Genomic DNA, 55,285 nt, shown 5'->3' with positions numbered 1-55,285 from the left:
CCCCGGCCCGGGGGAGGGTTTGGGGACGTCGGTGAGTGACGGAAACTGCTCGTAGTTCTCGAAGACCACGGCTCGCATAGGGCGTTCCCCCAACTGTCGTGAGGACACGTCGGCGCGCACGTGCGGCACTCTTCGTGTCCGGTCGGCCGCTCGACGTTATCAGTGCAGTTCGCGGAAGTCTGCCAACGAACGTCCCGAAAAGCGTTCATTGTTCTTGACCCGGACGATGAGTTCCCGGCCCCCGCAGAGTCCGTACGCATGAACGAAAAACCCGGAGAAAGGTCGCGATGAACGGCAAGACACTGACCGGCGGGGCGCCTCCGCGCGCGGACGGACGGACCTGGCTCGGCCTCGCCGTACTGGCCCTGCCCACCCTGCTGCTCTCCCTGGACATGAGCGTCCTCTACCTGGCCCTGCCGCACCTGGCGGCCGACCTGGAGCCCAGCGGCCCCCAGCTGCTCTGGATCATGGACGTCTACGGCTTCATGATCGCCGGATTCCTCGTCACCATGGGGACCCTCGGGGACCGGGTCGGCCGCAGGCGGCTGCTGATGATCGGCGCCGCCGTCTTCGGGCTCGCCTCCGCCGCCGCGGCGTTCTCGCCCACCGCCGAGGCGCTCATCGCCGCCCGCGCGCTCATGGGCGTGGCCGGAGCCACCCTCATGCCCTCCACCCTCGCCCTGATCAGCAACATGTTCACCCACCCGGGGCAGCGGGCGGTCGCCATCTCCGTGTGGACGAGCTGCTTCATGGGCGGCACCGCCTTCGGTCCCGTCGTCGGGGGCCTGTTCCTCGAGTGGTTCTGGTGGGGCTCGGTCCTCCTGCTCGGCGTGCCCGTCATGGTGCTGCTGCTGGTCTGCGCGCCCCTGCTCCTGCCCGAGTTCCGTGACCCGGCGCCGGGTCGCCCCGACCTGTTCGGCGTCGCCCTGTCCCTGGCCGCGATCCTGCCCGTCGTCTACGGCCTCAAGACCGCCGCGGGCGGAGGCCCCCTCCTGGCGCCCCTGGCCGCCGTCGCCGTCGGACTCGCGGTGGGAGCGGTGTTCGTCCGCCGCCAGCTGCGCCTGACGGAGCCGCTGTTGGACCTGAGGCTGTTCCGCCGCCCCGGGTTCGCCCCCTCCCTGGGGGTGATGCTGGTCGGCGCCGTCGCCATGGGCGGCACGTTCCTGCTGCTCAGCCAGTACCTCCAGCTGGTCGCGGGACACTCGCCGCTGGCGGCCGGCCTGTGGCAGGTGCCCCCGGCGCTCGCCATGGTCGCGGCCACCCTGGTCGCCGCGCCCCTGGCGGCCCGGATCGGGCGCGCCAACGTCATCGGCGGCGGCATGTTCGTCAGCGCCGCAGGGTTCGTCCTGCTGGTCCTGGTCCCCGCGGAGCAGGGCACCCCCCTCGTCGTCACCGGGCTCCTCCTGGCCTCGATCGGCCTCGGCCCCGGGGCCGCCCTGCTCACCGACATCGTCGTCGGGACGGCGCCCAAGGAGCGCGCCGGCGCCGCCGCCGCCATGTCCGAGACCAGCGGGGAGTTCGGCATCGCCATGGGCGTGGCCCTCCTGGGCAGCCTCGCCGCCGCCGTCTACCGCACCGGGACCACCGTCCCCGAGGGCGTCCCCGACCGGGCGGGGGAGACCCTCGCCGGGGCCGTCGCCGTCGCCGGGGAGCTGCCCGCCGACCTGGCCGCCCGGCTGCTCGGGCCCGCGCGGGAGGCGTTCACCCTGGGCCTCAACACGGCCGGGGCGGTCGGCGCCGCGGCCATGGTCGTCTTCGGGGCCGTCGCCCTCGTGGCCCTGCGCTCCGCCCCGTCCGCGGAGGGCGCGGACGAGCCGGCCGCCCACGACGGCGACGGCCCCGCCGCCCCCCGGGATCCGTCGGAGGACGACGGGTCCGCGAGGGTTCCCGCCGCGGCCGATGAGTCCTGACCCCCGACCGTGTCTGTACTAGTGGGAGCCCGGAACGCCCGGGACGACACCCGACCGCGACCCCTCACGGGGAAGCGGCGCCGACAACCAGCGGAGGACACCATGGCCCGCCCCAACCTCGACAGCATGCTCCTGGCCACCACCGACCCCGACCGGCTGCACGACTGGTACGCCGCCGTCCTGGACCCCCAGGCCGACGACTCCATGGACGGCTACCGGATCCTGCGGTTCGGCGCCTTCCACCTGCTCATCGACCGCCGGGACGACGTCGGCCCCGCCTCCGCCGACCCCGCCCGGATGATCCTCAACTTCGACGTGGACGACGCCCGCGCCGTCGCCGCCCGCATGGACGCGGCGGGGACCGAGTGGCTCGCGCCCCTGGAGGACCGCGGCGGCAGCCTGTTCGCCACCGCCAAGGACCCCGACGGCAACCTCGTCCAGATCATCCAGCTCAGCGAGGAGCAGCGCGCCGAGATGGAGGGCGGCGCGTGAACGGGACACGCACGTCCCCGACAGCAACACTGTGACCAGCACAAACGTCAACACCAGGGAGAATGCCGTGTTCGACACCACCAGGGCCTTCGCGTCCTTCGCCGTCCCCGACGCCGCGAGGGCGCGCGCCTTCTACGGCGACACCCTCGGCCTGGCCGTGGGCCCCGTCGAGGGCATGGAGGACGAGGGCCTGCTCAGCATCGACCTGGGGGAGGGGCGGTCGGTCCTCGTCTACCCCAAGCCCGACCACGAGCCCGCCGTGTTCACCGTCCTCAACCTCGTCGTCGACGACGCCGAGGCGGCCGTGGACGAACTCGCCCGGCGGGGCGTGGGGACGCTGCGCTACGACGGGTTCGACCAGGACGCCAAGGGGATCGTGCACGGTACCCCCACGGTGGCGTGGTTCGCCGACCCGTTCGGCAACGTGTGTTCTGTCATCCAGGAGGCGTAACGTGACAGCCGTGGTGGAAAAAGCGTCCGACCAGGACTTCGCCAGGCTCGCCGACCCCTACCGGCGCGAGCTGTACGCGCACTGCTACCGCATGCTCGGTTCGGTGCACGACGCCGAGGACCTGGTCCAGGAGACCTACCTGCGCGCCTGGAAGGGCTTCGACCGGTTCGAGGGCCGCTCCAGCCTGCGCACCTGGCTCCACCGGATCGCCACCACGGCCTGCCTCACCGCCCTGGAGAGGCGCCGCAGGCGCCCCCTGCCCACCGGGCTCGGCGGGCCCTCCGCACCCGACGGGGAGCTCGCCGACCGCCCGGAGGTCCCCTGGCTGGAACCGGTGCCCGACGCCCTGGTCGGCGCGGACGACCCCGGCGCGGTCGTGGCCGCGCGCGAGAGCGTGCGCCTGGCCCTGGTCGCCGCGCTCCAGTACCTCCCGGCCAAGCAGAGGGCGGTCCTGATCCTGCGCGACGTCCTGCGGTTCAGCGCCGCCGAGGTCGCGGACGTCCTGGACACCTCCGTGCCCGCCGTCAACAGCCTGCTCCAACGGGCCCGCGCCCACCTGGCGCGCGAGGCGCCCACCGAGGACGCGGTGTCCGCGCCGCCGCCGGGGCAGGGCGAGATCCTCGCCAGGTACGTGGAGGCCTTCGATGCCTACGACATCCCCGCGATCACCGAGCTGTTCACCGCCGACGCGGTGTTCGAGATGCCGCCGTACACCACGTGGGTGCGCGGGGCGCGGGACATCGGCCGCCTCATCTCCACCCACTGTCCGGCCTCCGGCCCCGGCGACATGGCCCTGCTGCCGACCCGCGCCAACGGACGGCCCGCCTTCGCCGTGTACATGCGCGGCGGCGACGGCGTCCACCGGGCGTTCGGGCTCCAGGTCCTGGACCCCGTCCCGGAGGGGGTCGCCCACGCGGTGATGTTCTTCGACACCTCCCTCTTCCCGTACTTCGGCCTGGCGCCGAGCCTGTAGCGGCCGGCGGGCCCGGACCGGGCCCGCCGGGGACGCCGGGGGCCGACTCCGCCCGAGCGGAGCGCGGGCCCCGGGGAACGGTCCGCCGGGGCCCGCCGCGCGGGATCCTCACCCCGCGCGCAGCGCCCCGTGCAGGGCCTCCGCGAACTCCTCCGTGTGCGTGTCGTACCCCAGGTGGTCGCCCGGGAAGGGGACCGGCTCCGTCCCCAGCCGGCCCGCGAGCGCGAGCCCGATGTCGTGGATGAGCGCCCCCTCGGACCCGGTGCCGAGCCCCACCACGACCCTGGCCCCGTTCCCCGTCAGGGCCTCCACGTCGGGGCGGTACAGGGAGATCGGCAGGAGCCCGTGGGCCAGGAAGTACGCGAAGTTGGCGCTGACACGCTCGAAGGTGGCGACCTCCTCGGGGTCGGAGGGGACGCCGCCGTCCTCCGCCCCCTCGTCGGCGTCCAGGCCGTTGAGCCCCAGGAACTCGCGGACGGCCGCGTCCGTGCCCTCGTTCAGGTAGGTGTCGTACACGTGCCGGTCCGCGGCCACGGCGTCGGAGGGGTCGTCGAGCATCAGCACGCAGGCCGGCTCGTGCGCGACGAGCACCCTCACCAGGTCCGGGCGCCGGGCCGCCAGGGCCAGGCCGATCTGGCCTCCGCCGCTGGTGCCGAACACGTACGCGGGGCCGTCGCCGAGCGCCTCGACCAGGCGGGCGGCGTCGTCGCCGTGCACGTCCACCCGCTGCTCCACGGGGTCGCCGTCCAGGGCGCTGCGCGAGTTCCCGCGCGGGTCGTAGGCGACGGTCGTGTACCGGTCGGCGAGCCGCCGGGCGAGGGCGGCGAGGACCCCGGCGTCCTGCGGGCCGCCGGGGATCAGCAACAGCACCGGGCCGGAGCCGCGGACCTCGTGGTGGATGGTGGCGCCCGGCACCTTCAGGGTGCGGACCTCGGGCTCGTGGTGCGACATCGGAATCTCCTCCTCGAAGGGCGTGCTCGGACGCCGGGCGCGGGGGTGGTCAGGCCCTGCTGCTCACCACCATGCGGTTGCCCTCGCTGTCGTGGAACTCGGCGACCGTGAGCCCCGGCTGGTAGGGCGACTCCTGCGGCTCGCTGACGATCTCGACCCCCTCGGCGCGGAGCGCGGCGACCGTCCCCGCGACGTCGTCGTCCACCAGCACCATGACGGGTCCGGGGGGAGGGGGATTCGTCGCCACGCCGGACGAAGTGCAGGGACGTGGTGGCGCCGGGGAGGCCGAGCTCGATCCACCGCCACCCGTCGTCGCCCATGGGCGCGTCCGCGACCACCCGGCAGCCGAGCTTGCCGGTGTAGAACGCCTTGGCCCGCTCCTGGTCGAACACGGGAAGCTCGGCGAACTGTACGTGCATCGTCGTCACATCTCCTCGGAAGGGTCCCCTGCGGAGGGCCCCTGAAAAACTAGACTGTCCAGTACTGTACTTGCAGCAAACTAGACCGTGCAGTACCAATGGGTCAACCAGGACGGACGACGAGGACGGACGGTCGCGCGACGGTGTCGGACACACAGAACCCTGCGGACGGAACCGACAGCGGGGGGCGCTCCGCGCGCAAGCGCCGCGCCATCCTGGACGCGGCGCGGGAGGTCTTCCTCCGGGGCGGCTACCTCGGCACCAACATGGACGAGATCGCCGCGCTCTCCGGGGTGTCCAAGCAGACCGTCTACAAGCACTTCGGCAGCAAGGAGGCGCTGTTCGTCGAGATCGTCACCGGCATGACCTCCGGCGCGGGCGACACCGTCCACGAGCGTCTGCCCGAGCCCACCGGTGACGACGACCTGGCCGAGTACCTGCGCGACTACGCCTACCGCCAGCTCACCGTGGTGCTCACCCCCGACCTGATGCGGCTGCGCCGCCTCGTCATCGGCGAGGTCGCCAGGTTCCCCGAACTCGCCCGGGTCCTCCACGAGAACGGGCCCGCGCGCGCGATGCGCGCCATGGCCGGCCTGTTCGAGCGCCTGGCCGGGAACGGGCGCCTCGACGTGGAGGACCCGGCCACCGCCGCCTCCCACTTCAACTGGCTGGTCATGGCCGAGCCCGTCAACCGGGCCATGCTCCTGGGCGACGAGGCCGTCCCGCCCCCGGAGGAGCTGCGCCGCCACGCCGAGGAGGGGGTGCGGGTGTTCCTCGCCGCGTACGGCCGCGGGACCGGACGGCCGGCGGGGTAGCCGGGGGAGGCGGGCGGCGTAGCCCGGGGGCGGCGGGCGCCGCCGGCGCCGCCTCGCGCCCGGATCCCGGGGGGCCGCCCGGCCGGGGGCGCCGGGGGCCCGGCCGGGCCCGCCGCGGGGCCGCGAGGGCCGTGTTCCCGTGCGGGCGCGGGTGCGCCTGCGGTGCGCGTGCAGGTGCACCCCTCCCGCGTACGTGCCGGCCGAGTCCGGGGCCGGGAGGCTTCTGTCGAAAGGGGCGCCCGCGGAGAGCGGCGGGGCGCCGTGTCACTCGGCGGGGACCGTGAACTCCGCCCAGATCGCGGCGCCCACCCCCTCGTCGGGGAACAGGGCCCGGCGCGTGCCCCAGCGCTCCGCGAGGCGGTCGATCAGGACCAGCCCCTGCCCCAGGGCCACGTCCGGCCACACCTGGCCCAGGCCCTCGCACGGAAAGTGCGGCACGGTGCTCTGCTCGCCCTCGCCGACCATCGACAGGCACAGCACCGACCCCCGGCCGGGCACGCCGTACAGGGTCAGCGTGCGGAGCATACGCCCCCCGCGGGCGTCGGGCCCGGCGTACTCCACCGCGCTCGAGAACATCTCGCTCGCGCAGAGCACCATGTCCGAGACCAGGTCCTCCGTGACGTTCGTGAGCATCTCCAGGTCGGCGCGCAGCTCGGATCTCACCCGGCTCGCCCCCGTCGGGACGCGCGGGTACACGCGGGGGCTCCACCGCCATCCGGGGGCGGCGGTCTGTGGACTGTACGGCGTGATGGACATGCGACTTCTCCCTCTGGGGCTGTGCGGCGGGCCGTGGCCCGGGGCTGTCTGACAGGGGCCGGGACGGAGGGGCCCGCCCCGGCGGGGATCACCGGCTGGACGCGAACACGGCGTGGGGATCGTCCAACCACACGAGCTGGTGGTCGAAGGCCACGGTCAGGCCGAACCGGGTACGCTCCGGGCGGCCGGCCTCCACCCACAGCTCGTGCGCGGCCTCGAGCTCGTGGAAGAGTCGGCGCGGGCCGTGCTGGCGGACCTCGTAGCCCTCTTCCCTGAACTCGGGGTCGATGTGCCACGAGGCCCACGACCACGTGTGCGGATCGACCAGGTAGACCGTGTACCGCGGGTCGGCGGGGTCCTCGGCGAACCGCGTCCGGTGCACCACCGTGGGCATGCGCACCCCGACCGCGAAGGACCCGTGGGGGTCCCGGATGGGCTCCTCCGGCCCCAGGCGGGTCCGGGTGACCGAGAACTCCGCGTCCGCCCGCACGTAGGTGTCCACCACGGACAGGGGGTCGTGGGCCCGCCGGACCCACGCGTGCCCGCCCCCCACCACCGGGCCGCGCGCCGTGCCGTACGCTCCCACCTCCAGGTCCACCAGCACCCCCTCGTGGAAGGAGTTGGCCCACGTGGTCAGCACCCGCCCGCCGGGTTGCGTCTGCGCCACCCACGCGTAGGGGACCCGCCGCACGGCCACGCAGCTGAACACCCGGTCGAACGGGGCCCTGGCCGCCCAGCCGTACTTGCCGTCCCCGCTCACCACCAGCGGGGCGAACCCGGCGGCCATCAGCGAGACCCGGGCGCTCTCGGCGAGCGCGAAGTCGATCTCCACCGACGTCACGGCGTCGTCCCCGAGCCGGTGCGACAGCAGGGCCGCGCCGTAGCCCGTCCCCGTGCCGATCTCCAGGACCCGCATGCCCGGGGACACCTGTAACAGGTCCAGCACCCGGGCCAGCCCCGACGGGGCCGGGGAGGCCGTCACCGGGTGGCCGGGGCCCCGGCCGTCCCCGAGGCCCCCGCCGACCCGGGCGGCCACCGGGAGGTCGGCGTAGGCGGCCTCCCACCACCCCGTCTCGTCGTCGCGCCGGTCCACCGGGAGGCCGTCGTCGCCCCCGTCGATGACGTCCGGCAGGAACAGGTGACGCGGCACCGCCTCGAACGCCCCCCGCCAGTCGGGGGACAGGTCGCCGTCCACCGCGAGGCGGGCGACGAGTCTCCGGTGCGCGGGGATCATCGGTCGGCCCCGCCGGAAACCGGGTCCCCGCACCGGGAGGGAAGGGAGTATTCGCAGGTAGCGGAAACGGAGAGTGCGCACGTGGCGGAAACGACGGCTCCGGGCTTGTGGCCGCCACCGTTCCTGCCGTGCCCGTCGTGGGGGGTGGGGTTCATGATCTCGCTCCTCGGCGCTCCGCCGAAGAAGACGGAAACAGGGTCTTCCGCCCATTTCGGGGGCAAGCGATTCCGGGTAAGGATGTCTATGGAGATGTAACGACGTCCGCCCCTGCCCCTGGAATTCCGAGCCGATATACACCGGCGGTATGAATGCCCGAGTTACCGGTCACCCCCCGCCCGACTCCGCCACGCACCTTCTGGTCCCGCGCCGACGTGCGCCGATCCCTCGCCGACCAGGACGCAGGAGCTCTGTTCCGCCTGGTCAGGCAGTACACAGGCGCCAGCCAGCAGGCGATCGGCGCCGCCACCGACCTCGCCCAGCCGCACGTGAGCGCGATCATGGCCGGACGGCGCTCCGTGACGGCCCTGCGCACCTGGCGGCGCCTCGCCGACGGACTGTCGATGCCCTCCGACGCCCGCCGGCTTCTCGGACTCGCCGAATCGGACGATGGCGATATCGGCGCGGATCGGGGTACAGGCACTTCAGCGCACGGCATGGACGAATTGTGGTCTGCGCCGAGAACAGCGCAGGACATCGCCGAGATCACGCTGAAGGATCTGATGAAACGCAGGGACGCATTCGCGGTCGGTGGCGCTCTCATCATGGGCGCCACATTGACGGAAGTGCTGGAACACTGGTTGCTCCCCACACTGGCCGGTTCCGGCCACGGGCCCAGCACCATCGGGGAATCGGAACTGGGGAGGATCGAGGCCGCCACCGTGGCGCTGCGCCACTGGGACGACAGGTGGCGCCTGGGAATCCGCCGCAAGGCGGTGATCGGACAACTGTCGGAGGTCTCCGAACTGGTCGAGGAGGCCCAGCCCGCACCCGTCCAGGCCAGGCTGTTCACGGTCATGGCCGAACTCTCCAAGATCGTCGCGGCCATGTCCTACGACGCCGGGGACCACCCCACCGCGCAGAAGTACTACACCTTCTCGCTGCGGGCCATCCACCAGGCGGGACCCGAACACCGCCTGTACGGGGTCGGCGTGCTCGCCGACATGGCCCGCCAGATGCTGGACCTGCACCGCCCCGACGACGCCCTCGACATCTCGCGGCTGGCGCTGGACAGCGCGCACGCCCACCGCGCCCCCGAACGGGTCCTCGCGATGCTGCGCACCCGCGAGGGCTGGTCGTACGCCCGTATGGGCCGGACCGAGGCCTACCGGCGCACCGTCTCCCAGGCCGAGGAGCTGCTCGACGGGGGAGGGGGCGGTGAGGTGCCGGACTGGGCGCGCAACTTCGACCACGCCGAGCTGTCGGGGGTCGTGGGAGCGCGCTACCGGGACCTCGCGGGAGGCCAGGAGGACCGGGCGGCGCGCCGGAGGTTCGCGGAGGAGTCCGCCCGGCACATCGGCCGGGCGCTCAGGCTGCGCGACCCCGCCAAGAAGCGCAGCCGGGCCTTCGACCTCGTCGGTCTCGGGCGCACCTACCTGCTGCTCGACGAGCCGGAGGAGTCGGTGCGGGTCGTCAGGCAGGCCGCGGACATGCAGCGCTCGCTCGACTCGGGGAGGGTGCGCCGGCGCATACACGACTGGTACACCGAGTCGGCCGCGTTCCACCGCCAGCCCACCGTGGCCGAAGCACGTGACGAGTTATCGCGTACTCTGCTTGCCCAGTAGACGGAAAGGAATGGGACAGAGTGACGCGCATCGGAATCACTGGCCACTCGAACCTCTCCGCTGACAGTGCGGAACTGGTACGAAAAGCCCTAGTAGACGCACTGGAAGACTACACCGAGGACGGTCTCGTCGGAATCTCCTGCCTCGCGCGCGGCGCGGACCAGCTCTTCGCCGAGGAGGTCCTCGACCTCGGCGGGCAGCTGGAGGTCGTGCTCCCCTCCGCCGACTACCGCGAGGCCAAGGTCGGCCCCGAGGCGCGCGGGGGCTTCGACCGGCTGCTGGTCCGCGCGCACCACGTGCGGTACATGAGCCTGACCGCGGGCCGCCAGGCCTACGAGGAGGCCAACGAGGCGGTGCTCGGCGGGGTCGACCTGCTCTTCGCGGTGTGGGACGGGCAGCCGTCCGGCGGCGGGGGCGGAACGGCCGACGCGGTGCGGCTCGCCACCGAGCGGGGGATCCCCGTGAACGTCATCTGGCCCGAGGGGGCGCGCAGGGAGTAGTCCGGGCGGGACCCGGCCGGGGGCGCGTCCCCCGGCCGCCGGTCCCGGCGGGGTCCAGGGGTTCCGACCGCGGTCCGGTACGGCCGCGGATTTTTGTGGTCGGGCGGGTTGATCGACGGCTTTCGGGTCGGGCGTCCGATTTTTGAGAGGTCGGACGGACGACCGTCCGCCGTTGGTGGAGTCCCAGGTCGTTCACGTGCTCCCCGTGGAGCGGGGATGACCTCCAGGTGCCCGTGCGCCGCCGCCCACATCGGGTGTTCCCCGCCCACGCGGGGATGAGCCCAGTATCGGGAATTGAGCCCTCGCCGAACCGCAGAAGGGGAGCCTGGTAGCGCGAACCCGTGCCTGAGGGGCAGGTTGCCTGGAAAGATTCGGGTTGCCCCACGTGTTCCCACGTCACACATGAGAGCTAGGAGCCCTGTGAGTACGTCGTCCGCCGAGAGCGGTTGTGTCTTCTGCCGGATCGTGGCGGGGGATTCGCCTGCTCACCGCATCTGGGAGAGCGGCACCCACCTCGCTTTTCTGTCGATTTTCCCGAACACAGAGGGCTTCTCCGTCGTCATCCCCAAGGCGCACCGTCCCAGCTACGTGATCGAGATGGAACCGGAGGATTACACGGCGCTGCACCTCGCCGCTCGGGAGGTCGCTCAGCGGTTGGACGGCGCGTTCCCGGGTGTCGCGCGCACGGGGATCATGTACGAGGGGTACGGGGTGGACCACGCCCACGCCAAGCTGTTCCCGATGCACGGCACCGCGGGCAACGCCGGCGAGAACTGGCGGGAGGTGGTCTCGCCCATCGACGGCTACTTCGACCGCTATCAGGGGTACCTCTCCTCGCACGACCACGTCCGAGCCGATGACGGGTGGTTGGCCGACATCGCCGAGCGCATCAGGAATGCCGATGGTTGATCCTGGCACGTAGGAGCCCGGACCGTGGAAACGGAAAGTGGGACGAACGCGAAGTTCGTCCCACTGGTTTGTTGCTAGTTGTTTCCGTCGTCGTTCATGGTGGCCTCCTCGAAATAGGATTTGACCGATGGGTGAGGTTGGTGGGCGAGTTATATGCTCGTGCCTCGACATCTACGGAAACCCAATGCTGGGTTGTCCTGCAACAGTGTTGCGCGATGTTGCTTTCATGCTGGCCCCTGTTGGTGGAAAGTTTCTGAAGCCTGATCGGGTAGGGAGATGTCTTCTGTGCTGGTCGGCGCGCTGTCCGAAGGCTTGTGGTTCTCCCTGTTTGCGCCCCTCCCGGATGCGGGGGTTATATCTTCGTGGAACGCGACGAAGGTTTTCCACCTGTCGAAGGCGGGCCTTCGTGTCCGACCCTCAAGATCCTGAGGAGGTCTTGCATGTTGCTGGACGGTGTGCAGTGGAGAAATTTCTTCGACGGATTCGCTACGGAGGCCTGGAGGCTGGAAGTTCAGCCCACCTACACCATGCCGGGAGAGGTTGACAGCCTTTCCCGTTTTCTTCGAGGGGAACCGAAGCCGGAAGGTCACAACTCCAGGTGGCATGAACGAGTCAAGGGGTACCTGTCTGACGGGAAGTACGTCGGTCGCGTACGTATTGTGCGTCGGCCGTTGACCGACTATCAGAGCTACCAGTTCGCCTGGGGTATCCCGGGCAACATCGCGGCGGGTGAGGACATCCGGATCCTTGACCTCACCGAGCAAGATCTGGGGCTGCCGGACTACGACTTCTGGATGTTCGACAGGGAGCGTATCGTTCGCCTGAACTACCGTCCTGACGGTACGCAGATCAGCCGTGAGGTTGCAGGGGAGGACCCGGCTTCCTATCTGGAGTGGCAGAGAGTCGCGTTGGAGGCGAGTGTGTCCTTCCCGGCCTATGTAGAGTCCCAGGGTATGACGGACATCAGTGGCTCATAACTCGGGTCGGACTGGAAGGCGTTTTGTGTCCTTATGGGAGTGAACTTGGCGGAAGTGAATTTCCATGCCTTCTTGGGGCGATTGTCCAAAACTCAAGAAGTTGGAAAAATGGCTGCTTGCCGCTGGTAAGTTCCCTGGTCATCCGCTCTGCTCCCCGCGCACGCGGGGATGGACCCCGTGACGCTCTGCCCCGGCGTGCCGTCGAAGCCTGCTCCCCGCGCACGCGGGGATGGACCCCGTGACGCTCTGCCCCGGCGTGCCGTCGAAGCCTGCTCCCCGCGCACGCGGGGATGGACCCGACGCCGACGACGCCGAGGTGCCGCAGGTTGACTGCTCCCCGCGCACGCGGGGTTGGACCCCGTCGGCACGACGCGCACCCGGCGCCCTCGGACTGCTCCCCACCTCTGCGGGGCTCCACCCTCCGTTCCCACACCACGCCCCTCGACGTCGCATGACATCTGTCATGCCCGACCCGTGCGTATCGCAGACGAATCCCGTGATCGGTGGCACTCGGTTACGGGCTCGCGCGGAAATACGTTCGTGGCATGAGCCGGAACGACGACTTCCCCGCCCCGACGACTCCGTCACGACCAGCGGTTCCACCGCCCCCCACGGCCCAGGACGGCAACTCCGTGGAAGCCCCGCCGCCCCCGCGCCGTCGCGGCCCCCGCCAGGTCCCGCCGGGCGTGGAGTACCACCGTGTGCTCGCCGACGACAAGCGCCGTATCGGTCGCGGCATCCTGGCGATCGTGCTCCTGGTCGGCGGGCTGTTCGCCTTCAACATCCTGATCGCCGTCGCTGCCGCCTTCGTCGACGCGCAGGCGGGCAGGACCAACCCGACGTTGGGCGGCACCGACTACACACCGCTCTACCACGCCGCCAATCTGGCCTCGGTCGCCCTGCTCATCCCGTGGAGCATGCTCCTCCAGCGGTGGCTCTACGGGGTGAAAGGCGCCTCGCTGCACTCCGTGGTCTCGTCCTTCCGGTTGGACGTGTTCGGCCGGGCGTTCCTGATCATCGGTCCCGTCTGGCTGCTCCTCTCGCTCGTCGGCCTGTACTTCATGCCTATGGAACAGGCCCACTGGTCGAGCACCGACCTGATCGCCGTCTTCACCGCCACCCTCCTGCTGGCGCCCCTGCAGTCGGCCGGGGAGGAGTACGGCTTCCGCGGACTCGTGTTCCGCGTCGCCGCGAGCTGGGGGCGCGGGCCGCGCACGGCGCTGGTCCTCGGAGTACTCGTCTCCAGCCTGGTCTTCACGGTCGTCCACCTCTCGACCGACCCGTGGTTCAACCTCTGGTGCTTCTCGCTCTCCGTCAGCCTGGCCCTCATCACCTGGCGCACCGGCGGCATCGAGATCGCGGTTGTCATCCACGCCCTGAACAACACGCTCACCTTCCTCCTGCTCACCGTCCTGCACGCGGACCAGAACCCCGCGTTGGAGCGGTCGGCGGGCTCCCAGTCGGCCGCCCTGCTCATCCCCTGCCTCGCCCTCGTCGTGATCGCGGCGGTGGTGTGGCTGCGCACACGCAGGACAGGACCTGCCCTCACCCCCTCGGACCCGCCGCCGGCACGGGCGGGGCGGGACAATGGCGGCCATGAGTGATCTGCCGCTGGTCGGCGCACGCAGGTTCGAGGCCTATGTGCGCTGGTCCACGTACCTCGCCGTCTCGATCCCGGTCGGCACCCTCCTCCGGAGCGCGATCGAGGCCGACCGGCCCACCGGAGGGGCCCTGGCCGCGTTGGTCGCGGCAATGGTGCTGTCACTCGTCCTCTTCGCGGGAAACGCCCTGGTCGCGAACTGGAGCATCGACACCCTCGTCGGTCGCGAACGACGGCTTCGTACCGGCGGTGTCGTCGCGTGGGCGCTGGTCCTCGTCGCCTTCGTCGCCGTGACCTTCCTGGTCCCCCTGCCCGCGATGGGCCTGACGGTCGCGGCGGCGCTCGGTTCGGCCGCCGCGAGCTTCGTCCCCGTCCTCGACGCGCGCCGGGCGCTGCTGCTCAACGCCGCGGTCGTCGTTGTCGCCGTCCCGTTCATGGGCGTGGGGGACATCGTGCAACTGCTGGTCGGGGTGGCCGTGATCAGCATCGTCCTGGGGATCTGCTGGTCGAGCTCGTGGATGCTGCGGGTTCTGCTCGAACTCCAGAAGGCGCACGAGGTCCGTGCCGAGCTGGCGCTCGCGAACCAGCGCCTGCGCATCTCGCGCGACCTGCACGACGTGTTCGGCCGGACCCTGGCGACGATCGCGCTCAAGAGTTCGCTGGCGTCGGAACTCGTTTCCCGCGGCCACGACGAGAGGGCGGCCCGTGAACTCGGCGAGGTCCGGAGGCTCGCCGAGGAGGCGGGGACCGAGGTCCGCCATGTCGTGCGCGGCGAGCTCCGCACCACCTGGGACAGCGAGCTGGCGGGGGCGCGGTCCCTGCTGGAGTCCGCCGGCATCCGCTGTACGGTGACCGGGGACCCCGTGCCCGAGGGGCGCGCCGAGGACCTCGCCTGGGTCGTCCGCGAGGGCGTCACGAACGTCCTGCGCCACTCGTCCGCCGCGAAGGTCACGCTCGCGACCGCCGTGGAGGGCGGGCAGGTGCACCTCACGATCGCGAACGACGGTGCCGGATCCGAGGGGTCGGGGGAAGCCGGCGCCGGCGGGGGGACGGGACTGCGCGCGATGTCCGAGCGGATCGGCGCGCTCGGCGGGGAGGTCACCGCGCGCCGCGACGGGGACTGGTTCCTGCTCGACGCCATGATCCCGCTCCCGGAGGAAGGGACCGCATGACCCGCATCCTCGTCGCCGACGACGAACACCTCATCCGCGACGCCATCGCCGGACTGCTCGCCCTGGAGGACGACTTCGAGGTCGTCGGCCAGGCGGCGTCCGGTGACGAGGCGCTGGCGACGGCCCTGCGGGTCCGCCCGGACGTGGCCCTGCTCGACCTTCAGCTGCCCGGGCCCGACGGTATCGAGGTGGCCCGGCGCCTGGCGGCCGAGCTGCCGGACTGCCGCTGCGTCATCGTGACCTCGCACGGGCGCCCCGGCTACCTGAAGTCCGCGCTCGCCGCGGGCGTGCGCGGTTTCCTGCCCAAGACCGTCTCCTCGCGCACCTTCGCCGAGGTCGTGCGCAAGGTCGCGGGCGGAGGCAGGTACGTGGACCCCGAACTCGCGGCCGAGGCGATCGGCGCGGGCGACTCCCCGCTCAGCCCGCGCGAGGCCGACGTGCTCGCCCTCGCGCGCGACGGCGCGCCCGTCGAGGAGATCGCCCGGCGCGTCTCCCTGTCCCGGGGGACCGTGCGGAACTACCTCGCGGCCGCCATCGCGAAGCTCGACGCGGCCAACCGCCACGAGGCCGCTCGCATCGCGGAGGAGCACGGCTGGATCTGAGGGGACGCCACCTGCGCAGTCCGGCCCGGCTCGAAGCCGCGGCCCCTCCCCGCACGGGGGAGGGGCCTGCCGGGTTCGTGCGCTACTTGGACTCGACCCGTCCGAAGCCCTCGGGGCCGCCGGTCAGCGCGTCCTGCGCCTCCTGCCACGCGTCGTCGCCGGGGCGGAACCGACTGCGGAGGTAGGCAGCCGAGAGCCGTCCGAGCGCGGCGACCCGCTCCGGGCTCTCATCGGTGGTCTCGTCGGCGTCGTATCCGGCGACCCCTCCGAGCCCGTGCTCGGCGCCGAACAGGGTGAGCAGGGTCTTGGGGCCGGGGGAGAGGCGGTAGGGGTCGGCGTACCAGTCCGGCCCCATGTCCGTGAAGTGCCGGGGATCGTCCTTGTCACCGGCCACGACCAGCGCGGGCGTGGCCATCGTGGAGAAGTCGATGCTCCGCAGGACCGGGATCCGCTCCACCATGGGCCCGGTCAGGATGTCGCCGCCCCGGCCAGGCGCGGCCAGCAGCACACCCTGCCCGATCCTGGGCTCGACGAGGTTCACCTCCTCCCCGGCGTCGGGGTCCGTGACCCGGGCGCCCAGCAGGAGGGCGGCGGTGAATCCGCCGAGCGAGTGCCCGGCCACGGCGACGCTGCCGTGGTCCACGCGTCCGGCGAGCTGCGGCACGGTGTTCTCGATCGTGTCGAGCCGGTCGAGGACGTGGCTCATGTCCTCGGCGCGGGAGCGCCAGGACATGGGTTCCGTGGGGGTGTCCGCGAGCACGTGCCGGAGCGTCGCGGAGCTGAGGTGGGTGGGCTGGACGACGACGAAGCCGAGCGCAGCCCAGAGGTTGGCGAGGGGGCCGTAGCCGTTGAGCGAGGACAGGTTGTTCGAGAAGCCGTGCCCGTGGGAGAGGAGGATGACCGGCAGGTCGGTCCCGTTCAGGGGTGCCGTGACACGGATCTGCATGTCCACGGGGCGCCCGGGAACGGGCAGGACCACGGGGCTGAACGACAGTACGGGGGCGGGCGGGACGACGGTGACGCGGGTGGAGGCCGCAGAACTCATGGGGTGCCTTGTCCTTCGGGATCTTGTCGGAGGCCTTCGCCGCTGCTCCTGTGGCGTCGATGGCGCGTGAGGACGGTCGGGCGGCGTCCGGCGTAGGATGGAAACAAGCGGAACGGCGCTCCGTTTAAGATACGGAGCACTGTTCCGTTTTGCAAGTGGAACACCGCTCTGCTTCATTGGCGGCTGGGGGAAGGAGGGTGTGATGCCCGCATCGGACAAGGCAGGAAAGGCTGCGGGGCCGAGCAGGCGGGCCGACGCGGTGCGCAACCAGCAGAAGCTCCTCGCCGCGGCTGCCGAGGTCTTCGTGGCCTCGGGTGTCGACGCGCCGATCCGCGAGATCGCCGCCAAGGCAGGGGTCGGGATGGGGACGATCTACCGCCACTTCCCGACACGGGCGGACCTCGTGGTCGCCGTCTTCCGCCACCAGGTCGAAGCCTGCGCCGAAGCCGGCCCGAGGCTGCTGGCCGAGACCGACTCGCCGTTCGAGGCCCTGCGCCGGTGGATCGACCTGTTCGTCGACTTCCTCGTCACCAAGCACGGACTCGCGAACGCGCCGCAACCGGACAGCAGCGGCTTCGCCGCGCTCCACACGTACTTCCTCGACCGTCTGCTGCCCGTCGCCGAGCAGTTGCTCGACGCGGCTGTCGAGGCTGGAGAGGTCAGGTCGGGTGTGCGGGCGTATGAGCTGATGCGCGGCGTCGGCAACCTCTGCATCGGATCCGACGGGGACCCGCGCTACGATCCACGCAGGCTGGTCGCGCTGCTTCTCCGGGGGCTCCAGGAGTCGGGCGCTTCCTGAGGCCTGCGGCCGGTTCGGAAAGGGGTGGGTCTCTGTTGTGTCGGCTGGAGTCGTCGGCATTCCTTTTGGGGCTTTTGTTGCTTATGACGGTTTCTCGAGAAGTTGTAAAATCGGCTGCTTGCCACTGGTAAGTTGCCAGGTCATCGAGTCTGCTCCCCGCGCACGCGGGGATGGACCCTTGGGGCAGTACCGGATCCGGTCCTCGTGCTGCTGCTCCCCGCGCACGCGGGGATGGACCCACCCCTCCGCCCCACCACAACCCTGCTCCGACCTGCTCCCCGCGCACGCGGGGATGGACCCGGTGCCCGCAGGCCGCCCGTGCCTCAGCGCGGCGCTGCTCCCCGCGCACGCGGGGATGGACCCCCGTCTCTGTACCCGCTCCCCGGCGCGATCAGCTGCTCCCCGCGCACGTGGGGATGGACCCTCCGGCGGATGCTCCGCGAGATCGCCGACGGCCGCACGGCTGCTCCCCGCGCACGCGGGGATGGACCCTACGCCGCCGGGCACATCTCGGACCCGGTGGACTGCTCCCCGCGCACGCGGGGATGGACCCTGGGCGGAGTCCGCGTCCCCCTGGGTCCACGCCTGCTCCCCGCGCACGCGGGGATGGACCCCACAACAGCGCACGGGACGACGTCGACGCGCGCTGCTCCCCGCGCACGCGGGGATGGACCCTCCTCCCGCAAGGCCACCCTCCCCTCCAACTGCTGCTCCCCGCGCACGCGGGGATGGACCCGCGAACCCCCAGAACTTCCCCACGGTCGACCTCTGCTCCCCGCGCACGCGGGGATGGACCCCTATCGCTTACAAGGCGTCCTGGGCTGAACGGCTGCTCCCTGCGCACGCGGGGATGGACCCGGAGCCCCACCCGATGATCCGCACCCTGAACACTGCTCCCCGCGCACGCGGGGATGGACCCGCCGTGCGCTGGCTCAGGCAGTGGCTCATGGACTGCTCTCCGCGCACGCGGGGATGGGCCCCCCGATGCCCTACGGGTAGCGATCGACGGCGGCTGCTCTCCGCGCACGCGGGGATGGACCCAACCCCATCAGCATCGAAGAGTCCGCGACGCCCTGCTCCCTGCGCACGCGGGGATGGACCCTCGTCTTGCGCCTCCGGGTCGATGTCGCGGATCTGCTCCCCGCGCACGCGGGGATGGACCCCGCCTCAAGCCGCCCACCTTCGGACGCGCCGTCTGCTCCCCGCGCACGCGGGGATGGACCCGAGCGTGACCAACCCCAGAAGGGCGCCGTCCACTGCTCCCCGCGCACGCGGGGATCGTCCCGGTGCCTCATGTCTGACGCACACACGTCGCCCCCGCCAGGCACCCGGAGCGGCACGCCTGGCGGGGGCGACCCCGCCTACCCGCGACCGCTTCCCCTGCTTCCGCCGGCTCCGCCCCCGTAGGTGAGGCGGCGCAGCGCCACCTCGGCCGGCCCGCGCATGCCCCGGCGGCGCATGAGGTCGGCGAGCAGCACCGTGGTCAGCCACACGGCCACCGCGATACCCACGCCCACGGCAGGCGACGTCAGGTGCACGTCGAGCGTGTAGGAGGAGAACAGCGCCGCCCACGCCACCGACTGGGCCAGATAGAAGGTCATGGAGCGCTGTCCGAGCGCTGCCAGGGCGTTGGTCACCGGCCCCTGACGACCGGTGAAGCGGGCCGCGATCAGGCCGATGAGCGCCGCGTAGCCCAGGGCGCCCGCGTAACCGCTCACCTGGTGCAGGCCGCTGGTGAGCAGGACGTCCCCGGGGCTGGCGTCGGTCCACACCCCCGCCTTGTCCAGCGCCAGGGGGAGGCCGCCCAGAGCGGCCAGGGGGATGCCCGCGAACGCGGTCGTGCGCAGGAGCCGCAGGTGTTCGTGGGGCCGTTCCAGGATCCGGTGCCGGGCCGCCAGGACGCCGATCATGAACGGCACGAGGGTGCTGATGAACATGACCACGGCCAGCACCGCGAACAGGGTCAGGCGGAAGAGGAGTTCGTCGGCGAACCCTTCGGGCATCAGCGGCATACCCCCGCCGGTGATGGCGTTGTCGCTGGCGACCAGGGCGTGAACGGCGGCGGCCACGGGGAGCCAGAGCGCCGCAAGGACCACCAGGGTCCGGTCGCGCAGTCGTAGAACGCCCATCAGGAGCAGCGTCACCAGGCCGTAGACGGCCAGGATGTCCGCGGGGAAGAGCAGCACCGTGTGCGCCAGCCCGAAGACGATCAGCCACAGGCCGCGCCGGCGCAGCAGGCCGCGGGTCCGGGGCCAGGAGTATCCCTGTTCGCTGCGGCGGCGGTGGATCTGGGCCAGGCCGTAGCCGAACAGGGCCGCGAACATGGGGTAGCTGCGCAGGTCGACGAACATGGTCGTGCCCGCGACGGTGAGCTGGTCCGCGGCGGTGGCGGTGTTCTCGGGTCCGCCGATGAACACCGTGAACAGGTGGGTGTGGGCGAGTGCGATGAACAGCAGCATGACGCCGCGCGCCAGGTCCGGGGCCAGGGAACGGCGGTCGAGCGGGAGCGGGCGGTCCGGGACGGACGCGGTGGCGGGCCCGGCAGCGGATGTGTGGGTCATGGTGGCCTCCGAAAGGGCCGTCGATTTCTGGGGGACGGCGTACGCGCCGAGGTGTACGCCTCTGAGTGATGCGCCTTGCGTACAGAGTACACACCCTCTGTCTTCAAGAAACCCTATATAGGAAGGCTTTTTCGTCGGTCAGTACTAGTGCACTAGGGGGAGTTGAAGGGCTTCTCGGGTTACCCTGGCATCTTTGCCGAGGTGCTCGATGTCCCGTTGCGCACTAGTACACTCTGGGCAAGCGGAGAAGGATCGAGGGGTCTGTGATGTCCACGACTGCGAAACAGGAGCTGCCGCCCTACGCGCGCGTCGTCGCCGACATCCGCGCGCGCATCGATGCCGGGGAGCTGCGACCGGGGGATCGGGTCCCCTCGACCAGGGAGATCATGCGCGAGTGGGGGGTGGCCATGGCCACCGCCACCAAGGCGCTCGCGGCGCTGCGCCAGGAGGGCCTGGTCGAAGCGGTGCGCGGGGTGGGGACCCTCGTGCGGAAGGGGGAGCCGGACTCCGCACCGGACCCACGAGGCTCCCAGGGGCGGAGGGAATACCGGATTCCACGGGAACGCCCGCGTCCGTCGGAGCCGACGGAACGCCGCCCGGCCGCCGACACTGCCCTCACCAGGGAGGCCATCGTCCGGGTCGCCATCACCATCGCCGACGGCGAGGGCATCGACGGCCTGTCCATGCGCAGGGTCGCCACCCAGCTGGGGGTGAGCACCATGGCCCTGTACCGTCACGTCGCGAACAAGGACGCGCTGGTGACGGCGATGATCGACCAGGTGTACACGGAGCACGCGCTTCCCGAACCGCCGCCCGCCGACTGGAGGGAAGCCCTCGAACTGGCGCTCCGCACGGAGTGGGGCATCTACCGGAGGCACCCCTGGACCGTTCGGCTGACCATGCTCGCCGGAGCCGTCCAGTCCCCCCAGCTCTTGGAGAACGCCGAGTGGATGATGAGGGTCGTCAGCGCCCGGGGCCGCTCACCGGACGAGGCCATGGCGGTGCTCACCTTCGTGTCCGCCTACACCTCGGGGATGGCGCTCCAGGCCACGCGGGCGGTGGTGGAGGACTACGAGTTCGGGATGGACGCCGAGCACTGGTGGCGGTCCCGGGGGCCGGAGTTCCTCCGGCTCGCCGAACAGGGCCGGTACCCGCTCACGTTCAGCATCTCGGGGCCGCCCGACGTGCACGGGGTCTTCGAGCTCGGCATGAAGCACCTGCTCGACGGCCTCACGCCCCTGATCGAGGGGGGAGCGGCCACCGCAGAAGGTCCCGGCGGGGCCGTGCCCCACCCCGACGTCCAGGACTCTGATCCCGGTCCCGGTTCGTGCCCGCTCCGGCAGGGGTAAGCGGTTCCGCCGGCCGGGCCATGCCTCTCGCGGACGGCTCCCACCACCCGGTCCGCCCCCGGCCGCGTGCGCTCCGGCGCGGCGCTCCGGTCCCGTCGTACGCAGGGACGCCCCTCGGACTTCCGCCCGTGATAGGGAGTTGCGCATGAAGACCTTCACTCTGCCCGGCACCAAGATCACCGCACCCAACGTGGTGCTCGGTCTGATGCGCATCCAGGAGAAGACCGACGAGGAGGTACGCACCCTCGTCCGCACGGCGATCGACGCGGGCATCACGTTCCTCGACCACGCCGACATCTACGGCAGCGAGCCGCACGGCTGCGAGCGCCGCTTTGCCGAGGCGATGCGGCTGAGCCCCGCCGAGCGCGAACAGCTGGTGATCCAGACCAAGGCCGGGATCGTCACCGACGGCCCGTACTTCGACTTCTCCTACGAGCACCTCATGGAGACGGTGCACGGTTCGCTGAAGGCGCTCGACACGGACTACATCGACATCCTGCTGCTGCACCGGCCGGACGCCCTCGTGGAGCCGGAGGAGGTGGCGCGGGCGTTCGACGACCTCGCCGAGGCCGGCAAGGTGCGCGCCTTCGGGGTCTCCAACCACACGCCGAGACAGATTGACCTGCTGCGCCGCTACGTGAGGCAGCCGATCGTGGCGAACCAGGCGCAGCTCTCCATCACGCACGCCCCGCTCATCGCCCAGGGCGTGGCCGCGAACATGCAGGGGCTGGATCAGTCGGTCAGCCGCGATGACGGCCTCGTCGACTACTGCCGGCTGCACGACATCACCCTGCAGGCGTGGTCACCGTTCCAGGCCGGTTTCTTCGACGGGCCGTTCCTCGGTTCGCCGCGCTTCCCGGAGCTGAACGCGGTCATCGACCGTCTCGCGGCGAAGTACGACGTGCCGCCGATCGCGATCGCCACCGCGTGGATCACCCGGCACCCCGCGCGGATGCAGGTGGTCATCGGCACCACCACGCCGGAACGCGTCACCGCGGCGGCCCAGGGCTCGGACATACCGTTGACCCGGCCCGAGTGGTACGAGGTGTTCCGCGCCGCCGGGTACACCGTGCCGTAACCCCGTCTCGGGCGGTCTGCCGGACGGACGCCGTACTCCACGGCCGTCCGTCCGGCAGGCCGTTCCGGGGGCCTCCGGCCTTTCGGAACGCCGACACGGACGTGGGGAGGCGCGCCGAGCCACGAGGGCCACCCCCTGGTTCTGCTGTGAATGCGGGCCTTCGACGGGCATCGGGCGGCACTGCGGGAGGTATGGAAAGGTGTCCTGTGGCGCCGCTCCGGCGCGAGCCGGAGAAGTTCTGGGTGATGTATGGGTTTGTGGGTGGGGTGTGGTCTTTTCTTGCTTTTTGCTCCTAGCGTCTAATTATCGACAAGTTGCAAAAATGGCTGCTTGTCGCTGATAAGTTCGCAGGTCATCGAGTCTGCTCCCCGCGCACGCGGGGATGGCCCCGACAGCGACTTCTGGCCCTTGGCCCCCTTTGGCTGCTCCCCGCGCACGCGGGGATGGCCCCCTGCGCCTGACCCACCGGTGGTGCAACTCGGTCTGCTCCCCACGCACGCGGGGATGGCCCCGGGGCGGGACACCCTGCTTGGCCGCAGTGTCCCTGCTCCCCGCGCACGCGGGGATGGCCCCAGGTGCTCCTCCATGAGCTGTTTCGTGATGGGCTGCTCCCCGCGCACGCGGGGATGGCCCCTACCGGGACTCGCCGAGGCCCTTCTGTACCGGCGCACGTGTCAGGTCTGGACGCGAGGACCACGCCCTGGAGGAGTGCGCTCCCAGGTGTCGAGGAGGCGGGAGGGGAGCCTGAGTCCATCGTCACTTTGCTTAACTCGAAGGCAAGTGAAACACTTAACTCCATGGAAAGTCATGAGTCGCCCCACGACAGGACCCCCGACGCCGCCCAGGCGGCCCTCGACGCACTGAACGCCGACCGCTCGACGCTGGCGGACCACATTGTCACGCCGCCCTGGTTCTATCCGGCGCTCGCGGCCATCACCGCCGCCTTCGTGGCCTCGCCTGCAGCTCCCACGCCGTTCGTGCAGAGCATGGTCGTCGTCGCGGGAAGCGTCTCGCTGATCTTTCTGGTGCTCGCCTACCAGAAGCGGACCGGACTGGCGATCAGTCGCACGGCAGGTCCGCGAAGCCTCGGGGTGCTGATCGTGGTGGGTGTGGCCGTCGTGGTGCTCCTCGGCCTCTCCCAGACGCTGACGCTCATGGGCATGCGGCCGTGGGTGGCCGCCGTTGCCGTTTTCACCTTCGTCATGGTGTTGGCCGGATGCCGTGTCTACGACCGCTTCTACGACACCGAGCTGCGCAGTGGCCGCTGATCCCCGCTTCGACGAGGCCATCCATGCGCCCAACCGACTGCGCATCTGCGGACTGCTACGCCCTGTCGACAGTGCCGACTTCGCGGTTCTCCGTTCGGCCCTGGGGTTGAGCGAGGCCAACCTGTCCAAGACGGTCCGCAGTCTGGTCGACCTGGGCTACGTGCGCACCGCCAAGTCTGCTTCGGCTTCCCGTGGGGACGCGCGCCGGACCACGACGGTGTCCCTGACCTCCCTGGGGAGGCGGGCCTTCGACAGCCATCTGGCTGCGCTGCGCGATCTGGCGGAGGGGCGGCTCTCTCCGTCCTTTGAACAGGGTGACGGCTGAGCTCTGGCGTGCGGCTACCGGTCCTGGCGATCGGTGGTGGGCGGAGCCCTTTCCTCGTGCTGGCCGGGGGACGGGCTGTTTGGTAGCGGCCTGGAACTGATCGCGACGTATGGGAGAGTCTCTTATGGTGCTGCTCCTGTTGTGAGCGCGGGAATTATGGGGTGTTGCGTGATCTCTTGGGTGGCAATGGGACTTTCATGCGTTTCGTTCCGAGTGTCAAATTCTCGAGAAGTTGGAAAAACGACTACTCGTCGCTGGTAAGTTCGCAGGTCATCGACTCTGCTCCCCGCGCACGCGGGGATGGACCCGCACGCCGGGGATCTCCGGCAGCTCGTCCACCCTGCTCCCCGCGCACGCGGGGATGGACCCCCCCGCACGTCGCCGCGTCCGGTGGCAGGCTCTGCTCCCCGCGCACGCGGGGATGGACCCCCGGCTCCGCCCCGGCTGGTGGGGTGCCCGCCCTGCTCCCCGCGCACGCGGGGATGGACCCACCGCGGCCTGATTGCCGCTGCCTCCCACGCTCTGCTCCCCGCGCACGCGGGGATGGACCCGCACCTCGGGTCATCGGACTCGACCTGTCGGCCTGCTCCCCGCGCACGCGGGGATGGACCCGCACCTCGGGTCATCGGACTCGACCTGTCGGCCTGCTCCCCGCGCACGCGGGGATGGACCCGACCTCAACGCCGAGGTGGCCGCCGCCCGCGCCTGCTCCTCGCGCACGCGGGGATGGACCCGGGATGAGCGCGACCACGCCGGCGAGCACACCCTGCTCCCCGCGCACACGCGGGGATGGCCCCTGGTCCCCGCCCAGACGGCCGCTGATCAGATCCTGCTCCCTGCGCACGCGGGGATGGGCTGCCATCCACGAACCCCAGCCGTTCCGCTGGCTCAGCCTCCGCGCCGGACGGACGTGTCGAACGAGATCCACACATCAGGAGGCAGGTCCTTCCGCCCCGGCACCGGCCGGCGCTCCTCGGACCAGGCGTCACCGGCGATCTCCGTGGCAGCCCGGCGCCAGAACCGCACCGCGGCCGTGTTGGCGTCCTGGAAGGCGACCGCCCACGGCCCGGGATGCCTGGCCACGACCTCGCGGACCATGCGCAGCCCGACCCCGGACCTTCGCGCTCCCCGCACCACGAAGAAGCTGTTCAGCACCCGTTCCCGTCCGCCCAACCCGCGCACGAACACGAAGCCGACGGGTCGGTCGCCGATCGTCGCCACGTACGGCGCCCAGTCGGAGTCGGTGAAGGCTGCCCGGAGCCGTTCGCTGCGGAAGGTCCCGTCCGGGTCGGGCAACAGTCCGCGAAACCCCGACATGTCATGGCTGAACATCAGCCACAGCCGCTCCACGACGAGGTGATCGGCGGTGTGTGCGAGGCGCACGGAGACTTCTGACACGGGACTCCTCTGCGTGAACGGCTGACTGGCGGCCCCTTCTCCGTCGACGTCACGCACAGGCGGGAACGGCGTCGGAAAGGAGCGCTGACACCCCTGGATCGTCGATCCCGGGCACGAAAAAGGCCTCCCCGGCGGAGGTGTGTCCGGCCCGGGGAGGCCTTGTCGTCGGTGTGGATTCTAGCAGTGGCAGGCTTTTCTCCCCTGTCGGAAGTCGGAGGCCTAGAACCCTGCCGCCTGCCCCCGACACGGGGGTGACCCGTCAGAGAAGGGGCGAGAGCACGTGGTGCGCGAAGGCCCCGAGCACCGCCGCGAGGGCGTGGCAGCACAGGGCCAGGCCAAAGCTTCCGCTTCCACGGACCTTGCGATGGGAGCGGTGACGGGGGCGAGGCGGCGGGGCTACGGTCCGCGTCTCCACGGAGGCGGGGGAGAGGCGAGCGTGCTGGACCTCCATCCACGCGGGCAGGATCCCGTGGCGCTGCCGGTAGGCCACGCGCGGGTTGTCGCCCATCTGGGCGAGGAGGAGCTCTTCCCTGGTGGAGACGGCCTGATGACGCGGATGTGAGAAGCGCTGTCCCCGGGGCGCCTCCAGGACGGAGCGGACACCGGGAGTCAACCGTGTGGAGGAGATGGTCATCGTCCGTCTCCGGGGCGCGAAGCGGGGGCCAGGGCGAACTCGGCCCAGATTACGGTGCCCAGTCCTTCGCAGAAGGGGAAGTCCACGACCCGGCGGGCTCCCCACGCCGTGGCCAGGTGGTCGACGAGGAGCAGGCCGCGTCCTCGTTCGGCTTCCTGCCACTCCTCGCGTGTGCGCTGGCGAGGAATCCGGGGGTGGGAGACCCGTGCCCCGTCGTCGATGATCGACAGGCGCAGGGCGGCCCCGGCCAGGGAGGCGGTGGGAACCGTCAGGGTGCGGATGACCCGCCCATCGTTCTCGCCCGACCGCGAGTGCTCGACGGCATTGGCGAACATCTCGCTCGCGCAGAGCACGACGGTCTCCACCAGGTCCGGTTCGATCCCGGCGAGCCGGCCCAGGTCGCTACGCAGGTCGGAGCGGACCCGGCTGGTGGTGGCCAGGGTTCCGGGGTACAGGCGCGGTTCCCAGCGTGGGCCGGGCACGGCCGGGGTGGGGGAGGCTGCAGGGGGCTGCGGCACAATGGTCATGTCGGCATCTCCTCGGTCTAAGAGGTTAAGTGGGTGCTGGCCGAGCCCTGGGGGTGCTTCTAACACCCGCCGGGGCATTCGTGTGTCCGGCCAGGGACACGGGGGAGCGGTTGTCAGGCCGGTGCGGCTGTGCTCTGCGCGGGCCGAAGGGCCGAGCCGATCCCGTCATCGGAGGGGCCGGTCGTGATGGCGCGCGGCCTGGGCTTGTCCGGGAAGCGTTCGATCGCCTCGTCCAGGATCCGCAGGGAACTCGCGGCGGGCAGCGAGACGCCCTGGAGGGTGGCGAAGAGGTCGCTGTAGCTCTTGACCTGGGTGGCGTCGGTGACGAGATGGCCGGGACCGTGGGGGAGCGGAGTATAGGCCAGGTTGTGCCGGGGGGAGAAGGACAGGGTCCAGAACGCGCCGCGCAGGCCGGGGTGGGGAGCCGTTCCCTCCGGGATGACGTGGACGGTGACGCTGTCCTTCATGGCGAGCTTGCGCAGGTGGGTGAGCTGTTCGCGCATGACCTTGGGCGGGGCTACGGGTCGGGTGAGGGCGGCCTCGTCGACGATCAGGCAGTAGTAGGGCGCTCCGGAGAACAGACCTGAGACCTCGCGCACCGCCGGGCGGTCGGTGAGGAAGGAACTCGACTCCATCGGACGCTCCACCCGGAGGAGGGCGCGGGCGTACTCCTCGGTGAGGTAGCCGTCGGGCAGGACCAGGGGCGCGTAGTGGCGGACCTGGTAGGTGTGGAACAGGAGGTCGCCCACGGTCGCCCCGGCCTGGAGTCGGGAACTGAGGAAGATCTGCGCCCAGGCGTCCCACAGGACACCCTCCGCTTCCAGGACCTTGTCCAGGTGGCGGATGACGGTGCTGTCCGGCTCGGAAGCGCCGGTCTCGATGTCGCGGACCATGTTCGCGTACGTCAGGGCTTTCTTGGCGACGTACTCGACGGAAAGGTCGAGCCGCTCGCGCGCCGCCCGCACCCGTTCCCCGTACCGCTCCCACCCCGAGACGGGGCCGTCCCCGCTCGTAGTCGCACGCTCAGTCCTGTCAACTGCCATGACGCTCCTCCTGGGTATGGGCTGGTCAACTCTCCGTGGTCGCCTTCGGGCATGGCGGTATCCCTGCGATCCCAAGGTGAGTTGGCAAAGTTTGTATGCTTGCTTACAAGAATTAGAGCGCATGGAGGACTCGCGTGCAAGTGGTTTGTATACAAACATGCGTGCCGCTAGTGTGAGAGACATGAGTGACGAGACCACAGATGCCCGCCCGTTGCAGGTCCGCATCGCGGATGACCTGCGCAACCAGATTCGACGGGGTGACCTCAACCCGGGCGACAAGCTTCCTACGCTCAACACGATCGCCGCTGAGTACGGAGTGAGCATGATGGTGGCCCGTCGCTCCATCGACCTGCTGCGACAGGAGGGGATCCTGAGTAGCAGGAAGGGCAGTGGTACCTACGTAAGGGAGCAGAAGCAGGTGCGCCGATACGGTATCCAGCGTTACAGCAAGTCCGTTTGGGCCGGCGCCAAGCCTCAGCCTCTACTGAGTGCGGAGGGTGCCGACCAGGGTAAGACCGTGGAGCAGGAAGCTGAGACCAGTCAAGTGCCTGCGCCGGTCTTCGTCGCCGAACGCCTGCCGGACGTCAACGTGGGCGATCTCGTTTATGTCCGCAAGCGCGTCACGAAGCTTGACGGAACCATCAACCAGTCCGCTGACAGCTACTTCAGCCTTGGCACGGGCGAGCGCTCTCCGGCTCTGATTGCCGGAGAGGGTGCGGGAGGGCACATCGCGCGTATCAACGCGATCAGCCCCGTGCGCGAGGTTCAGGAAGAGATCAGCACCCGCATGCCCACAGGTCCGGAGGCGGGGCGTCTCCAGATTCCGCCGGGCACGCCCATTTTCGAGGTCATCCGTACATACCACACGGACGACGGGCCTCTTGACGTGGCTCAGTTCCTCATCCGGGGTGACATGGCGGTTTTCGACTACAAGTTCGCGGTGCCCGACTAAGGGCATATACGGCCCGACTCCTCAAGGAGTCGGGCCTCTTTCTGTTTGTTGGTTCCTTGCTCGGAGGGCAACACTGTGCGAGTCGGTGGTTGCGGGTCGCGTTGGTTCAAGTCGAGCTACAGCGGGACCTCGTCCAACTGCGTCGAGGTATCCGACCTGGACGACGCCACGGCGATGCGAGACTCCAAGCATCCAGAGCTCGGTTTTCTTGCCTTCCCTGTCAGGGAGTGGGACGCCTTCATCCGCGAGGTGCGGAGGAGTGAGTGAGGTGCAATTTTGTTCTCGCGTGTGTCCAGGTGTTCGGTATAGGTGTCGGTGTTCCTGATGGCTGTTTCTCGACAAGTTGCAAAAATGGCCGCTTGGCGCTGGTAAGTTCGCAGGTCATCGAGTCTGCTCCCCGCGCACGCGGGGATGGACCTCCGGCGGTGTATTGTCGCGCCTCCGGGCATGGCTGCTCCCCGCGCATGCGGGGATGGACCCCTCCAGATCGACGCCTGGGCTGACCGCCAGCTCTGCTCCCCGCGCACGCGGGGATGGACCCTCCGGGTCGACGAGCACATCCGGGTTGACCCGCTGCTCCCCACGCACGCGGGGATGGACCCCCCACCATCACGGCCATGGTCCTCCAGTCCACCTGTTCCCCGCGCACGCGGGGATGGACCCTTGACCGAGGTCGTCAATCAGGTCCGCCTTCTCTGTTCCCCGCGCACGCAGGGATGGCCCCGGACCTCACCAGTCGTTCTTGTCGCTCCTGCCGCATGCGACAACCACGGGACCAGATACCACAAGAGCCTCGATTCCGTGGCGAAACCCGTGAGTAGCAACTGGCCGAAACTGGTCGGACTAATGTTCGAGAAAGCCCGCGAAATCTCTCGCCGGTTCGATTGAATGTCCAGCATGACCCCTCACGGCCAGCCCTTGACCTGGGCTGACGCGTTGTCCCCTGCCGCTCGCGCAGTGTGGGCCAAACACGACTTCGAGTCCGACGGCTGGCTTCCGTTGTACCGCCACATGGCCGACAGCGCCGCCGTCGCGGACAAGCTCTGGGACGCATGGCTCCCCGCCCAGGTGCGCGACCACGTCAGCGCAGCACTCCCGCAGGGCCCCGACGACGCCCGCCTTCTTGCGGTCTGGCTCGCCGCCACCCACGACATCGGCAAGGCCACCCCCGCCTTCGCCTGCCAGGTCGAACACCTCGCGGACGACATGCGCGCGCACGGCCTGGAGATGCCCCTCCAGAAGCAGATGCCCGACCGGAACCTCGCCCCCCACGGCCTCGCCGGTCAGCTCATCCTGCGTGACTGGCTCGTGGACCACCACGGCTGGAACCCCCGCGACACCCACCAGCTCACCATCGTCGCCGGCGGCCACCACGGCGTCCAGCCCGGCTACTCGGCCATCGCCGAACTCGACCGGCACCCCCAGCTCCTCCGCACCCCTGGCCACGAAACCGCCTGGTCGACGGCCCAGACCGAACTCCTCGACACCGCCGCCCGGGTCACCGGAACGGCCGAACGGTTCTCCGACTGGAAGTCGCTCAAGCTCCCGCAGACCGTGCAGGTCCTCCTCAGCGCGCTGGTCATCGTCGCGGACTGGATCGCCAGCAATTCCGACTTCTTCCCCTACTTCCCGGGCGAGCGCAGTACCGACCTCGAGCGCACCCGCGAGGCCTGGCGCCTCCTCGACCTCCCCGAGCAGTGGAAGGCCGAGGAGCCCGAGGGCACCGCGGCGGAACTCTTCTCGGAACGCTTCGACCTCCCCGAGGGCGCGACCGTCCGCCCCGTCCAGGAGCAGGCCGTCGAGGCCGCCCGGCAGATGTCCGGCCCCGGCCTGATGATCGTCGAGGCGCCCATGGGCGAGGGCAAGACCGAGGCCGCCCTCGCCGTCGCGGAGATCTTCGCGGCCCGGTCCGGGGCGGGCGGCTGCTTCGTCGCCCTGCCGACCATGGCCACCAGCAACGCCATGTTCGAGCGCTACCTCACCTGGCTCGAACGCCTTCCCGGAATGCCGGAGGAGGCCGCCTCGGTGTTCCTCGCCCACTCCAAGGCGCACCTGAACGAGGAGTTCACGCAGCTCATGGGCGGCGGACGCCGCCTGGCCAGTGACACCGACCGCGACGCCGAGGACGGCGGCTCCGGCAACAAGCGCCGCGCCCCGGCCGCCCTCACCGCCCACCGCTGGCTCCGGGGCCGCAAGAAGGGCATGCTCTCCTCCTTCGCCGTCGGCACCGTCGACCAGCTCCTCTTCACCGGTCTCAAGAGCAAGCACCTGGCCCTGCGCCACCTCGCCATGGCGGGCAAGGTCGTCGTCATCGACGAGGCCCACGCCTACGACACCTACATGAACGCCTACCTCGACCGCGCCCTCTCCTGGCTCGGCAGGTACGGCGTCCCCGTGGTCGTCCTCTCCGCGACCCTGCCGGCCCGGCGCAGGCGCGAGCTGGCCGAGGCCTACACCGGCACGTCGGGGGAGGGGTGCGACGAGATCGGGCAGGCCCGCGCCTACCCCCTGATCACCACGGCCGAGACCGGCGCCGTACCCCGCCTGCACACCCTCGCCGCGTCCGGCCGCGCCACCGACGTCGTCGTGGAACCCCTGGCCGACGACCTGGACGTTCTCACCACACGTCTGGAGGAGGCCCTGTCGGACGGCGGTTGCGCCCTGGTCGTACGCAACACCGTCGCGCGCGTCCACGAGGCCGCCGCGCACCTGCGCGCCCACTTCGGCAGCGACACGGTCACCGTCACCCACTCTCGGTTCCTCGCCCTGGACCGCGCCGCCAACGACGACGCCCTGGTGGCCGACTACGGTCCGCCCGCCAAGGTCGCCGACCTCGGCGGGGAGCGCCCCGCCCGCCACATCGTGGTCGCCAGCCAGGTCGTGGAGCAGTCCCTGGACGTCGACTTCGACCTCCTGGTCACCGATCTGGCCCCCGTCGACCTCATGCTCCAGCGCATGGGCCGCCTGCACCGCCACCCGCGCGGGCAGGACCAGTCCGACCGGCCCGAACGCGTGCGCCGGGCCCGCTGCCTGGTCACCGGCGTGGACTGGAGTGAAGTGCCGCCCACGCCGGTCCGGGGCTCGCGGACGGTCTACGGCGAGTACGCCCTCCTGCGCGCGCTCGCCGTGCTCCGCACCCGTCTGGAGGCTGAGTCCACCGATACGGACACCGTCCGCACCGTCCGTCTCCCCGACGACATCAGCCCCCTGGTCCAGGACGCCTACGGCGACGGGCCGATCGCCCCCGATACGTGGGAGGAGGCGGTGGCGCAGGCCCTCGGCGCGCACGAGACCGAGCAGGCGGGCAAGGAGGAGAAGGCCCAGACCTTCCTGCTCAAACCGGCCGCCCGGGACGGACGGGCGCTCATCGGCTGGATCGAGGCCGGGGTCGGCGACGCCGAGGACACCCAGGCCGGCAAAGCACAGGTCCGCGACACCCGAGACAGCCTGGAGGTCCTGGTCGCACGCCGTGCCGCCGACGGCACCGTGACCACCGTTCCGTGGCTGGCCGACGGGCGCGGCGGACTGGACCTGCCCACCGACAGCGCGCCGCCGCCCGCCGCCGCGCGGGCCCTGGCCGCCTCCGCGCTGCGCCTGCCCTACCAGTTCACCTTCCCCAAGGAGCTGGACCAAGCCATCGCCGAACTCGAGACCGACGTCGTCCACGCCTGGCAGACCAAGGATGCCCACTGGATCGCCGAAGAGCTCGTCCTCTTCCTGGACGAGGACGACCGCGCCGAACTCGCCGGTTTCCGGCTGCACTACACCCCGACCGACGGACTGGAGGTCCACCGTGCCGACTGACGCCTCCGGGCCAGCGTCACCCTCACCAGACGCGTCCCCACCGATGCCCCCGCCCTCCTTCGACCTGACCGGCCGGCCCTGGATCCCCGTCCAGCGGCTCGACGGGACCGAGGCCGAGCTCTCCTTCACCGAGGTCTTCGAGCAGGCTGCGCAGGTCCGGCGCCTGGTCGGTGACGTGCCCACCCAGGACTTCGCCCTTTTTCGGCTGCTCTTGGCCGTCCTGCACGACGCGATCGACGGTCCGGAGGACATCGAGGACTGGGCGGAGCTGTGGAACGGCGGCGAGGGCGACCTCCCCGCGGACCGCGTCCGCGACTACCTCCACGAGCACCGCGACCGCCTCGACCTGCTGCACCCGACCGCGCCCTTCCTCCAGGTCCCGGACCTGCGTACGACCAAGGGCGAGTACTCCTCCCTCGATCCGATCGTGGCCGACGTGCCCAACAACGCGCGCTTCTTCACCATGCGCGCACACGGCGCCGAACGCCTGGGCTTCGCCGAGGCCGCCCGCTGGCTCCTGCACGCTCACGCCTACGACACCTCGGGGATCAAGTCCGGAGTGGTGGGCGACCCCCGGGTCAAGGGCGGCAAGGTCTACCCGCAGGGCGTGGGCTGGTCTGGGAACCTCGGCGGCGTCTACGTGGAGGGCGACGACCTGCGCGCGACCCTCCTCCTCAACCTGCTGCCCCGCGACACCGACAACCTGCGCTCGCGCCCCGACGACCTCCCGGCCTGGCGCCAGCCTCCGGCCACCGCCGAGGCCCTCGGCGGAGCGGAGGCGCAGACCCGTCCCCACGGCCTGCGCGACCTCTACACCTGGCAGAGCCGAAGGGTGCGCCTGCACCACGACGGCGAAGCCGTCCACGGTGTCCTGCTCGCCTACGGCGACCCGCTCACCCCGCGCAACAAGCACGACCGCGAACCCATGACCGCCTGGCGGCGCAGCCCCGCCCAGGAGAAGAAGCTCGGTGAGGAGCAGGTCTACCTGCCCCGGGACCACGACCCGTCCCGCAGCGCCTGGCGCGGCCTCGCCGCCCTGGTCACCGGCCGTGTGCGGGGAGCCGAACAGCGCCGCGAGGCCGCCAAGGTCGTGCGACCCCGGGTCCTGGACTGGATCGCGCGCCTGACGGTGGAGGGGTTCCTGGACAAGGGCTTCCTCATCCGCACGCGCCTGGTCGGCGCGGTCTACGGCACCCAGCAGTCGGTCATCGACGAGATCGTCGACGACACCGTCGCCATGCCCGTGGTCCTGCTGCACGAGCAGGACAGCGCGCTCGGTCAGACGGCCGTCGACGCCGTCAACGACGCAGAGGAGGCGGTCATGGTCCTCGGGGACCTGGCCACCGCCCTGGCCGAGGCGGCGGGCGCGGAGGCCGAGGCCCCGAGGGCCACCGCCCGCGACCGGGGTTTCGCCGCCCTGGACGAGCCCTTCCGCAAGTGGCTGCGCGACCTGCGCCCCTCCGACAACCCGCTCTACCCGGCCGAACAGCGCCGCCAGTGGCAGCTCACGGCACGTCAGATCGTGTCCGGCATCGGTGACGACCTCCTCGACTCCGCCAGCGAGGCCTCCTGGACCGGGCGGGTCGTCGCCGCCAAGAACGGCCCGGTCTGGCTCACCGCCTCCCGCGCCGACCTGCGCTTCCGCTCCGCACTGCGCAGGGCGCTCCCCATGGCCACCACCGACGACCCGGAGACACAGCAGTGACCACCACCAGCACATCGACCCCCGCCCCCAAGGGCTCCGCCGCGAACACGGCCTACGTGCCCGAGCTCCGGGAGGTCGGCACGTTCGTGGACGAGCGCGTCCGCGCCCTCCAGGGCGGCTACCTCAAGGACCTCTCCACGGCCGTCTCCACCCTGGCCAAGCTGCGCCGGGGCGCGGGCAAGCCCATCGAGGCGGTCCCGGAACTGGTGGGGCTGACCCTCGACCACCGCTTCTACGAGACCTTCCCCGTCGAGGACCCGCGTACCGAGGCGGCCGAGGCCGCCGCCCACGAGGCGCTCACCCTCTACGCCTTGCACCAGCAGTCCAAGCGGGAACGGGGCATGCACAAGCGGGGCAGCGGGCTCGGCGGGGCCGTGCGCCGCCTCATGCCCGGCGGCGACATCGACGAACCCCTGCGCAAGAGGTTCGTGCAGGCCGGGAGCGCCGCCGACCACGCCACCCGCCTCGACCGGCTCCGCGGCATCGTCAGCCTCCTGCGCACCGAGGACATCCCGCTCGACTACGGGCTCCTCGCCGACCAGCTCCACGACGCCCGCACGCCGGCGGGGGCCGCCCGGGTGCGCCGGGTCTGGGGGCGCGGCTTCCAGGCCCACCGGTCCGAGCGTGCGGACGGCGCCGCACAGGACTCCGAAACCGGCGCCCCGAACGGGGACGGCCCGGACGCCGCCCCGGAGAGCTGAATACCGCCGCCCCCGGCGGACCGTGCAGGCCCCGGGGGCGACCAGCAGATCCCTCGCGCTGCCCCGGCAGCGCTGTCAGCCGACCCCTCCCACGTGCCCTGACGGGCACCGACAAGACGACGAGGACACCACCATGAGCCGCACCATTCTCGACGTGCACGTGTTGCAGACCGTGCCGCCCAGCAACCTCAACAGGGACGACACCGGTGCCCCCAAGACCGCCGTCTACGGCGGGGTCAAGCGGTCCCGTGTCTCCAGCCAGGCGTGGAAGCGCGCCACCCGGCTCGCGTTCGACGCCCTCCTCGACTCGCAGGAACTGGGAACCCGGACCAAGCGCGTCGCCGAGCTGATCGCCGCCCGCATCCGTGAGCTCGACCCCTCGGTGGAGGAGGCCGAGGCGCTCGTCCTCGCGGCGGAGACCGTGCAGACGGCCACGGGCTCCAAGATCGAGGTGCCCAAGCGCAAGGCCGACGCCGCCAAGAAGAACGGCACGAAGGAACCCGCCCCCGAGTCCGCCTACCTGATGTTCCTCAGCGCCCAGCAGCGGGACGGCCTGGCCGCACTCGCGCTGGAGGGCCGCGAGGACATCAAGGCGTTCCTCAAGGAGAAGGAGAACAAGGCGCGCGCCAAGTCCGTGGCCGACACCCGGCACTCGGTGGACATCGCCCTGTTCGGACGCATGGTCGCCGACGGCGCCGACATCAACGTGGACGCCGCCGCGCAGGTCGCCCACGCCATCAGCGTCCACGCCGTCGAGAACGAGTCCGACTACTACACGGCCGTGGACGACCGGAACCCCGACGAGGAGACCGGCGCCGGCATGATCGGCACCGTCGAGTTCAACTCCGCCACCCTGTACCGGTACGCGGCCGTGGACGTCGACCTGCTCAGGAAGAACCTGGGGGAGGGGCTGCGCGAGGACGAGCCCGTCACCGAGCCGCTGCGCCGCGCGGTCGAGGCGTTCGTGCGCGGGTTCGTGGAGTCGCTGCCCACCGGCAAGATCAACACCTTCGGCAACCACACCCTGCCCGACGCGGTTGTCGTCAAGTTGCGCGACTCCCGGCCGATCAGCTTCGTGGGGGCGTTCGAGGAGCCGGTGACATCCGGGGCCGGACACGTGGCCGAGGCCAGTGAGCGCCTGGCCGACCACGTCTCCCAGGTCGAGCGCGCCTACGGGGCCGAGGACGGCGTGGACACCTGGGTCGTGCACGTGGGGGAGCGCACCGCCAAGCTCTCCGGCCTCGGCTCCGTCGTCTCCCTCCCCGAGCTGGTCGACCAGGTCGGCGCGGCCGTCGCGCAGCGTCAGGCGCCGACGGCATGAGTGCCCTGCCCCTCGTCCTGGCCGGCCCCCTCCAGGCGTGGGGGTCGGCGTCCCGGTTCGCCCGCCGGGGCACCGAGAACGCCCCCACCAAGAGCGGGATCGTCGGCCTGCTCGCCGCGGCCCTCGGACGCGACCGCACCGCCGACCTCTCCGACCTGGCCGCGCTGCGGTTCGGCGTGCGCGTGGACCAGCCCGGCGTGCGCGTGCGCGACTACCAGACCGCCAAACACCTGGTCACCGGGGTCTCCATGCCGGTGTCGGAGCGCTTCTACCTGTCCGACGCGGTGTTCGTGGCGGCGGTCGAGGGCGACCCCGAACTGGTCGCCGACCTGTACCGGGCCGTCCGCGAACCCGTGTACCTGCCCTACCTGGGCCGGCGCTCGTGCCTGCCCGCGCGGCCCGTGGACCTGGGTCCCCCCGTCGACGGCACGGTCGAGGGCGTCCTGGAACGCACGCCCTGGCAGGCCTCCCGCTGGTTCCAGCGGCAGCGGCGGTGGAAGGGGGAGGAACTGGTGGAGCTCAGTACCCTCGTCGACGCCGCCCCGGGGCAGACCCGGGCCGACACCCTGCGCGACCTGCCGCTCAGCTTCAACCCCCTGCACCGGCGCTACGCCCTGCGCGCGGTGACCCCGGGGGCGGTCCGTGTGCCCAACCCGCTGGTCCGCCGCGCCGCACCCCCCGACCACGACCCCGTGTCCGCACTGGGAGGCAGCTGATGTACCTCACCCGATTCCGGTTCAACACCAACAGGCCGGGAAGCAGGAAGCTGCTGTCCTCGCCGCAGGCCGTGCACGCCGCCGTGCTGGGCGGCTTCCCCGACCTGCTCCCGGGAGACCCGGGGAACCAGGGGGCCGCCGGGGCGCCGCGCGTGCTGTGGCGGGTGGACCGCAACGCCCGGGCGGAGGTGCTGCTGTACGTCGTGAGCCCGGCCGCGCCCGACCTGACCCACCTGGTGGAGCAGGCGGGGTGGCCCAAGGCGGAGGGGGACGGATGGCAGACCCACGACTACGGCGGATTCCTGGGCAGGCTGGAGACGGGGCAGACGTGGGCGTTCCGGCTCACCGCCAACCCCGTGCACAGCATCCGGCGCAAGGACGGGGAGCCGACCAAGGTCACCGCCCACGTCACCCCCCGGCACCAGGCGGGATGGCTGCTGCAGCGGCAGGAGGCGAACGGTTTCGAGGTCGTGCGCAGGCCGGTCGACCAGCAGTTGATTCCGGGCGAGGACGAACACGAGCTGGTCGTCCACGGGCGTGACGCGACAGGGTTCGACAAGGCCGACCCCCGTCCCGAGAAGAAGGGGAGGTCCCGTATGCGCGTCCCCCTGGTGACCGCGACCTTCGACGGCAGGCTGACCGTCACCGACCCGGACGCCCTGCGCCGCGTGCTCTGCGCCGGCCTGGGGCGGGCCAAGGCCTACGGCTGCGGCCTCATGACCCTGGCGCAGGTGGACCGATGACCACGGTGAGCAAGCGGCGCGCTTCCACGCCGCGCGAACTGACCAGGGTCGGCGAACGGCTCTCCTTCGTCTACCTGGAGCGGTGCGTCGTCCACCGCGACGACAACGCGATCACCGCCGAGGACGGCGAGGGCGTGCGGCACATCCCGGGCGCCACGATCGGCACCCTCCTCCTCGGGCCGGGGACGAGGGTGACCCATCAGGCGATGAGCGTCCTGGGGGAGTGCGGGGCCAGCGTCGTGTGGGTGGGAGAGCAGGGGGTGCGCTTCTACGCGGCCGGCCGCGGCCTGACGCGCTCCTCGCACCTGGTGGAGGCCCAGGCGAAGGCCTGGGCCAACCGGCAGAGCCGCCTCGACGTCGCGCGGGCGATGTACCGGATGCGGTTCCCCGACCTGGACGTGGAGCGGTTCGGCCGCCAGGAACTCCTCGGCAAGGAGGGCAAGCGGGTCCAGGCGTGCTACCGGGCCGAGGCGGAGCGGACGGGTGTGCCCTGGCACGGGCGGCGCTACACGCCGGGCCATCACGACAACTCCGACGCGCCGAACAAGGCGATCACCTCGGCCGCCCAGTGCTTCTACGGGGTGGCGCACGCGGTGGCGACGGCACTCGGGTGCAGCCCGGGGCTGGGCTTCGTCCACTCGGGGCACGAACGGGGGTTCGTGATGGACGTCGCCGACCTGTACAAGGTGGAGATCGGTATCCCGGTGGCCTTCGACGCGGCGGCGCAGGGCGAGGAGGACGTGGACGGGGTGACGCGTCGGCTGCTGCGGGACCGGATCAACCAGGAGAAGCTGCTGGACCGGTGTGTCGACGACATCAAGAGGCTCCTGCTGGGTCAGGGGCACGACAGGGACGACGGCCGGGAGGGTGAGGCGGACGTGGTCGGGTTGGTGGGCGACCGGGGAGAGCTGCTCGAAGCCGGGCGCGACTACTCCCACGAGGTGGTCTGGTGACCGTCGTCGTCCTCACCAAGTGCCCGCCGGGGCTGCGGGGTTTCCTCACCCGGTGGCTGCTGGAGATCTCGGCCGGGGTGTTCATCGGCAACCCGTCGCGGAGGGTCAGGGAGGCGCTGTGGGCGGAGGTGAAGGAGTACGCGGGGAACGGCAGGGCGCTGCTGGCGTACAGCAACGACTCCGAGCAGGGGTTCACCTTCGAGACCTTCGAGCACCACTGGCAGCCGGTGGACCACGAGGGGCTGACCCTCATTCACCGTCCTCGCAAGGCGGCGGTCGAGGCCGCTCAGGTGCCGAAGACCGGGTGGAGCAAGGCGTCGAAGCGGCGGCGTTTCGGGGGAAGGTGAGCTTTGTGTTCGGTATGAGCGTTGTGGGTCCGGTGTCTGCTTCTCGAGAAGTTGGAAAATCGGTCGCTTGTCACTGGTAAGTTCCCAGGTCGTTGACGTGCTCCCCGCGCACGCGGGGATGGACCCCGTGCGCCTGCTTGCGCGTCAGGAGGCCCCCAGTGCTCCCCGCACGCGCGGGGATGGAACCCGGCACCTGGATCGACGTCCGCGCGTCCGCCTCGTGCTCCCCGCACGCGCGGGGATGGACCCCGACCCTCGCTCGCGCGCTGGCTCCCGTACAGGTGCTCCCCGCGCACGCGGGGATGGACCCGTGCACGTGGGCATGGCCTCCGCTCGAGGCCGGTGCTCCCCGCGCACGCGGGGATGGACCCAGCTCCTGGCCGGATCGGTTTTTTCTTTCCCCGTGCTCCCCGCGCACGCGGGGATGGACCCAAGAACAAGCCCAAGCCCCAGAAGTAGAACGGGTGCTCCCCGCGCACGCGGGGATGGACCCGGCACCGTGAGACGCGGATACCTGGAGTACCGCTGCTCCCCGCGCACGCGGGGATGGACCCGTGGCAGCCGAGGACCACGTCGACGAGGCAGCCTGCTCCCCGCGCACGCGGGGATGGACCCATCGCTTGGAACCGGGCCCGAACCCGGGTACTCTGCTCCCCCGCGCACGCGGGGATGGACCCCGCTCATGGACCTCCAGGACCAGATCAACCTGGTGCTCCCCGCGCACGCGGGGATGGACCCATGTCGGACAGCAGCGAGGTCACCGCGAACCCGTGCTCCCCGCGCACGCGGGGATGGACCCCCGGATCGGTCAAGGCGCTGCAACGCGAGGAGTGCTCCCTGCACGCGCGGGGATGGACCCGGCGCCGAGAACGTCCTCGCTTCACTCGCCTTGTGCTCCCCGCGCACGCGGGGATGACGACCGCCTCGGCCTCCCTCAGGGACGTTCGGGGGCAGGGGAGGGCACGGACTCCTGGACGGGAGCCCCCGGAACAGGCTCCGCGATGGCGGAGGACGGCAGCCCGAAGATCTTGTCGAAGGCCCAGTTGTAGCCGAACGTGTAGAACGGGATGTAGACGATGAACACCAGGTCCAGCAGGAACGCCTGGACCAGGCTGATGTCCAGCCACCACGCGATCAACGGGATCAGGTAGCACACCAGCGTCAGCTGGAACGCGACCGCGTGCAGGATCCTGCGCCTTACCGTGCGCTCGCGGCTGACCTGCCGGCGCTCCCACGCCTCGAACAGGTAGTTGAAGGCCATGTTCCACAGCGCCGCCACCGTGGCGATCATGATCGCGAGCGGGGCCGTCGTTCCCGGGCCGCTTCCTGTCAGGGCCGTCATCACGGCGGTGCCCACGGCGAAGCCGATGACCTCGTAGCCGCCCACGTACACCAGCTTGCGCTTCAGACCTTGCACTTCGCACTCTTTTCGGGATCTTCCGGATGCAACAGGGACCGACGCTAACGTCAGCTAAGGTGATGGAAAAAGTCAGCTTCTTTCAGAACGGTTGACAGGACGTGGGTCTCTCCAGCGACAACATCGACCTCTTCCTCGCCGTGGTCGACCACGGCTCCTTCTCGGCCGCCGCACGCGCGCTGAACCGGGTCCCCTCGGCGGTGAGCATGGGCATCGCCAACATCGAGGCCGAACTCGGCTACCCACTGTTCGACCGCTCCCGGCGTGAGCCCGTCCCCACCGCGCGGGCGCAGGCCCTCGTGCCGCACGCCCGGCTGGTCGCGAGCAGGCTGCGCCTGCTCCAGGCCCACGCGGTCGAGCTCTCCGACGACCTGGAGAGCACGCTCACGGTCGGGGTGTCGGCGGGGGTCGACCACCGGCCGCTCCTGGACGCGGTGGCGGAGATCGCGGCGCGCCACCCCCTGCTCTCCGTGGAGATCGCCGACGCCCCGCAGGACGACGTCCGCGAGCAGCTGCACTCGGGGACCGTGGACCTGGCGCTGATGTTCGCCCGCACCCGCAACGACCGGGAGGAGGTGTTCCTCAACGTGGCGGAGGAGACGTTCGTGGCGGTGGCGTCCGCCTCCGTGGAGACCTTCGGGATCCCCGCCGACCTGCGGCGGCTGGAGGACCTGGCCGGGGCACGCCAGATCGTGGTGTCCAGCCTGGAGCGGGAGCTGACGGAGCGGCGGCTCGTCGTCTCGGACGCCTACTGGCGCGCGAACTCGGTGGAGACCGCGCTCGGCCTGGTGGAGCGCGGGGTCGGGTGGGCCAACCTGCCGATGCCGGTGGTGCGGGGCAGGGCCGCGGCCGGGGCGGTGCGCGTGATGGAGTTCGAGAACCTCAGGAACGGCCTGGCCATGCCGGTGCAGCTGGTGTGGCTGCGCGGCAGCCCGCTCCGCAAGGCGGCGGGGGAGCTGGTCGACCGGATGGGCCGGGACTGGCGCGTCCGGGGCTGACCCCCGGCCGCGCCTCCGGTGGCCGGAGCCCCGCATACGGGGCGCCCGGCTCCGTTCCTGTGTGCTCTGCGGCCCGGTGGCACGGAGAGGTCCTGGAGTTGACTCCGGGTAGCCGTTTCAGGGGTCGGTACCGTTGCCGAGCGCTCGGCGTGTGTGTCCGGCCGACCGTGCCGGGCCCCGAGTCGTGGGCCATGACTCCTGCCGCCCCGGATGTCCGGCTCCGGAACCTTGGTGAAGGATGAGGGGGACGGTGAGTCGACGCGGAGGATCGTGCCATGCCACGTGTTTCACGCAGTGTGACGATGACGGCCGTGCTTCTGGTGGCCCTGTCCCTCGGAACGACCGGGTGCACGCTCGTCCACCGCTACTTCCCGGTGCCCCAGGTGCGCGAGGTCGCCCAGGAGGAACTGGTCGGTACGTGGCTGGGCTGGGAGGGGAGTAGTGTCACCCTCCACGAGGGTGGGGAGGCCGAATTCCACAGGCTCGACGGCGGGGGCATGGACTTCGACGAGGGGTGGCGCGTCACGGGCACGGGGGAGTGGGAAGTCTACGAGACCGATCACATCGGCCCCCGGGTCATGCTCACCCTGGTGGAGACCACCGCGACCGAGGAGGTTCCGGAGGACTCGCCCTACCGGGTGCCCACGAGGGAGCGCTGGCGTACAGGCCCCTCGGAATCGTACTCGTGGGGCTTCGGGCTGGACCGGGACGGCGGTGATCTGCGTATGTACCTCTTCATCAGCGACGAGGACAGGCGGATCTACAACTGGTTCCTCCGTGCCTAGGAGGTCGGTCGGACTCGCTGCCGCCGCCACATGAGGGGGGCCGACCCACGCCGTGCGGGGGAGCCCCGTGACACGGTCCGCCAGGGCCTGGTCCGCCCCTCGGCGGAGCACTAGGCTGACCCGGTTCGTGAGCACAGCGCGGACACCCTGAGCAGCGAAAGCGAGAAGATGAGCCCTTCGATCGCCACCAACACCAAGGTCGACCTCGACGGTCTGTTGGAGTTCGCCCGCCCCCGCCACCAGGGGCTCCTCATCACCCGCCGGGCCGACGGCGGACCGCAGGCCTCGCCGGTCACCTGCGGGGTCGACACCGAGGGCCGCATCGTGGTCTCCACCTACCCCGAGCGCGCCAAGGCCCGCAACGCCGGCCGCGACCCGAAGGTGAGCATCGTGGTGCTCTCCGAGGACTTCGACGGCCCCTGGGTCCAGATCGACGGCGACGCCGAGGTCATCGACGGGGAGGAGGCGGTGGAGCCCCTGGTCGAGTACTTCCGGGTGATCTCCGGCGAGCACCCGGACTGGGACGAGTACCGCGAGGCGATGCGCCGGCAGGGCAAGGCCCTGGTCCGGATCACCCCGAGGCGCTGGGGCCCGGTCGCCACCGGCGGGTTCCCCGCCGACCGCGTCTGACACGGCGCAGGGCCGCGCGGACCGGTGTCCGCGCGGCCCTCCGTGCCTCGTCCCGGCGGCCCCGCCGGCCCCCGCGCGGCGGTCTCCTACCGCTCCGGCGGTCCGCCCTCCCGGCCGGGCCCCTCGGGGCCCTCCGGTCCGCCTCCGCGCCCGGAACCCTCCGTCCCACCGGCCCCTTGCGGCGGCTCCCCGCCCTCACCCGGGGCCCGTCCCGGCTCCCCGCCCTCACCCGGGCCCCGCCCCGGCGGGCCGCTCCCCGGCGGAGGGCCGGCCCCGCCTCCCGCCTCCGGGGGTTCCCCGTCCCGGTCCTCGCCCCCACCGGTCGGGTAGCGCCGGCCGTCCGGCCGCTCCTTCCAGTAGTCCGGCGAGCGTACGGCCCCCTGCTTGCGGATCGTGTCCCTGCGGATGACCCACAGCACGAAGAAGAACACCACGACCGGCAGCGTCGCGATCACCGCGACCGCGGCCACCCCTGTCGGCATCTGCCCGACCATCGTCCCCCCTTCCGTCGGCTCGCCCGCGGCCTCAGAGAGCGGCCAGCAGCTCCCGGCACGCCTGCTCGTAGCGGCGGCACGCCTCCGCGCACAGGCGGCAGTGCTCGTGCTCCCCGGCGTGCCTCTCGCACTCCTCGGCGCACGTGCGGCACGCCTCCGCGCAGGCCTCCAGGAGGAGCCGCAGGACGTCGTCCTCCCCGCCGGTCCGGCGTGAGACCGCGCGGCCGGTCACGGCGCACATGTCCGCGCAGTCCAGGTCGGTGCGGACACAGGCGACCAGGTCGGCCACCGTCTCCTCGCCCAGGCAGGCGTCCGCGCACACCGTGCACACCTGCGAGCACTCCCCGCAGGCCTCGACGCACGCGGTGATCTTCGCGCCGACCCCTCGGGGTCCTCCGGGTGGGTGTACAGGATCTGTCCGACGGTGCTCATGGCCCCTCCTCGGTGGTCCGCCCGGGCTCGGCGCCCGGGCGGGTTCGGTCTCGGTCGTGCTCGGAACCGGGTGAGGAGGGGCCCGTCCGGGTTCGCGTCGGCTCAGGCGCCGCGTCCGGGCAGGGTGAAGCGCAGGGCGAAGTGGTTCAGCGACGCCGGGAGCCCCGACGCGGGAAGCGGGCCGCGCGCGTCCACGCGGGTGAGGTCGCGGTCCCGCACCAGGGAGCGCAGGAACAGCGACAGGGTGAGCGGCACCACCTCGCGCCCCGCGCACCCGGCCGGTCCGTAGCTGAAGGGCAGGATCCCCGGGTCCTCCTCGGCCCGGCCGTCGATCCACACCTCCGGCGCGAACTCGTCGGCGTACGGCAGGCGGGAGGAGTCGCGGTGGAAGTAGGCGCTCATGACCACGAACGCCGTCCCGGCGGGGAACACGCGGTCCCGCCACACGGTCTCGCGGTTGCTCTCGCGCAGCACCGCCAGCGTCGTCGGCCACAGCCGTACGGACTCCAGCACCGTCGCGCGCAGCAGCGGCAGGTCCAGCCCCTCGGTCTCCTGGATCTCCTCCCGGGCCGCGTGCGCCCCCGGGCTGTACGACGTCAGGAGCGCCAGCGAGCGGAACGCGGCGATCGCCGCGGCGTCGAACGCGAACAGCCAGTGGGCCGCCTGGTTCTCCGGGTGGGACCCGGCCTCCCGGCTCAGGCCCGCCGCGAGGCTGCCGGGCTCGGCCCGGTCGACGGCGCGGCCCACCCGGTCGAGGAACTCCGCCCTCACCGACCGCCGTACCGGCGCCGCGTACGACCAGTTGCCCCGGGCCCGCAGCCTGCGCAGCAGTTCGGTGGTCCGGACGTCCCCCGCCGCGGAGGCGCCGAACACCACCCGCCGGGCCAGGGCGTCGAAGGACGCGGAGAACCGGTTCCAGTCGAGGACGCCGCCCTCCCCCAGAGCGGCCAGCAGGGCCCGCGCCTCCCCGTCGGCCTGGGCCGCGACCGCGGTCCCGTCGGGGTGGAGCACCCGTCCGGTGGCCAGGGCCCGTTCGTTGGAGGCCCGCCGGTGCGGCCGCTCCTCGGGCTCGGAGACCAGTACCGCGTGCGGCTCGAAGTGCGACAGCGCGCCGCGCTTCTCGCGCCCGCCGGAGGAGAACGGGTCCGGGGTGCCCTCCAGCAGCGTCCTCACGTCGTCGGCGGCCAGCACCAGGGCGGCGTCCCTGCCGGCCAGGCGCAGCGGCAGCGGCCCGTCGCCGTGCCTCTCGCGCAGGCCGCGCAGGGTGGAGACGATCCCCCGGTCCGCCTCCAGTGCGCTGACCAGGCCCTCCATCAGGGGGCGCCGCACGAGCACGCCCCGCGCGAGGGTGGGGAGCAGCACCGTCGACAGGACGCGGGCGGTCTCGGCGGCTTCGGGGCCGCCCAGCTCCGCTCCGACGGCGCCCTTCGCCGCGCCCGCCTCCCCTTCGGGCGCCCGTGCCGTTCCGGCGCCGCCCCGTGCGCCCTTCCCGGCGTTCCGGGCCCCCGGGCCCCCTGTCCCTGTCATCCCGCCCCCGGTGGTGTGCGTGTGCGCGCGGTCCGCCCCTGGCGTCATGGCCCTCCCCTCGTCCCGGGCCCCGGACCACCGTCAGATGTGGTCCCTGGGCACGCTCTCGCTCCACTCCCTGGAGAAGATCCGCTCGTCCCCCTCGAACGCGTCCAGGGTCGCGTATACCCGGAACTCCGTCTCGGTGCACTCCAGGGAGGTATGGGTCTCGGTACGGGTGCTCCAGTCCCCGCGTGAGAACCGCATCGTCCACGTGGACCGGCCCCGGGCGGACGTGAAGTCGTCCGCCACCGACTCGTACAGCTCGTAGGCCCGCCGTCCGACGTCCAGGTCGATGTCCTCGAAGCGGAGGATCCCCCCGTCCTTGACGATCTCCAGGGACGAGCGGGTGTCGACCATGTCCCTCTGGACGGTCCAGCGGTGGTCCGGGGTCTCTTGCCGCGTGGTCTCGATCTGCGGTGTCCCCTCGGGCTCGCCGAAGGGCTGCGGGTGCAGTTCCTCGTCCTCGGGCACGGGGCGCACCGGCAGGTGGAGCGTGCTGCCCTCGGGGTGGACGGTCATCAGCACCGGGCGCGGCGGGGGCCAGGCCAGGGGCCAGTAGGACGTGGACAGCGACAGCCGTATGCGGTGGCCGGCCGGGAAGACCTGGGCGACGCCGTTGAGGGTGACCCTCACCCGGCAGCGCTCGCCCGGCTCCATCGCCCGCGGCGACTCGTGCCCGTCCCGGTGGGTGAGGTTGAGCAGGCCGAAGGTCACCCGGGTGGCGCTGCCGTCGGGCGCCACGTCGCACAGCCTGGCGGCGACCATGGCCACCGGCTCGGTGACGGAGAGCTCGAGTTCGGCCTCCGCCTCACCGAGGATCTCGACGTCCTCGGTGAGGACGTCGCTGTCGAAGACCAGGGAGCCGCCGTCCTCCTCGCGCTGGTCGTAGGGCAGGTCCGGCGGGGCGTTGTAGGAGGCCCACTTGCCGGCGAACTGCCCGGTGGTCAGCGGCGACTTCAGGGTCAGCGACTCGGCGCTGACCTTCTCGCCGGGGGCGCCGATGCGGTACCTGGCCAGCGGCAGCCCGGTCCGCTCGATACCGGGGGAGGGCCACGCGTCCTCGCGCACCCACCGGCCGGGGCGCTCCTGGTAGGAGGTGGACGGCGGGACGCTGTCCTGCATCCACGCCCACAGGGAGGGGCCCTCGTCGACGCCGTTCTCCTCGCCCTTGAGCCAGTGGTCCAGCCAGCGCACGACCTCCTGGAGGTAGCCGATGGCGGGGCCGGGCACGCCCATGTGCGGGTAGCGGTGCGACCAGGGGCCGATCAGGCCCCGGCTGGGCACGTCCAGGTGCTCCAGGACGCGCAGGACGGCGTTGGAGTAGCCGTCGGCCCACCCGCTGGAGGCCAGGACGGGGCAGCGCACGTCCGAGTAGTCGCCGCACACCGAGGCGTGCCGCCAGTAGTCGTCGCGGCGCTGGTGCCGCAGCCACTCCAGGACCCACGGCTCGGTGGCCTCCAGCCGCTCGCGCCACATGTCGCGCCAGCTCTCGCCCACGACGGCGGGGTCGGGCGGGCAGGTGCCGAACGCGAACATGGTACCGGCCTCGGCCAGGTTGTCCGAGAGCAGGCACCCGCCCATGTAGTGGAAGTCGTCGCCGTACCGGTCGTCGGTGAAGGAGCTGATCACGATCGTGCCCAGGCTCGGCGGCTGCCGGGCCGCGACCTGGAGGGCGGCGAACCCGCCCCAGGACAGTCCCAGCATGCTCGTGCTGCCGTCGCACCAGGGCTGGTCGGCCAGCCAGGCCAGGACCTCCTCCGCGTCCTGCTGTTCGCGTTCGAGGTACTCGTCGACGAGCACGCCCTCGGAGTCTCCCGTGCCCCTCAGGTCGACGCGGACGCAGGCGTAGCCGTGCCCGGCGATGTAGGGGTGGTGCTGGGAGTCGCGCACGGCCGTCAGGTCGCGCCTGCGGTAGGGGATGTACTCCAGGACCGCCGGTACGGGGGTCGCGTCGGAAGAGGTGGGGCGCCACATCCTCGCGGCCAGCCGCACCCCGTCCGACATGGGGATCCAGAAGTGCTCGTCGGAGCGGACCGCGTGCGGCAGGGAACTCACCACGTGCATGTACGTTCCTCCTCAGCGCTCGGCGGCCTGCTCGGCGCCCCGGCCGGACGCCACGTCCTCGTCCTTGTCCTCTTCCACGAACTCGAACCTCAGCGCCTCGACGCAGCGCTCGTACTTGGCGCGCATCTCGGTCTCGTCCGCGGCGCCGATGGTGATCTTGGCGAGCTCGAAACTGTAGCTGTCCTGTGAACGCATCTGCGAGAGCGGCTCGCCGGGTTCGGGCACCACCTTCACGCTCACGCCCGGCAGGGAGCGCTCCAGCTCGTCCACCTCCTCGTCGGTGGGCACGCGCACCGGGACGCCGTCGTCCCCGAAGCGCCGGTGGTACCACTCGGCCGCCACGGAGTACTCGCCGTGCGTGTCCGAGGGGATCCGGGGGTCCCTGCCCAGGCTCAGCAGCAGCATGCGCTCGTGGTTGGCGATCCCGTCCACCAGCTCGAACAGCTCGGCGTGGGACTGGGAGTGCCGGGGGTTGACCTCCAGGAGGTTGAGGCCGTCCTCGACGGGGTCGTAGAAGAACTCGACGCTGAACGTGGAGTTGTCCAGCCCGACCTGGCGGATGACCCGCTCGGAGACGTCGGCCATCCGCCCGCGGACCTCCTCGGAGAGCCCGGAGGGGTACTGGTGGCGCAGGAAGGCGGAGCTGCCGGGGTAGTCGACCGAGTCGAGGGACGCGTAGACGACGACGTCGCCCCGGTACACGAAGCCCTCGACGGCGGCCTGCACGCCGTGCAGGGCCCCCTCGGCCAGGCAGGTGCGTCCGCCCACCTCGGAGATCTCCGGGGGCAGGTCGACACGGGAGAGGATCTGCTCGAAGGGGCGGCCGATGCGGTCGATGCCCTCACGGAGTTCGGCGACCGCCTCGCCGAAGTCCTTGTCGTCGAGCACGTGGAAGGCGAGCTCGGAGGAGGCCGACTTCACGGGCTTGAGCCACATGGGGTAGCCGGGCGGGTCCGGCACCGCGGGGTCGCCGTTCAGCTCGACGAGGGCGAAGGGCGGGTACTCGTCGATGACCTTGCGCTGCTCCAGGCGGCTCCAGTACTTGTGCTCGCACTTGACCACCGACTCCAGGCTGGCGGACGGGAGGCCGCGGCGCTCGCACAGGATCGGCACGAGCAGCGTCACGGGGAAGTCCCAGTAGCCGCAGATGGCGTCGACGGTGTCGGGGAAGTCGTCGAGGATCTTCTCGGCCTTGGTGATCAGCTGGTCGATGTCGACCTCGCCTGTCTGGAGCTCGTCCAGGCTCAGCAGCTGGTGGAAACGGCAGTCGCGTCCGGTGGGGGTCCGGCGCAGGATCTCGTGGTTCCGCTCGTCCAGTCCGACGACGAAGACGTTCTTCACGGGGCGCACCACCTTTTCTCATCAGGGAAATGATGCTGGTGGTGCGCCTACCCGCGTGAACCGTTACAAACCCGAAATGTGACGAGGTGCTCGTCAGCCGGCGGGCGCGTACCGGTCGATCTCGGCCAGTTCGGAGGCGTCGAAGCCCAGGTTCCCGACCGCGGCCACGTTGTCCTCCAGCTGCGCGACACTGCTCGCGCCGATCACCGCCGACGTCACCCGCTCGTCGCGCAGCACCCACGCCAGCGCCGTCTGCGCCAGCGTCTGGCCCCGCCGTCCGGCTATCGCGTCGAGGGCGCGCACACGCTCCAGGACGTCCCCGGTGACGCCCCCGGCGTCGAGGAACGGGCTGTTCCCGGCGGCGCGCGAGCCCTCCGGGACGCCGTTCAGGTACCGGTCCGTCAGCAGGCCCTGGGCGAGCGGGGAGTAGGCGATCGAACCGGCGCCCACCTCGTCCAGCACGTCGAGCAGGCCGTCCTCCACCCACCGGTCGAACATCGAGTACGAGGGCTGGTGGATCAGCATCGGCGTGCCCAGGTCCCGCAGGATCGCGGCGGCCTCGCGGGTCTGCTCGGGGGAGTAGTTGGACACCCCCGCGTACAGGGCCTTGCCCCGGCGCACCGCCGCGTCGAGCGCGCCCATGGTCTCCTCCAGGGGCGTGTCCGGGTCGGGGCGGTGGGAGTAGAACACGTCCACGTGGTCCAGGCCCATGCGCCCCAGGCTCTGGTCCAGGCTGGCCAGCACGGACTTGCGCGAGCCCCACTCGCCGTACGGGCCGGGCCACATCAGGTACCCGGCCTTGGTGGAGACGACGATCTCGTCCCGGTACCGGCCCAGGTCCCCGGCGAGGATCCGGCCGAAGTTCTCCTCGGCGGCCCCCGGCGGCGGTCCGTAGTTGTTGGCGAGGTCGAAGTGGGTCACGCCCAGGTCGAACGCCCGCAGCACGATCTCCTTCTGCCGTGCGGGGTCGCGGTCGTGTCCGAAGTTGTGCCACAGGCCCAGGGAGAGGGCGGGCAGGCGCAGACCGCTGCGCCCCACCCGCCGGTAGGGCATGGAGTCGTACCGCGTGGGGGCGGCGACGTAGGTCATGGGTCATTCCCCGTTCTCGTGGCCGGACGCCGCTCGTCCGGCGTGCGGAGGCTACAGCGCGGACGCGGGCCGGAGCACGAGCGCCCCCCGCACGGCGGGCCCGGGGCCGTGGCGGGGCCGGTGCGGCTCGGACCGCGGCGGGCGGGTGTCCGCGGGCGGGTCCGAGGCAAGCGCGCAGCGCGTCCACGGGGGCCAAGAGACGCCAAAACACCCTCAAGACTACTTTGAGTGATTTTGTGAGTGCATACGGTTACCGTACGGGCGTTGTGGACATCTATTCCGCGGGGGCCGGTCACCGAATCCGGCCCCCGCATCCGGCCCCTGCGACGCTCCGCCGACATGGCGGGGCGCCAGGCCACAATGAGAGGGAACTCGTATGAACCGCAAGACCGTGACCCGCCTCGCCTTCGCCGCCGTCGTGGCCCCCGCCCTCGCCTTCGGCGCTCCCGCCGCGGCCATGGCGGACAGCTTCTTCGGCGCGGGCATGACCGCGGCCGGTCCCCACGGGGCCTCCCAGTCGGGCGTCATCGCCGGGGCCACGAGCGGCCACGGGGGCGACCACGAGGACGGCAAGAGCGGCAGCTTCTACGTCAAGAAGTGGAGCAAGGCCGGCCCCCACGGAGCGGCCGAGGGCGGCGTGATCAGCGCTGCCGGCTAGGGCGCTCCGGCCGCGGGCCCGCGGGCCCGCGGCCGGACCCGGGTGAACTCCGGCGCGGTGGCGTGAGAGCGCCGCGCCGGAGCCCTTTTCCGTCTCAGAACACGATTGGCAGGATCGATGCTTCGTTCGTCTCGCGCCCTGGTCACGACCGTCCTCGCACTGGGCATCGCCCTGGGCGCGCCCGCGGTGGCCTCGGCCGACGCCCGCTTCCACAGCCAGGACGCCTTCGCCGGGCCGAAGGGGGCCGGTATCACGCTGGTCCGCAGCGTGGTCACCGACAGCGGCGAGGTCTCCTACGAGAAGGTGACCTACACCGCCGGGCCGAAGGGGGCCGGGTTCTCCCGGGTCCACAGCGGCGCGAGGTGACACGGGGGGCGTGCCCGTGCCGGAGTGGGGGTCCCCCCGGCCGGGCCGCCCCGGTGACGGGCGGTCCCGCCTCCCCGGAGGAGGGGCCGCCCGTCGGCGTGCGGGGGCGCGGGCGAACGGCGCCCCGCCCGTGGTCGGCCCCGGCGGGCACGGGACCGTGCCGACCCCGGCCCTACCCGGGCCGCCCGCGTCCCGCTCCTGCGGGCCGTGGTGTCCTGGGGGAAGCCGGAACGCCCGGCCGACGACGACGAAGGACCAGCCGATGAGCTTTCCACCGACGCTCGACCACCTCGTGTACACCGTGCCCGACCTGGCCGAGGGCGTGGCCGCGTTCGAGGCGCGCACCGGCGTGGCCCCCGCGCGCGGCGGCTCCCACCCGGTCGGGACGGCGAACTCGCTCGTCGCCCTGACCGTGGGCGGGGCACGCGCGCCGTACTACCTGGAGATCATCGGCCCCGACCCCGAGCGCGGCGGTCCCGGCCCGGTCCGCGTGTTCGGCATCGCCGACCTGGAAGGGCCCCGCCTCGCCGCGTTCGCGGTGCGCGTGGACGGCGACCTGGAGGCGGCGGTGGAGCGGGCCCGTGCGGTCGGGCACGACCCCGGCGGGATCGAGCCGTGGTCGCGCGCCACTCCCGGGGGGACGGTCCTGCACTGGCTGCTCGCCCGGCGCGAACTGCCGTCCTATCCCGCGCCGGTGCCGTTCCTCATCGACTGGGGGCGGACCCCGCAGCCCGGCCTGGGCGACCTGCCCGCCCTCGAACTGGTCTCCCTGCGCGCGGAGCACCCCGACCCCGGTTCGCTGGAACCGGCCCTGCGGGTCCTGGGCGTGGACCTGGAGGTCGCCTCCGGTCCCGCGCCGCTGCTGGAGGCGACCCTGCGCGGACCGCGTGGGGAGTTCGTGCTCGGGTGACCGGCCGGGCCGCGGCCCGGCCGGCCCCTCCACGAGGGGCGCGCCCCGCCCCGCCCCGGGCGCCGCTTCCCTGGGCCGGGGCCGCGCGCCCCCGCCTCCGTCCCGGTTCCGCGGTCCTCCCACCGGTTTCACGCGCCCCGGCCCGGGTAGCCGAGCCCCTGTACCCCATCGTCGAGCAGAAGGGGAGTGAACGCGGTGAACGACGAGGACACACCCCCGATCGAGGGCTACGAGGGACTGCCTATCGCCACGCTCCAGCACAGGGTCCGATCGCTGGACGCGGAGCAGATGCGACGGCTCATCGCCTACGAGGAGGCCCACGCCGACCGGACCGGCGTACTGGAGATCCTCAGGAACCGGCTCCACGGCCTGGAGGAGGGCGCCGAGCCGTCCGGGGGGTCGCAGCGGTTCCAGCCGGAGCGGCCGGGGCCGCCCGCCGGGGGATCTCCCGTGAACACGGACACGGTCGCGCCCCAGGCGAGCCCGCCGCCGCACGGCGTTCCCGCCCAGCCCGCCAAGCCCAAGGGCGACTACCAGCCCGGCAACCAGTAGGCGGTCGCGAGGGGCCGGGGCCCGGGGGACGCGGGGGCGTCCCCGGGCCCGCACCCGCGCCCGCAACGCGGGAGCCCGGATTCTCCCATGCGTTCCCACCTGCGGTTTTCGCCCGCCGGGCGGCGGGTAGCCGTATACCCACATCCCCCGACCGGCGTACAGCGAACACGGGGAGTGACATGACGGTGGTGCCACGTACACCCACGGCGACCGGCGACCCCGGGGGGAGGGCCCGGTGATCCGCTGGAGGCCCGTCCTGGCCCTGGCCGGAACCCGGTGTGCGGTGTCCCGGCTCCGGAGCGGGCACGAGCCCGGGCCGCGCCGCCGCTCCGGGGTCGTGCCCTGGGCGGTGGCCGGGGCCGCGGTCGGCCTGACCGCCGCCGCCATGGGCCGGAACCGCACCACGCTCCTGACGGGGCGCGTCGTGCTGGTCACGGGCGGCTCCCGCGGCCTCGGACTCCAGATGGCCCGGGAGTTCGGCTCCCGCGGCGCGTCCGTCGTCGTGTGCGCGCGCGACCGCGACGAACTCGACCGGGCCGTCGCCGACCTGGTGCGCAGGGGGGTCACGGCGCACGGCGTCCGGTGCGACGTCCGCGACGCCGCCCAGGCCGAGGGGATGGTCGAGGAGGCGGCGGCGCGCTTCGGCCGCCTCGACGTCGTCGTCAACAACGCGGGCGTCATCCAGGTCGGGCCGCAGTCGGTGCTGACCGAGGACCACTTCCGCGACGCCATGGAGACGATGTTCTGGGCGCCCCTGCACGTCTCCCGTGCCGCGCTCGGCCCGCTGGAGAGGACCGGGGGACGCCTCGTCACCATCACCTCGATCGGCGGCCACCTCAGCGTCCCGCACCTGCTGCCCTACTCGTGCGCCAAGTTCGCCGAGGTCGCCCTCTCCGAGGGGCTGGGAGCCGAGGTCGCGGGCCGGGGCGTGAAGGTCACCACCGTGGTGCCCGGTCTCATGCGCACCGGGTCCCACAAGGCCGCGGTGTTCACCGGCGACCCCGAGCGCGAGTACTCGTGGTTCTCCCTGGGCGCGGGCCTTCCGCTGGTCTCGGTGAGCGGCGAGCGCGCGGCCCGCCGGATCGTCGAGGCGACCGCCCGGGGCCGCAGCCACCTCGTGCTCACCCCGCTGGCCCGCGCGGTCATCGTCGCCCGCGGGCTCTCCCCGGCCCTCGTCCAGCGGGCCATGGGGATCATGGCGCGGCTCCTGCCGGCCCCGCCCGAGCATGTCGAGGAGCGGCCCGGCAGGGAGGCCGACCACGGCCTCGTCAACCAGGCGCTCAAGGCGCCCACCGTGCTCAACGAGCGCGCGACCAGGAGACTCAACCAGAAACGGGAGTAGGCGGACGGGTGCGGGCGCGTGCCGCAGGCGGCGCGCGGGCCCGGCCCTCCGCGACGGCGATCGGGGGATGGCGACGTGACGCGTTTCGGATACTTTCTCGCCAGCGAGGAACACGGTCCCGCGAGCCTGGTCCGCCAGGCGCAAGGGGCCGAGGAGGCCGGGTTCGACGCACTGTGGATCTCCGACCACTTCCACCCGTGGCTGGACTCCCAGGGGGAGAGCCCGTTCGTGTGGTCGGTCGTGGGCGCGATCGGCCAGGCCACGTCGCTGCCGGTCACCACGGCGGTGACCTGCCCGACCACGCGCATGCACCCGGCGGTGGTGGCGCACGCCGCCGCCACCTCGGCGGCCCTGGTCAGGGGCGGGTTCACGCTGGGTGTCGGCACGGGGGAGGCCCTCAACGAGCACATCCTCGGGCTGCCCTGGCCGCCCGCTGCCCAGCGCATCGCCATGCTGGAGGAGGCCGTCGAGGTGATGCGCAAGCTCTGGACGGGCAAGCTCGTCACCCACCGCGGCGAGTACTACGACGTGGACACCGCGCGCCTGTACACGCTGCCCGAGGAGCCGCCGAAGGTCTACATGTCCGCGTTCGGGCCCAAGGCGACCGCGCTGGCCGCGAGGGAGGCGGACGGCCTGATCCAGGTCGCCCCCAGCCCGGAGACCGTCGAGAGGTTCCGCTCCGAGGGGGGCGCGGGCAAACCCGTCCAGGGCGGGCTCAAGGTCTGCTGGGACCGCGACGAGGCCCGCGCCCGGCGCCTGGTCCACGAGCGGTGGCCCAACGAGGCCCTGCAGGGGGAGGCGGCCCAGATCCTCCCCCTGCCCCGGCACTTCCAGCAGCTCACCGACGGGCTGGTCACGGAGGAGATGGCGGCGGAGCAGGTGACCTGCGGTCCCGACCCCGAGGCGCACCTCGCCGCGATCAGGCCGTACCTGGAGTCCGGCGTGGACGAGGTGTACGTCTGCCAGGTCGGCGACGACCAGGAGGGCTTCTTCGAGTTCTACCGGAAGGAGGTCCTGCCCCGGCTCAGGGCCGGGGCCTGAGCCGGCCCGGTGCGCGGGCGGCCCGCCCGCGCACCGGACCCGCAAGGACGACCAGTGAGGAGGAGACATGAACGCACGCACCCGTGACGGCACTCCGGCCCCTGCCACGCGCTACCCGGACCCGATGCCGCCGATGCCGCCGGACCCGTTCCCCCCGACCCCGATGCCGGACCCCCCGTCCCCGCCGGACCCGCTGCCGGAGCCCCCGGGGCCCGCGCCCACGCCCGAGCCGCCCGGCCCGGAGCCCGAGCCCGAACCCGCCTGAGGACGGGCCGGTCCCGGCAGGGGCCGGGGCCCGGGGGCCGAGCCCGCGGACGCGCCGCTCCCGGCGCGCCCGCGGGCTCCCCGCTGCCCGGGGTCCGCCGCCGGTCGCGGGCAGCGCCACGGGCCCGCCCGGCGGGGCGCACGGGGAGTGTGCGCATTCGTCGCGTAAGGGGGATTGACCTCTCCGTGACCGAAGTCTAGGTTGCGAGAAAAGAAAAGACTCCTTCCGGTTCGGTGCGACGTCCTCCCCGGGCCGCGCCGGGCCGCCACCCCGCTGGAGGAAGCCCGTGGCGCACCACCCCCCGACCCCCGCCCGCACACGCCGGACCCCCGCCGGCGCCGCGCTCGTGGGAGCGCTCCTACTCGCCGTGGCGCTCCTCGTCGTCGCGGGGGCGCACGGCCAGGCCGGGGCGGCCCCGGCCCCCGTCGGGCAGACCCGGGCGCCCTCCGGCCCCGGGGCCGCCGCCGGCCCCGCGGACACCCACGGGCAGCTCACCGTCTGCGGCGTCAAGCTCTGCGACA

At 71.8% G+C, this 55,285-nt stretch carries 55 protein-coding genes, 2 pseudogenes and 4 CRISPR repeat arrays (2 of these 61 only partly in view); of the genes and pseudogenes, 38 read left to right on the top strand and 19 right to left on the bottom strand.

All coding sequences use genetic code 11. From position 1 onward, the window contains the following. Positions 1–78, bottom strand: the start of a protein-coding gene (locus ACIRPH_RS12855; protein WP_402913238.1) for an NAD(P)-dependent alcohol dehydrogenase. Its footprint begins 972 nt before the window's first position; 78 of the gene's 1,050 nt are visible here — the first part of the coding sequence; the start codon lies at positions 76–78; the stop codon falls past the left edge of the window. Positions 79–287: 209 nt separating this feature from the next. Here ACIRPH_RS12855 and ACIRPH_RS12850 point away from each other — a divergent pair, with 209 nt between their 5' ends. From ACIRPH_RS12850 to ACIRPH_RS12835, 4 genes are all read left to right on the top strand, one after another. Then, complete coding sequence (locus ACIRPH_RS12850; RefSeq protein WP_402913236.1) at positions 288–1,910, top strand: MFS transporter; 1,623 nt, start codon at positions 288–290, stop codon at positions 1,908–1,910. Between the two features lie 102 nt (positions 1,911–2,012). Further along, positions 2,013–2,402, top strand: coding sequence for a VOC family protein (locus tag ACIRPH_RS12845; protein ID WP_402913235.1), 390 nt, complete (start codon positions 2,013–2,015; stop codon positions 2,400–2,402). Positions 2,403–2,469: 67 nt separating this feature from the next. Further along, positions 2,470–2,853 (top strand): VOC family protein, encoded by a 384-nt coding sequence (locus ACIRPH_RS12840; protein WP_402913339.1) that lies wholly within the window; start codon positions 2,470–2,472, stop codon positions 2,851–2,853. Between the two features lies 1 nt (position 2,854). After that, positions 2,855–3,826 (top strand): sigma-70 family RNA polymerase sigma factor, encoded by a 972-nt coding sequence (locus ACIRPH_RS12835; RefSeq protein WP_402913233.1) that lies wholly within the window; start codon positions 2,855–2,857, stop codon positions 3,824–3,826. Positions 3,827–3,934: 108 nt separating this feature from the next. Here the strand turns inward: ACIRPH_RS12835 and ACIRPH_RS12830 are convergent, their stop codons facing one another. The 3 genes and pseudogenes from ACIRPH_RS12830 to ACIRPH_RS12820 all read right to left on the bottom strand — a co-directional run. Further along, positions 3,935–4,777 carry an alpha/beta fold hydrolase gene (locus ACIRPH_RS12830; protein WP_402913231.1) on the bottom strand — a complete coding sequence of 281 codons (843 nt, stop codon included), beginning with the start codon at positions 4,775–4,777 and terminating at the stop codon, positions 3,935–3,937. 49 nt (positions 4,778–4,826) lie between these two features. Further along, entirely contained in the window at positions 4,827–5,024 is a 198-nt protein-coding gene (locus tag ACIRPH_RS12825) for a VOC family protein (protein WP_402913228.1), read from the bottom strand. A 43-nt stretch (positions 5,025–5,067) separates the two neighbouring features. Then, positions 5,068–5,196: pseudogene (locus tag ACIRPH_RS12820) on the bottom strand (VOC family protein); the annotation flags it as partial. Positions 5,197–5,339: 143 nt separating this feature from the next. On the opposite strand from ACIRPH_RS12820, the gene ACIRPH_RS12815 reads away from it, so the two are divergent. Further along, entirely contained in the window at positions 5,340–6,011 is a 672-nt protein-coding gene (locus ACIRPH_RS12815) for a TetR/AcrR family transcriptional regulator (protein WP_402913226.1), read from the top strand. 264 nt (positions 6,012–6,275) lie between these two features. Here ACIRPH_RS12815 and ACIRPH_RS12810 read toward each other — a convergent pair whose 3' ends face one another. After that, positions 6,276–6,767 (bottom strand): ATP-binding protein, encoded by a 492-nt coding sequence (locus ACIRPH_RS12810; protein WP_344179224.1) that lies wholly within the window; start codon positions 6,765–6,767, stop codon positions 6,276–6,278. An 88-nt stretch (positions 6,768–6,855) separates the two neighbouring features. Next, positions 6,856–8,001 (bottom strand): protein-L-isoaspartate(D-aspartate) O-methyltransferase, encoded by a 1,146-nt coding sequence (locus tag ACIRPH_RS12805; RefSeq protein WP_402913222.1) that lies wholly within the window; start codon positions 7,999–8,001, stop codon positions 6,856–6,858. A gap of 371 nt (positions 8,002–8,372) precedes the next feature. On the opposite strand from ACIRPH_RS12805, the gene ACIRPH_RS12800 reads away from it, so the two are divergent. From ACIRPH_RS12800 to ACIRPH_RS12770, 7 genes are all read left to right on the top strand, one after another. Beyond that, complete coding sequence (locus ACIRPH_RS12800; RefSeq protein WP_402913219.1) at positions 8,373–9,782, top strand: helix-turn-helix domain-containing protein; 1,410 nt, start codon at positions 8,373–8,375, stop codon at positions 9,780–9,782. Between the two features lie 20 nt (positions 9,783–9,802). Continuing rightward, entirely contained in the window at positions 9,803–10,282 is a 480-nt protein-coding gene (locus ACIRPH_RS12795) for a hypothetical protein (RefSeq protein WP_355010291.1), read from the top strand. Between the two features lie 420 nt (positions 10,283–10,702). Next, positions 10,703–11,191, top strand: a complete 489-nt coding sequence (locus tag ACIRPH_RS12790; protein WP_402913216.1) for an HIT family protein — start codon at positions 10,703–10,705, stop codon at positions 11,189–11,191. A 440-nt stretch (positions 11,192–11,631) separates the two neighbouring features. After that, a complete protein-coding gene (locus ACIRPH_RS12785; protein WP_402913214.1) occupies positions 11,632–12,168 on the top strand; it encodes a DUF6879 family protein in 537 nt (178 codons plus the stop codon). Positions 12,169–12,854: 686 nt separating this feature from the next. Continuing rightward, positions 12,855–13,772 carry a CPBP family intramembrane glutamic endopeptidase gene (locus ACIRPH_RS12780; protein WP_402913212.1) on the top strand — a complete coding sequence of 306 codons (918 nt, stop codon included), beginning with the start codon at positions 12,855–12,857 and terminating at the stop codon, positions 13,770–13,772. Beyond that, positions 13,765–14,940: a sensor histidine kinase gene (locus tag ACIRPH_RS12775; protein WP_402913210.1), complete on the top strand. Its 1,176-nt coding sequence runs from the start codon at positions 13,765–13,767 to the stop codon at positions 14,938–14,940. Before ACIRPH_RS12780 ends, ACIRPH_RS12775 begins: the two co-directional genes overlap by 8 nt. After that, complete coding sequence (locus tag ACIRPH_RS12770) at positions 14,937–15,542, top strand: DNA-binding response regulator (RefSeq protein ID WP_402913207.1); 606 nt, start codon at positions 14,937–14,939, stop codon at positions 15,540–15,542. Before ACIRPH_RS12775 ends, ACIRPH_RS12770 begins: the two co-directional genes overlap by 4 nt. An 82-nt stretch (positions 15,543–15,624) precedes the next feature. Here the strand turns inward: ACIRPH_RS12770 and ACIRPH_RS12765 are convergent, their stop codons facing one another. Then, entirely contained in the window at positions 15,625–16,587 is a 963-nt protein-coding gene (locus ACIRPH_RS12765) for an alpha/beta hydrolase family protein (protein WP_402913204.1), read from the bottom strand. A gap of 202 nt (positions 16,588–16,789) precedes the next feature. Between ACIRPH_RS12765 and ACIRPH_RS12760 the strand changes: the two genes are divergently transcribed. Then, positions 16,790–17,386 carry a TetR/AcrR family transcriptional regulator gene (locus ACIRPH_RS12760; RefSeq protein WP_402913202.1) on the top strand — a complete coding sequence of 199 codons (597 nt, stop codon included), beginning with the start codon at positions 16,790–16,792 and terminating at the stop codon, positions 17,384–17,386. A 149-nt stretch (positions 17,387–17,535) separates the two neighbouring features. Continuing rightward, positions 17,536–18,671: direct repeats of the CRISPR family, unit length 29 nt; unit sequence CTGCTCCCCGCGCACGCGGGGATGGACCC. 76 nt (positions 18,672–18,747) lie between these two features. On the opposite strand, the gene ACIRPH_RS12755 is transcribed toward ACIRPH_RS12760, so the two are convergent. After that, a complete protein-coding gene (locus ACIRPH_RS12755; RefSeq protein ID WP_402913200.1) occupies positions 18,748–19,947 on the bottom strand; it encodes a DUF418 domain-containing protein in 1,200 nt (399 codons plus the stop codon). Between the two features lie 263 nt (positions 19,948–20,210). Between ACIRPH_RS12755 and ACIRPH_RS12750 the strand changes: the two genes are divergently transcribed. The 4 genes from ACIRPH_RS12750 to ACIRPH_RS12735 all read left to right on the top strand — a co-directional run bounded on the left by ACIRPH_RS12750 (position 20,211) and on the right by ACIRPH_RS12735 (position 23,967). After that, the gene (locus ACIRPH_RS12750; RefSeq protein ID WP_402913198.1) at positions 20,211–21,296 is read left to right on the top strand and encodes a GntR family transcriptional regulator; all 1,086 of its coding nucleotides are present in this window, start codon (positions 20,211–20,213) and stop codon (positions 21,294–21,296) included. Between the two features lie 145 nt (positions 21,297–21,441). Then, positions 21,442–22,374, top strand: a complete 933-nt coding sequence (locus tag ACIRPH_RS12745; protein ID WP_402913196.1) for an aldo/keto reductase family oxidoreductase — start codon at positions 21,442–21,444, stop codon at positions 22,372–22,374. Between the two features lie 361 nt (positions 22,375–22,735). Then, positions 22,736–23,008: direct repeats of the CRISPR family, unit length 29 nt; unit sequence CTGCTCCCCGCGCACGCGGGGATGGCCCC. 163 nt (positions 23,009–23,171) lie between these two features. Then, on the top strand, positions 23,172–23,642 hold the full coding sequence (locus ACIRPH_RS12740; protein ID WP_402913193.1) for a hypothetical protein: 471 nt from the start codon (positions 23,172–23,174) through the stop codon (positions 23,640–23,642). Continuing rightward, the gene (locus ACIRPH_RS12735) at positions 23,632–23,967 is read left to right on the top strand and encodes a transcriptional regulator (RefSeq protein ID WP_402913190.1); all 336 of its coding nucleotides are present in this window, start codon (positions 23,632–23,634) and stop codon (positions 23,965–23,967) included. Before ACIRPH_RS12740 ends, ACIRPH_RS12735 begins: the two co-directional genes overlap by 11 nt. Before the next feature lie 279 nt (positions 23,968–24,246). After that, a CRISPR array of direct repeats spans positions 24,247–24,821; the repeat unit is 29 nt; unit sequence CTGCTCCCCGCGCACGCGGGGATGGACCC. 34 nt (positions 24,822–24,855) lie between these two features. On the opposite strand, the gene ACIRPH_RS12730 is transcribed toward ACIRPH_RS12735, so the two are convergent. From ACIRPH_RS12730 to ACIRPH_RS12715, 4 genes are all read right to left on the bottom strand, one after another. Beyond that, positions 24,856–25,365, bottom strand: coding sequence for a GNAT family N-acetyltransferase (locus tag ACIRPH_RS12730; protein WP_402913187.1), 510 nt, complete (start codon positions 25,363–25,365; stop codon positions 24,856–24,858). Positions 25,366–25,624: 259 nt separating this feature from the next. Then, entirely contained in the window at positions 25,625–25,999 is a 375-nt protein-coding gene (locus tag ACIRPH_RS12725) for a hypothetical protein (RefSeq protein WP_402913185.1), read from the bottom strand. After that, entirely contained in the window at positions 25,996–26,526 is a 531-nt protein-coding gene (locus ACIRPH_RS12720) for an ATP-binding protein (RefSeq protein ID WP_402913183.1), read from the bottom strand. The genes ACIRPH_RS12725 and ACIRPH_RS12720 overlap by 4 nt, the downstream gene beginning before the upstream one ends. Before the next feature lie 113 nt (positions 26,527–26,639). Then, complete coding sequence (locus ACIRPH_RS12715) at positions 26,640–27,569, bottom strand: Scr1 family TA system antitoxin-like transcriptional regulator (protein WP_402913181.1); 930 nt, start codon at positions 27,567–27,569, stop codon at positions 26,640–26,642. Positions 27,570–27,750: 181 nt separating this feature from the next. Here ACIRPH_RS12715 and ACIRPH_RS12710 point away from each other — a divergent pair, with 181 nt between their 5' ends. The 10 genes from ACIRPH_RS12710 to cas2e all read left to right on the top strand — a co-directional run bounded on the left by ACIRPH_RS12710 (position 27,751) and on the right by cas2e (position 38,811). Next, a complete protein-coding gene (locus ACIRPH_RS12710; RefSeq protein ID WP_402913178.1) occupies positions 27,751–28,521 on the top strand; it encodes a GntR family transcriptional regulator in 771 nt (256 codons plus the stop codon). A 75-nt stretch (positions 28,522–28,596) separates the two neighbouring features. Further along, positions 28,597–28,788 (top strand): DUF397 domain-containing protein, encoded by a 192-nt coding sequence (locus tag ACIRPH_RS12705; RefSeq protein WP_402913176.1) that lies wholly within the window; start codon positions 28,597–28,599, stop codon positions 28,786–28,788. Between the two features lie 621 nt (positions 28,789–29,409). Then, positions 29,410–32,325 (top strand): CRISPR-associated helicase Cas3', encoded by a 2,916-nt coding sequence (gene cas3, locus ACIRPH_RS12700; protein WP_402913174.1) that lies wholly within the window; start codon positions 29,410–29,412, stop codon positions 32,323–32,325. A 43-nt stretch (positions 32,326–32,368) separates the two neighbouring features. Beyond that, the gene (gene casA / locus ACIRPH_RS12695) at positions 32,369–34,030 is read left to right on the top strand and encodes a type I-E CRISPR-associated protein Cse1/CasA (protein WP_402913170.1); all 1,662 of its coding nucleotides are present in this window, start codon (positions 32,369–32,371) and stop codon (positions 34,028–34,030) included. Continuing rightward, positions 34,027–34,731, top strand: a complete 705-nt coding sequence (gene casB / locus ACIRPH_RS12690; protein WP_402913168.1) for a type I-E CRISPR-associated protein Cse2/CasB — start codon at positions 34,027–34,029, stop codon at positions 34,729–34,731. The genes casA and casB overlap by 4 nt, the downstream gene beginning before the upstream one ends. 133 nt (positions 34,732–34,864) lie before the next feature. Then, on the top strand, positions 34,865–36,052 hold the full coding sequence (gene cas7e / locus ACIRPH_RS12685; RefSeq protein ID WP_402913166.1) for a type I-E CRISPR-associated protein Cas7/Cse4/CasC: 1,188 nt from the start codon (positions 34,865–34,867) through the stop codon (positions 36,050–36,052). Then, complete coding sequence (gene cas5e, locus ACIRPH_RS12680; RefSeq protein WP_402913163.1) at positions 36,049–36,768, top strand: type I-E CRISPR-associated protein Cas5/CasD; 720 nt, start codon at positions 36,049–36,051, stop codon at positions 36,766–36,768. Before cas7e ends, cas5e begins: the two co-directional genes overlap by 4 nt. Beyond that, positions 36,768–37,511 (top strand): type I-E CRISPR-associated protein Cas6/Cse3/CasE, encoded by a 744-nt coding sequence (gene cas6e / locus ACIRPH_RS12675; RefSeq protein ID WP_402913161.1) that lies wholly within the window; start codon positions 36,768–36,770, stop codon positions 37,509–37,511. Before cas5e ends, cas6e begins: the two co-directional genes overlap by 1 nt. Beyond that, positions 37,508–38,464: a type I-E CRISPR-associated endonuclease Cas1e gene (gene cas1e, locus ACIRPH_RS12670; protein WP_402913158.1), complete on the top strand. Its 957-nt coding sequence runs from the start codon at positions 37,508–37,510 to the stop codon at positions 38,462–38,464. The genes cas6e and cas1e overlap by 4 nt, the downstream gene beginning before the upstream one ends. Then, the gene (gene cas2e / locus ACIRPH_RS12665) at positions 38,461–38,811 is read left to right on the top strand and encodes a type I-E CRISPR-associated endoribonuclease Cas2e (protein WP_267945507.1); all 351 of its coding nucleotides are present in this window, start codon (positions 38,461–38,463) and stop codon (positions 38,809–38,811) included. The genes cas1e and cas2e overlap by 4 nt, the downstream gene beginning before the upstream one ends. A gap of 97 nt (positions 38,812–38,908) precedes the next feature. After that, a CRISPR array of direct repeats spans positions 38,909–39,731; the repeat unit is 28 nt; unit sequence TGCTCCCCGCGCACGCGGGGATGGACCC. Between the two features lie 14 nt (positions 39,732–39,745). Here cas2e and ACIRPH_RS12660 read toward each other — a convergent pair. Then, positions 39,746–40,228, bottom strand: a complete 483-nt coding sequence (locus tag ACIRPH_RS12660) for a PACE efflux transporter (RefSeq protein ID WP_402913154.1) — start codon at positions 40,226–40,228, stop codon at positions 39,746–39,748. 101 nt (positions 40,229–40,329) lie between these two features. On the opposite strand from ACIRPH_RS12660, the gene ACIRPH_RS12655 reads away from it, so the two are divergent. The 3 genes from ACIRPH_RS12655 to ACIRPH_RS12645 all read left to right on the top strand — a co-directional run bounded on the left by ACIRPH_RS12655 (position 40,330) and on the right by ACIRPH_RS12645 (position 42,641). Continuing rightward, the gene (locus ACIRPH_RS12655) at positions 40,330–41,226 is read left to right on the top strand and encodes a LysR family transcriptional regulator (RefSeq protein ID WP_402913151.1); all 897 of its coding nucleotides are present in this window, start codon (positions 40,330–40,332) and stop codon (positions 41,224–41,226) included. A gap of 275 nt (positions 41,227–41,501) precedes the next feature. Next, positions 41,502–42,011, top strand: coding sequence for a hypothetical protein (locus tag ACIRPH_RS12650; protein WP_402913149.1), 510 nt, complete (start codon positions 41,502–41,504; stop codon positions 42,009–42,011). 168 nt (positions 42,012–42,179) lie between these two features. Then, on the top strand, positions 42,180–42,641 hold the full coding sequence (locus ACIRPH_RS12645; RefSeq protein ID WP_402913146.1) for a PPOX class F420-dependent oxidoreductase: 462 nt from the start codon (positions 42,180–42,182) through the stop codon (positions 42,639–42,641). A gap of 86 nt (positions 42,642–42,727) precedes the next feature. On the opposite strand, the gene ACIRPH_RS12640 is transcribed toward ACIRPH_RS12645, so the two are convergent. The 6 genes and pseudogenes from ACIRPH_RS12640 to ACIRPH_RS12615 form a co-directional block, all read right to left on the bottom strand. After that, positions 42,728–43,135 carry a hypothetical protein gene (locus tag ACIRPH_RS12640; protein ID WP_402913143.1) on the bottom strand — a complete coding sequence of 136 codons (408 nt, stop codon included), beginning with the start codon at positions 43,133–43,135 and terminating at the stop codon, positions 42,728–42,730. Between the two features lie 31 nt (positions 43,136–43,166). Then, positions 43,167–43,567, bottom strand: a pseudogene (locus tag ACIRPH_RS12635) (four-helix bundle copper-binding protein). Positions 43,568–43,669: 102 nt separating this feature from the next. Then, entirely contained in the window at positions 43,670–45,094 is a 1,425-nt protein-coding gene (locus tag ACIRPH_RS12630; protein ID WP_402913141.1) for a cytochrome P450, read from the bottom strand. 81 nt (positions 45,095–45,175) lie between these two features. Continuing rightward, the gene (locus tag ACIRPH_RS12625; protein WP_402913138.1) at positions 45,176–47,200 is read right to left on the bottom strand and encodes a CocE/NonD family hydrolase; all 2,025 of its coding nucleotides are present in this window, start codon (positions 47,198–47,200) and stop codon (positions 45,176–45,178) included. Positions 47,201–47,212: 12 nt separating this feature from the next. Next, positions 47,213–48,541, bottom strand: coding sequence for an acetyl-CoA carboxylase biotin carboxylase subunit family protein (locus tag ACIRPH_RS12620; protein ID WP_402913136.1), 1,329 nt, complete (start codon positions 48,539–48,541; stop codon positions 47,213–47,215). A 93-nt stretch (positions 48,542–48,634) separates the two neighbouring features. Next, entirely contained in the window at positions 48,635–49,630 is a 996-nt protein-coding gene (locus ACIRPH_RS12615) for an aldo/keto reductase (RefSeq protein ID WP_402913134.1), read from the bottom strand. A gap of 376 nt (positions 49,631–50,006) precedes the next feature. Between ACIRPH_RS12615 and ACIRPH_RS12610 the strand changes: the two genes are divergently transcribed. The 8 genes from ACIRPH_RS12610 to ACIRPH_RS12575 form a co-directional block, all read left to right on the top strand. Then, positions 50,007–50,288, top strand: coding sequence for a hypothetical protein (locus ACIRPH_RS12610; RefSeq protein WP_402913132.1), 282 nt, complete (start codon positions 50,007–50,009; stop codon positions 50,286–50,288). 117 nt (positions 50,289–50,405) lie between these two features. Continuing rightward, positions 50,406–50,654 (top strand): hypothetical protein, encoded by a 249-nt coding sequence (locus ACIRPH_RS12605; RefSeq protein ID WP_402913129.1) that lies wholly within the window; start codon positions 50,406–50,408, stop codon positions 50,652–50,654. 262 nt (positions 50,655–50,916) lie between these two features. Then, positions 50,917–51,564 (top strand): VOC family protein, encoded by a 648-nt coding sequence (locus ACIRPH_RS12600; protein WP_402913127.1) that lies wholly within the window; start codon positions 50,917–50,919, stop codon positions 51,562–51,564. A 195-nt stretch (positions 51,565–51,759) separates the two neighbouring features. Continuing rightward, positions 51,760–52,116, top strand: coding sequence for a hypothetical protein (locus tag ACIRPH_RS12595; protein WP_402913125.1), 357 nt, complete (start codon positions 51,760–51,762; stop codon positions 52,114–52,116). 235 nt (positions 52,117–52,351) lie between these two features. Further along, positions 52,352–53,458 carry an SDR family NAD(P)-dependent oxidoreductase gene (locus ACIRPH_RS12590; RefSeq protein ID WP_402913123.1) on the top strand — a complete coding sequence of 369 codons (1,107 nt, stop codon included), beginning with the start codon at positions 52,352–52,354 and terminating at the stop codon, positions 53,456–53,458. A 75-nt stretch (positions 53,459–53,533) separates the two neighbouring features. Beyond that, positions 53,534–54,499: a TIGR03557 family F420-dependent LLM class oxidoreductase gene (locus tag ACIRPH_RS12585; protein ID WP_402913121.1), complete on the top strand. Its 966-nt coding sequence runs from the start codon at positions 53,534–53,536 to the stop codon at positions 54,497–54,499. A 67-nt stretch (positions 54,500–54,566) separates the two neighbouring features. Then, positions 54,567–54,764, top strand: a complete 198-nt coding sequence (locus ACIRPH_RS12580; RefSeq protein ID WP_402913119.1) for a hypothetical protein — start codon at positions 54,567–54,569, stop codon at positions 54,762–54,764. 286 nt (positions 54,765–55,050) lie between these two features. Then, positions 55,051–55,285: the start of a glycoside hydrolase family 5 protein gene (locus tag ACIRPH_RS12575; RefSeq protein WP_402913116.1), read on the top strand. Its footprint extends 872 nt past the window's final position; only the first 235 of its 1,107 coding nucleotides appear in the window; its start codon is at positions 55,051–55,053; its stop codon lies beyond the right edge, outside the window.

The organism is Nocardiopsis sp. NPDC101807, from assembly GCF_044766605.1.
Classification (GTDB): Bacteria; Actinomycetota; Actinomycetes; order Streptosporangiales; family Streptosporangiaceae; genus Nocardiopsis; species Nocardiopsis tropica.
Note: the sequence above shows the minus strand (reverse complement) of the source record. Positions and strands in the feature narration are given on the sequence as shown.

Coding starts and splice junctions, on each gene's coding strand:
- ACIRPH_RS12610 (WP_402913132.1), top strand. CDS start 50,007: ATGAACCGCAAGACCGTGACCCGCCTCGCCTTCGCCGCCGTCGTGGCC.
- ACIRPH_RS12600 (WP_402913127.1), top strand. CDS start 50,917: ATGAGCTTTCCACCGACGCTCGACCACCTCGTGTACACCGTGCCCGAC.
- ACIRPH_RS12605 (WP_402913129.1), top strand. CDS start 50,406: ATGCTTCGTTCGTCTCGCGCCCTGGTCACGACCGTCCTCGCACTGGGC.
- ACIRPH_RS12740 (WP_402913193.1), top strand. CDS start 23,172: ATGGAAAGTCATGAGTCGCCCCACGACAGGACCCCCGACGCCGCCCAG.
- ACIRPH_RS12725 (WP_402913185.1), bottom strand. CDS start 25,999: ATGACCATCTCCTCCACACGGTTGACTCCCGGTGTCCGCTCCGTCCTG.
- cas5e (WP_402913163.1), top strand. CDS start 36,049: ATGAGTGCCCTGCCCCTCGTCCTGGCCGGCCCCCTCCAGGCGTGGGGG.
- ACIRPH_RS12775 (WP_402913210.1), top strand. CDS start 13,765: ATGAGTGATCTGCCGCTGGTCGGCGCACGCAGGTTCGAGGCCTATGTG.
- ACIRPH_RS12580 (WP_402913119.1), top strand. CDS start 54,567: ATGAACGCACGCACCCGTGACGGCACTCCGGCCCCTGCCACGCGCTAC.
- ACIRPH_RS12805 (WP_402913222.1), bottom strand. CDS start 8,001: ATGATCCCCGCGCACCGGAGACTCGTCGCCCGCCTCGCGGTGGACGGC.
- ACIRPH_RS12630 (WP_402913141.1), bottom strand. CDS start 45,094: ATGACAGGGACAGGGGGCCCGGGGGCCCGGAACGCCGGGAAGGGCGCA.
- ACIRPH_RS12765 (WP_402913204.1), bottom strand. CDS start 16,587: ATGAGTTCTGCGGCCTCCACCCGCGTCACCGTCGTCCCGCCCGCCCCC.
- ACIRPH_RS12645 (WP_402913146.1), top strand. CDS start 42,180: ATGAGCCCTTCGATCGCCACCAACACCAAGGTCGACCTCGACGGTCTG.
- ACIRPH_RS12715 (WP_402913181.1), bottom strand. CDS start 27,569: ATGGCAGTTGACAGGACTGAGCGTGCGACTACGAGCGGGGACGGCCCC.
- ACIRPH_RS12830 (WP_402913231.1), bottom strand. CDS start 4,777: ATGTCGCACCACGAGCCCGAGGTCCGCACCCTGAAGGTGCCGGGCGCC.
- cas1e (WP_402913158.1), top strand. CDS start 37,508: ATGACCACGGTGAGCAAGCGGCGCGCTTCCACGCCGCGCGAACTGACC.
- casA (WP_402913170.1), top strand. CDS start 32,369: ATGCCCCCGCCCTCCTTCGACCTGACCGGCCGGCCCTGGATCCCCGTC.
- ACIRPH_RS12650 (WP_402913149.1), top strand. CDS start 41,502: ATGCCACGTGTTTCACGCAGTGTGACGATGACGGCCGTGCTTCTGGTG.
- ACIRPH_RS12640 (WP_402913143.1), bottom strand. CDS start 43,135: ATGGTCGGGCAGATGCCGACAGGGGTGGCCGCGGTCGCGGTGATCGCG.
- cas6e (WP_402913161.1), top strand. CDS start 36,768: ATGTACCTCACCCGATTCCGGTTCAACACCAACAGGCCGGGAAGCAGG.
- ACIRPH_RS12755 (WP_402913200.1), bottom strand. CDS start 19,947: ATGACCCACACATCCGCTGCCGGGCCCGCCACCGCGTCCGTCCCGGAC.
- ACIRPH_RS12785 (WP_402913214.1), top strand. CDS start 11,632: ATGTTGCTGGACGGTGTGCAGTGGAGAAATTTCTTCGACGGATTCGCT.
- ACIRPH_RS12745 (WP_402913196.1), top strand. CDS start 21,442: ATGAAGACCTTCACTCTGCCCGGCACCAAGATCACCGCACCCAACGTG.
- cas7e (WP_402913166.1), top strand. CDS start 34,865: ATGAGCCGCACCATTCTCGACGTGCACGTGTTGCAGACCGTGCCGCCC.
- ACIRPH_RS12760 (WP_402913202.1), top strand. CDS start 16,790: ATGCCCGCATCGGACAAGGCAGGAAAGGCTGCGGGGCCGAGCAGGCGG.
- ACIRPH_RS12845 (WP_402913235.1), top strand. CDS start 2,013: ATGGCCCGCCCCAACCTCGACAGCATGCTCCTGGCCACCACCGACCCC.
- ACIRPH_RS12770 (WP_402913207.1), top strand. CDS start 14,937: ATGACCCGCATCCTCGTCGCCGACGACGAACACCTCATCCGCGACGCC.
- ACIRPH_RS12615 (WP_402913134.1), bottom strand. CDS start 49,630: ATGACCTACGTCGCCGCCCCCACGCGGTACGACTCCATGCCCTACCGG.
- ACIRPH_RS12850 (WP_402913236.1), top strand. CDS start 288: ATGAACGGCAAGACACTGACCGGCGGGGCGCCTCCGCGCGCGGACGGA.
- ACIRPH_RS12720 (WP_402913183.1), bottom strand. CDS start 26,526: ATGACCATTGTGCCGCAGCCCCCTGCAGCCTCCCCCACCCCGGCCGTG.
- ACIRPH_RS12810 (WP_344179224.1), bottom strand. CDS start 6,767: ATGTCCATCACGCCGTACAGTCCACAGACCGCCGCCCCCGGATGGCGG.
- ACIRPH_RS12625 (WP_402913138.1), bottom strand. CDS start 47,200: ATGCACGTGGTGAGTTCCCTGCCGCACGCGGTCCGCTCCGACGAGCAC.
- ACIRPH_RS12710 (WP_402913178.1), top strand. CDS start 27,751: ATGAGTGACGAGACCACAGATGCCCGCCCGTTGCAGGTCCGCATCGCG.
- cas3 (WP_402913174.1), top strand. CDS start 29,410: ATGTCCAGCATGACCCCTCACGGCCAGCCCTTGACCTGGGCTGACGCG.